The following is a 55,453-nucleotide window of genomic DNA, read 5'->3' on the forward strand; positions in this document are numbered from 1 at the left end:
GGAATCCATAGCACCTTCGCTAAGCAGATGTGCTATGGATTCCCGCCGAGGGCCGCCTTGGCGCGGGAACGACGGGGGTTTTGCTTACTCTTCCTCTTCCTCATCCATCGCCATCGACAAATCATTCGACTTCGATCCCACGGCGCCACCCGGCTCCTTGCGGTCGCCGCGCAGCTTGATCTGCAAGCGCAGGCCGTTGGCCGAGTCGGCGTTGCGGATCGCTTCATCGTAGCCGATCTGCCCGCGGTTATACAACTCGTACAGCGCCTGGTCGAAGGTGCACATGCCCAGCTCGCGCGACTTGTGCATGATCTCCTTGATCGACTGGAAATTCCCCTTCAGGATCATCTCGCTGATGGTCGCCGTATTGAGCAAAATCTCGATCGCGGCCTTGCGCCCCTTGCCATCCTCGGTGCGCACCAGCCGCTGCGAGACAATCGCGCGCAGGTTCGACGACAGGTCCATCAGCAGCTGGTTGCGCCGCTCTTCCGGGAAGAAGTTGATGATCCGGTCCATGGTCTGGTTCGAATTGTTCGCGTGCAGGGTGCCCAGGCACAGGTGGCCCGTTTCGGCGAACGCGATCGCGTGTTCCATGGTCTCGGTATCGCGGATCTCGCCGATCAGGATCACGTCCGGCGCCTGGCGCAGCGTGTTTTTCAGCGCCGCGTGCCACGAGTGCGTATCCACCCCCACTTCGCGGTGGGTGATCAGGCAGTTCTTGTTCTTGTGGACGTATTCGACCGGGTCTTCCACCGTGATAATGTGCCCCGCCGAATTGGCGTTGCGGTAATCGATCATCGCCGCCAGCGTGGTCGACTTGCCCGAACCGGTGCCGCCTACCACCAGCACCAGCCCGCGCTTGGTCATCACGACCTCTTTCAGCACTTCCGGCAGGTCGAGTTTTTCGAAATTCGGAATTTCGGACGCGATCGTCCGGATCACCATCGCCACGCATTGCTGTTGTACGTACACATTCACGCGAAAACGACACACATTCGGCAACGAAATTGCGAAATTACATTCCATTTCCTTCTCGAACTCATTGCGCTGCTTGTCGTTCATTAACGACAGCGCCAGCGCGCGGGTCACTTCGCCGGTCAGCTTTTGCTGGCTCATCGGCTTCATCGCGCCCTGGAACTTCATACTCGGAGGAAAATCGGCCGAGATGAACAAGTCGGAGCCGCCCTGATGATGCATTACGGTCAGCAATTTATGGATGTAGGCCTGCGCTTCAATCGGGCCAAAAGTGGTGGACATGCTCGCCTTTCAAGTGGTCGGCGGGTTGAAAATCCGCCTGCGGGCCAATTATATCGACTGCATTCCGGTAGAATATAATTTCTTTGCTGAGCCATATGCAACACCGTGTCATGACAGTCGCGCCGCGCCTGTCCTCTTCCAGCCCTCACCTTTATGACCCTGACTGAACTGAAATATATCGTTGCCGTCGCGCGTGCGAGACATTTCGGACACGCCGCCGAAGCGTGTCACGTCGCCCAACCCACCTTGTCGGTCGCCATCAAGAAGCTCGAAGACGAGCTGGGCGTGGTGCTGTTCGAACGCGGCGGCGCCGAAATTTCGGTCACGCCGCTGGGGGCGCAGATCATCGCCCAGGCCGAACGGGTGCTGGAACAGACCGCCGCCATCAAGGAGCTGGCCAAGCAGAACAAGGACCCGATGGCCGGGCCCCTGCGCCTGGGCGTGATCTACACCATCGGCCCCTACCTGCTGCCGCCGCTGGTGAAGAACATCATTGAGCGGGTGCCGCAGATGCCCTTGATCTTGCAGGAAAACTTTACCGTGCGCCTGCTGGAACTGCTGCGCCAGGGCGAACTGGACGCGGCCATCATGGCGCTGCCGCTGCCGGAACACGGCATGTCGATGCAAACCCTGTACGACGAACCGTTCGTGGTGGCCGTGCCGCAAAACCATCCTTGGGCCAAGCGAAAATTTGTGTCGGCCCAGGATCTGAAATCCGAAACGATGTTGTTATTAGGCAACGGTCACTGTTTCCGCGACCAGGTGCTGGAAGTGTGTCCGGAAATGGCGCGGTTCTCGTCGCCGGGCAACGGCATGCAGCGCACCTTTGAAGGCTCGTCGCTGGAAACGATCCGTCATATGGTGGCCAGCGGCATCGGCCTGACCGTTCTGCCGCGCGCCTCGGTGCCCGACATGCAATCGCGCAGCAACATGCTGGCCTTCGTGCCCTTCGAGGAACCGGTGCCGTCGCGCCGTGTGGTGATCGTGTGGCGCAAGAGTTTTACCCGCCGCGCCGCCATCGAGGCGGTGTGCGAAGCCGTCGCCGCCTGCGACTTGCCGGGCGTGGAGATGTTCACGCAAGAGGCAGCCTGAAACGCCATCCTTACCCGGCTGGACAAAAAAAGCACCGGAAGACAAACATTTAATATTGCATTTTATGCAATGCATTTAAAATACTTCTGATGCTCAAAAGAACTTATTCCGAAATCTTGCTATAATTCGCCTTATGCGCTGGAAAGCTTACCAGACCTGATCGTTATGCGATGCGCATGCTAGCGCCGCCTGACGCGCCAGAGCCTGCCGTCGGCCCCGGGTTTCCCCTCCCCCTCATCTTGCCCTCCCTAAGGAGTTGCTGTGCCTGGCTTCAGAATTGGTGCGCCTGCGCTGCCCGCGAAGGACATTGCCTATATCCGCGCGCTGGTGCGCCTGTTTTCATATTCGGACAAACTGGACTGGTCGTTTGTCGACGCCGCGCCCTACACGGCCGTGGTGGCCGAAGCGCCGCCCGCAGCCAATCGGTCCGGCGCCATCGACGCGCTGCTGCTGACCATGCCCGGCCACGCCCAGCTCACCCAAAAGATTGCCTACCCGATCCGCGCCGACCAGCTACGCGACTGGCTCAAGCGCGTGGGCGACGCCCTGCTGCCGGCCGGCGCGCCAGCGAATGCGGCCAGCGCAAGCGCGGGGTACGCAGTGCGCTACAAGCTGCGCCGCTGGCCGTCGGTGCTGCAGCTCGATGGCGATCCGCTGCGCATCCGCATGGCGACCCAGATGTCGCGCAAGGCGCTCAGCGCGGCCGACCTGGCCGGCCTGACCGGGGCCGACATCAGCGTGTGCGCCGGCTTCATCGGCGTGCTGCACACGGCCGGCCTGCTGGCCGAGGTGGCGGCGCCGCAAACGCCGGCGCCGGCGCCGGCCAGCACTGCCCCGGCGCCCGCCAGTCCCGCTGGATTTACCTCCAGCCTGCTTAACAACATACGCCGCCGCATTGGCTTGTCAGGAAAATAGGCGATGAAAGAATACAAAATACTGTTTACCGGCACCATGGGCGCCGGTAAAACCACGGCCATCGCCGCCATCAGCGAAGTCGCGCCGATCGTCACCGACGTGCGCAATACCGATTCCTCGGTGGCCAAGGAACGCACCACGGTCGGCCTCGACTACGGCCTGCTGACGCTGGAGAACGGCGACCGCATCCGCCTGTTCGGCACGCCGGGCCAGCAGCGCTTCGACTTTTTGTGGAAGATCCTGGCCAACAAGGCGCTCGGCCTGATCATCCTGACCGACAACTCGCGTCCCGATCCGCTGGCCGACCTGGGCATGTTCCTCGACGGCTTTGCCGATGCCCTGGCAACGATGCCGTGCGCAATCGGCGTCGGACGCCTGGACAGCCATCCCGAGCCGAGCCTCGAGCGCTACGCCGACCTGCTTGAAGCGCGCGGCCTGGTGCTGCCGATCATCGCGGTCGATGTCCGCCGGCGCGACGATGTGACCCTGTTGATCGATACCCTGCTGGCGCAACTGGAAGCCGGCTTACTGGAAGAACCCCAATGAACGCCAACGACATGCTGCCGCCCGGCCTGCTGCAATCCGCCAACGACCTGGCCACGCAATTCCTGCGCGACATCAACGGCGTCACTGCCGTGGTGGTGGCCACGGTGGACGGCTTCGCGCTGGCCAGCGCGTTTAACGGCGACAACGATGCCGGGCGGATTGCCGCCATGGCCAGTTCGATTTCCGCCATCGGTTCGGTGGTGGCGATGGAAGCGGGCCTGGGCACCTACCGCAGCGTGACCATCAATACCGAATCGGGATTCGTGGTGGTGCACGCGGTGCCGCGCCGCGACGTCGAGCTGGTCATCAACGTGATCGCCGACGGCAATGCCATCCTGGCCCAGGTGGTGCACCGGGTCGGCACCGTGGCGCGCCAGCTGGCTATCTAGCGCGCCACACTCCTGTTTTTCGAAATCAAGGAATCTTTGCGCAGCCTTGATCTTCGTTCTCCTGCGCATGAAGGAACGTTTGATATGGCAACGATTAAAGAAGCACTCGACAGCATCATGAGCATCGACGGCGCCCAGTGCTGCGCAGTGGTGGACTCGTCCAGCGGCATGATGCTCGGTAACGCCGGCGGCGGCATGGATATTGAAATCGCGGCGGCGGGCAACACCGAAGTGATGCGCGCCAAGCTCAAGACCATGAAGGCGCTGGGTTTGAACGACAGCATCGAAGACATGCTGATCACCTTGGGCCACGCGTATCACATCCTGCGCCCGATGGCCAAACAGGAAGGCGTGTTCGTGTATGCCGTGCTGGACAAGGCAAAATCGAATTTGGCCATGGCGCGCCGCAAGATTGCGGAAGTCGAGAAAGAACTGACGTTTTAAGTGCATCAACAGCACTGACATTTTAAGTAACCGCTGCCCTCACATCGTCGTCCCCGCGAAGGCGGGGACCCATAGCACCTGTGATCAACGGTGCTATGGATCCCCGCCGAGGTCCGCCTTGGCGCGGGGACGACGGGTAGGGTTAGCGGTCGGAAAACGCTCCCCGCCCCACCCCGCCCCAAACACAGTAAAATCCCAGCCTCGCCCACGACAGTCGCGCCCGCGACCCGATCATGAACAAGCTGTCGCTGTACTTCCGCCTGGTCCGCCTGGACAAGCCAATCGGCATCGTGCTGCTGCTCTGGCCCACCTTGATCGCCCTCTGGATCGCGGCGCGCGGCACCCCCGACCTGACCATCCTGCTGATCTTCACCCTCGGCACCATCTTGATGCGCTCGGCCGGCTGCGCCATCAACGACTACGCCGACCGCGATATCGACAAGCACGTCAAGCGCACCGCCGAACGTCCCCTCACCAGCGGACGCATCAAGAGCTGGGAAGCGCTGGCCGTGGCCGCCGTGCTGGCGATCGTCTCCTTCCTGCTGATCCTGCCGCTCAACACGCTCACCAAGCAGCTCTCGGTGGCAGCCGTTCTCATCGCCGGCAGCTACCCCTACTTCAAGCGCTTCTTCGCCATTCCCCAGGCGTATCTGGGCATCGCCTTCGGCTTCGGCATCCCGATGGGCTTTGCCGCCGTGCTGGGCCAGGTCCCTGCCGTGGCCTGGTGGCTGCTGCTGGCGAACGTGTTCTGGGCCGTGGCCTACGACACCGAATACGCCATGGTCGACCGCGACGACGACCTCAAGATCGGCATCCGCACCTCGGCGATCACCTTCGGCCGCTTCGACGTGGCCGCCGTCATGCTGTGCTACGGCGCCGCGCTCGCCATCATTCTCGTGTGCGGCTGGCTCGAAGGCTTGCGCGCCTGGTTCGTCGGCGGCATTGCCGTGGCCGCCGCTATGGCGCTTTATCACTACACTTTGATCCGTGGCCGCGAGCGGATGGCTTGTTTTGCCGCTTTTCGCCACAACAATTGGTTGGGTGCGGCCCTTTTTGCCGGTGTGGCGTTAGACTACGCGTTCAGCTGATGTTGTTCCGATAACACGGAAAGTCAACGTTGCTGGCGTGTAAGATAGAGTCCGACGCGCCAGGCAGACTGGGCTTTCTTATAAATTCACTTACGAGGTAACAAAAATGATCGAATCCATCCCAACCAAGCCAGGCGCACGCGACCAGTTGATGAACGACCTGAAATCGGTGATCCAGGATGCCGAACAGTGGCTGCGCCACGGCAGCCAGCTGACCGGCGAAGAGCTGCAAGCGGCCAAGGCCAAGTTCGAGCGCACCATCACGACCGCCAAGGCCGACCTGATCCGCCTGGAAGAAGCGGTGGTCGAAAAAACCAAGATCGCCGCCAAGGCGACCGACGACTACGTGCAGGAAAACCCATGGAAAGCAGTGGGGATCGGGGCTGCGGCTGGCGTCATCATCGGCATGCTGATTTCGCGCAGGTAAGCGGCATGGCGATCGTCGAATCGGTGGGGCGGATCGGGGCTACCCTGATCGCCATGGTGCAAACGCGGCTGGAACTGGCCGCGGTCGAGGTGCAGGAGGAGCTACAGCGCTTCCTTGGGTATTTCGTGCTTGCGCTGGTGTCGCTGATCCTGTTCGGCGTCGCCTTGTTGCTGGTTGTGCTGCTGGTCGTAGTGATCTTCTGGGACAGCTACCGGCTCGAAGCCATCGGCGCCCTGGCAGCGCTGTTCGGCGTTGCGGGTGCTGTTGTTGCGCTGCAGGTCAAGCGCAGTTTCGACACGCGTCCGCGCCTGCTGGGAGCGACCGTGGCTGAACTGAACAAGGACGTCAATTTCGTCAGGAATGCGGGGCACGGCGATGAGTAACGCGCAGATGGGTAATGACAAGCTGTCGCTGGCCGAACGGCGCGAGGCGCTGATCGTGCAGTGTTCGATGCAGCGTCGCGATGCCGCGCGCGAGATCGGCGCGCTGATCACGCCGTTGACGCATCCAACCGGCGCGATCGGCAAACTGCTCGGTGGTGGCGGCGGCGGGATGAAGCTGCCGCTCGGAATTGTCGGCACGGTGGCGGGGCTGGTGATGGCCAAGTCCGGCAAGATACTGCCGATGCTGACCGTGGGCCTGTCGCTGGTCAAGGCGGCGCGCAGTGTGATGGGGCTGGTGCGCAAGAAGCACGGCTAACCTCAGTCATTCCGCTATGCCCAAACCGTCGTTCCGCCCTATCCCCGTTGTTCCCGGCCTCGGCGGCCCCCTTGCCGGGAACGACGGTTTTGAATGTAGCGGTTTTGAGGGCGGCAGTTAGTCCGCACCCAACTCATCCCCCAACTCCCTGCCCCGCGCCGCAGCCGCCTTGATCGCGGCAACCACCTTCTCTTTCACGCCGCTGCCTTCCATGCTGCTCAGCGCCGCATGGGTCGTGCCGCCCTTCGACGTGACGCGCTCGCGCAGCACCGACACCGCTTCATCCGACTGCGCCGCCAGCTGCGCCGCGCCGGTGAACGTGGCCAGCGCCAGCTGTTTGCCCTGCTCGGCCGACAGCCCCATCTCCTCGGCCGCCTGCTGCATCGCCTCGATAAAGTAAAACACATACGCCGGTCCGCTGCCCGACACCGCCGTCACCGGATCGATCATGTCTTCGCCTTCGAGCCACACGGTCTGCCCCACGGCACGCATGATGGCGTCCGCCGCCGACTTCTGCGCCGCGTTCACGCCAGCCATGGCCACCATGCCGGTGATGCCCATGCCGATCAGGGCCGGGGTATTCGGCATGGTCCGCACAATCGCGCCGTAGCCGCCGAGCCAGCGCGACAGATCGGCCGCGCGAATCCCGGCCGCGATCGACAGGATCAGGGGCGCGCCAGTCAACTGCGGCAGCAGCGCCGCCGCCACCTCGCGCATCTGCTGCGGTTTGACCGCCAGCACGATCGCATCGCACGCTGCCAGCGCGCCGTCGATCGCGCCGCTGGTGCTCACGCCGTGCTGCGCGTTCAGGCGCGCCAGCGCGTCGGCATTCGGATCGACCACGTGAATATCCGCCCCCGCAGCCAGCTTGCCCGCCAGGCCGGCGATCAGCGCCGACGCCATGTTTCCACCACCGATAAACGCAATCTTCATAGTCACCCTGTTTAGTTATTCGTATTTGCGCGAGCCGAAAATCGCACTGCCCACGCGCACGATGGTCGCGCCTTCCGCCACCGCCGCGCCAAGGTCGGCCGACATGCCCATCGACAGGGTATCGAGCGCCATGCCGTCCGCGCGCAGCCGGTCGTACAGCACGCGCAACTTGCGAAACGCGGCGCGCTGCCTGTCGACCTGGGCTTCGGCTTCCGGGATCGCCATCAGCCCGCGCAGGCGCAAGTGTGGCAGTTGCGCCACTGCGCGCGCCAATTCAGGCAATGCTTCCGGCGTGACACCACTCTTGCTAGCCTCACCACTGATGTTAACTTGCAGACAAATATTCAAGGGCGCCAGTTGCGGCGGGCGTTGTTCCGATAAACGCTGCGCTATCTTGAGCCGTTCGACGGTATGCACCCACGCGAAGGACGATGCGATCGGGCGCGTCTTGTTGCTCTGTATGGGGCCGATGAAGTGCCACTCCATCGGCGCGGCCGGCAAGGCGTGCGAAACGGCGGCAATTTTATCTAATGCTTCTTGCAAGTAATTCTCTCCGAACGCATACTGCCCGGCGGCAGCGGCTTCAAGTATGGCCTCGGCAGGAAAAGTCTTGGAAACGGCGAGCAATTGCACGGCGTTCCGGGGGCGGCCTGCGGCGTCGGCCGCAGCAACAATACTCGCATCGACAGCTTGCAAGTTCTGGACGATTGTGGACATAATCATTTTCGGCGGGCAATTCAATGCAGTCGGTAGTTGCGAAACGCACACATTATCGGCATGCGCCCATTCACGGCACAGGGATTATAAATGGACATCTCCGAATTACTCGCTTTCTCCGTCAAGAACAAGGCATCCGACTTGCACCTCTCATCCGGCCTGCCGCCGATGATCCGCGTGCACGGCGACGTTCGCCGCATCAACTTGCCGCCGCTGGAGCACAAGGATGTGCACGGCATGATCTATGACATCATGAATGACGGCCAGCGCAAGCAGTACGAAGAAATGCTCGAGTGCGATTTCTCGTTTGCGATTCCGGGCCTGGCGCGCTTTCGCGTCAACGCCTTCAATCAGGAGCGCGGCGCGTCGGCGGTACTGCGGACCATTCCATCGAAAATCCTGAGCCTGGAAGACCTGAACGCGCCGCGCATTTTCGCCGACCTGGCGATGCGTCCGCGCGGCCTGGTGCTGGTCACCGGCCCGACCGGTTCGGGCAAGTCGACCACCCTGGCGGCGATGGTCAACCATCTCAACGAAAACGAGTATGGCCACATCCTGACCATTGAAGACCCGATCGAATTCGTGCACGACTCGAAGAAGTGCCTGATCAACCAGCGCGAAGTCGGCCCGCACACGCTCTCGTTCAACAACGCACTGCGCTCGGCGCTGCGCGAAGATCCGGACTGCATCCTGGTGGGCGAGCTGCGCGACCTGGAAACCATCCGCCTGGCCCTGTCGGCCGCGGAAACGGGCCACCTTGTGTTCGGCACCTTGCACACCTCCTCGGCCGCCAAGACCATCGACCGTATCGTCGACGTGTTCCCGTCCGAAGAAAAGGAGATGGTGCGCGCGATGCTGTCCGAATCGCTGCAGGCGGTGGTCTCGCAGACGCTGCTCAAGACCAAGGATGGCTCGGGCCGCGTGGCCGCGCACGAAATCATGATCGGCACGCCGGCGATCCGCAACCTGATTCGCGAAGCGAAGATCGCGCAGATGTACTCCGCGATCCAGACCGGCAGCTCGGTCGGCATGCAAACGCTGGACCAGAACCTGACCGATCTGGTTCGCCGCAACGTCATTTCCGGCGCTGCTGCGCGTTCGGCCGCCAAAACGCCGGAAAACTTCCCCGGCTAATTTTTAGGATATTTAATGGAACGCGACCAGGCCTCAAAATTCATGTTCGATCTGCTGCGTCTGATGACCAGCAAGAACGGCTCGGACTTGTTCATCACCGCCGGCTTCCCGCCGGCGATCAAGATCGACGGCAAGATCACGCCGGTGTCGTCGCAGCCGCTCACGCCGGCCCACACCGCCGACCTGGCGCGCTCGATCATGAGTGACAAGCAGACCGCCGGCTTCGAACTGACCAAGGAAGCGAACTTCGCGATCAGTCCGGGCGACCTGGGACGCTTCCGCGTCTCCACCTTCATCCAGATGAGTTCCGTCGGCATGGTCCTGCGGACCATCACCACCGCCATTCCGCGCCTGGAAGACCTGGGCCTGCCCGAGGTCCTGAAAGACATCGTGATGACCAAGCGTGGCCTGGTGATCATGGTCGGCGCGACCGGTTCGGGTAAATCGACGACCATGGCCGCGATGGTCGGGCACCGCAACGAAAACAGCTACGGGCATATCATCACGATTGAAGACCCGGTCGAATACGTCCACCCGCACAAGAACTGCGTGATCACGCAACGCGAAGTGGGCGTGGACACCGACTCGTTCGAAATCGCGCTGAAAAACTCGCTGCGCCAGGCGCCGGACGTGATCCAGATCGGCGAGATCCGCGACCGCGAAACGATGGAACACGCGATCGCCTTCGCCGAAACCGGTCACCTGTGCATGGCCACCCTGCACGCCAACAGCGCCAACCAGGCGCTCGACCGCATCATCAACTTCTTCCCCGAAGAGCGCCGCCAGCAGCTGCTGATGGACTTGTCGCTGAACTTGAAGGGCATGGTATCGCAGCGCCTGATTCCGATGAAGGAAGCCAAGGGCCGCTGCGTGGCGATCGAGATCATGCTCAACTCCCCGCTCATTTCGGACCTGATTTTCAAGGGCGATGTGCACGAGATCAAGGAGATCATGAAGAAGTCGCGCGAGCTGGGCATGCAGACCTTCGACCAGGCGCTGTTCGACCTGCACGAAGCCGACAAGATCACCTACGAAGACGCGCTGCGCAACGCCGACTCGGTCAATGACCTGCGCCTGAACATCAAGTTGAACGGCAAGGAAGCGAAGAACCGCGACCTGTCGGCCGGTACCGAGCACCTGGGCATCGTGTGACGGGGGCGCTCGACTTCAAGGCTGCCGATATTGCGGGCATGCCGGTGGACCTGGCCATGTACAAGGGCCAGGTGGTGCTGGTCGTGAACACCGCCAGCGAGTGCGGCTTCACCAAGCAGTACAAGGGCCTTGAAGTCGTGTACCAGCAGTTCCGCGACAAGGGCGTGGCGGTGCTGGGTTTTCCGTGCAATCAGTTCGGCGGACAGGAGCCCGGCAGCGAAAGCGAGATCGGCGCCTTCTGCGAAAAGAACTTTGGCGTGACGTTTCCGCTGTTTGCCAAGGTTGACGTCAATGGCGAGAATGCGCATCCGCTGTTCCAGCATCTGAAAAAAGCGGCGCCCGGCTTGCTGGGCACCGAACGCATCAAATGGAACTTCACCAAGTTCCTGATCGGGAAAGACGGCAGCGTCTACAAGCGCTACGCGCCGGCGACCAAGCCGGAAGAACTGGTGGCCGATATCGAAAAGCTGCTGGGGAAATAGTCCCGCTGTCATGCCACCCCGTCGTACCCGCCGAGTGCCGCCTTGGCGCAGGTACGATGAGGATTCGACTTATTCAGAAAACAAATATCCTTCATCAAATAATGTGCTTACATAATTTACTTTGTGAATGACATCCATTCGAATTTGAAATTGGAGTTATATGTTGCATTGCCACATAATGCCTGCATACCAAATCAAAACACAACGAAAAAGGATCGATATGAACATCGTGAAGAACATGGAAGCCGTCGTCATCGCCGCAGTCGCACTGACCTTTGTCACCGCCATGGCCTCGGCCGAAGCGCCGCGCGCCCGCGCAGTTTCAAACGCGCCAGCCGCCGCCGTCAAAGCCGACAGCGAGATGACCACCATCGTCGTCACCGGCAAGCGTCTGACCGCAGCACAGAAAGCCAACCTGGCCGCGTAAGAATCAAGTCAACATCAGGCCAGCGCCTGATCGATCAATTCGATCCAGTGCGCAACCGGCGTTTCCGTACCCGACTGGAGATGTGTCTGGCAGCCGATATTGGCCGACACAATGAGCTCCGGACCGGTGGCCAGCAAACTGGCCAGCTTGCGGTCCCGTAGTTCCTTTGACAGCGCAGGCTGCAGTACCGAATAAGTGCCGGCCGAACCGCAGCACAGATGGCTGTCCGCGCACAAGGTCACATCGACGCCGGCGGCACGCAGCACCCCTTCCACCTTGCCCCGTATCTGCTGCCCGTGCTGCAGGGTGCAAGGCGGATGAAACGCCACCCGCTTCGCCACTTTCCCTTTCAGCTTCGCTCCCAGTTCGGCCTCGAACTGCGGCATGATTTCGCTCAGGTCGCGCGTGAGCATGGCGATGCGCGCCGCCTTGGCGGCGTAGGCGCTGTCGTGCGCCAGCAGGTGCCCGTACTCCTTCACCGTGACCCCGCAGCCGGACGCCGTCATCACGATCGCTTCGATCTGTCCGCGCTCGACCAGCGGCCACCAGGCGTCGATATTGCGGCGCATATCGTCCAAACCGCCATCCTGGTCGTTCAGGTGATAGCGCAACGCGCCGCAGCAGCCGGCCTTGGGGGCGGTCAGCAACTGCACGCCGAAGGCATCGAGCACGCGCGCCGTGGCCGCGTTGATATCGGGCGCCATGGTGCTTTGCACGCAGCCTTGCAGCACCAGCATCTTGCGTGTGTGTTCGCGCGTCGGCCAGCGGCCCGCGCTGCGCGTACTGGGCAGCTTGTCCTGCAAGGCCGGCGAGAGCAGTGGCCGGAACAACTGGCCCGCCTTGAACGCCGGCCTGAAAATCCATGTGCGCGGCAGCGCTTCTTTCAGCACCGCGCGCTTGATGCGTTCGGCCAGCGGACGCCGGACCCGCTCTTCGACCACGCGGCGCCCGATGTCGGCCAGCCGTCCGTACCGCACGCCCGAGGGACAGGTCGTCTCACAGTTGCGGCAGGTCAGGCAGCGGTCCAGGTGGGTCTGGGTCTTGGCGGTGACCGGCGCGCCTTCGAGCACCTGCTTGATCAGGTAGATGCGTCCGCGCGGGCCATCGAGTTCGTCGCCCAGCAGCTGGTAGGTGGGACAGGTGGCGGTGCAAAAGCCGCAATGCACGCAGGCGCGCAAAATGGCTTCGGCTTCATCGCCGTCCGGCGTGCCCTTGATGAAATCGGCGAGATTGGTTTGCATCAGTACATCCGTCCGGGATTGAAAACCTGCGACGGATCGAAGGCCGCCTTCAGGCGTTGATGAATCCTGGCCACGCCAGGGGCCAGCGGCTGGAACACGCCCACGCTCTTGTCGCCGCCACGGAACAAGGTGGCGTGCCCGCCCACCGCCGTGACGGCGCGCCGGATATTCTGCGCCATGGTGGCGTCGGCATCGACCTTGAGCCAGCGCTGCGCGCCGCCCCACTCGATCAGCTGCGCGCCGCGCAGGATGATGGCGCCGGTGGTGGACGGCACCGACAACCGCCACAAGCTGCCCGCCCCATCGAAGTACGCGTGCCGCTGTTCGCGCAGAGCGGCCCAGAAGAGCGCGCCCTCTTCCACCGGTTCGCCGCCGAGCGTGCGCGCGGCTGCAATCACCGCCGCCTGCGCGCCCGACAGGCGCACCGTCAACACGCCCGCATGCCAGCAACTGGCCGAGATGGGCAGCGGCAGGCCGGCCCATTCGTTCAGGCGTTTGAGCGCGTCGATTTCATCCATCGCAAAACGCAGGGTGGTGTCGCACAGCGCGCGCGGCAGCACCTTGATGGAATGCTGCAGCATCAGCCCCAGCGTGCCCATGGAACCGGCCAGCAGGCGCGATACGTCGTAGCCGGCCACGTTTTTCATGACCTGGCCGCCGAAGGTGAGCACCTCGCCCTTGCCGTCCATGAGGACCGCCCCCAAGACGAAGTCGCGCAAGGCGCCGCTGCTGGCGCGGCGCGGGCCGGACAGGCCGCTGGCCACCACGCCGCCGATAGTAGCTCCCTCGCCGAAGTGCGGCGGCTCGAAGGCCAGCATCTGATTGCGTTCGGCCAGCGCCGCCTCGATCTCGGCCAGCGGCGTGCCGCAGCGCGCCGTGATAACCAGTTCCGTCGGCTCGTAGTCGACGATGCCGCTGTGGGCGCGCGTGTCGAGGATGTCGCCCTCGGTCGCCTGGCCGTACCAGTCCTTGCTGCCGCCGCCGCGAATGCGCAACTGGCGACCATCGCTGGCCGCCGCCAGCACCTGGCTTCTGAATCGTTCGATCTGCTGCACGTTATCTTCCATGGTCAAAAACGCGGCAGGCCGGCGAATGGCAGCACGCCGCCGGAAACGCGCATCTTGCCGAATTCGGCGCAGCGGTTCAGGGTGGGAATGGCCTTGTCGGGATTGAGCAGGTGCCCGGTGTCGAAGGCGCGCTTGACGGCGAAGAAGGCATCGAGTTCGGCGCGCGTGAACTGGATGCACATCGAATTGATCTTTTCCTTGCCCACGCCATGCTCGCCGGTGATGGTGCCGCCCACTTCCACGCACAGCGCCAGAATGTCGGCGCCAAAGGCTTCGGCGCGGTCGAATTCGCCGGGCTGGTTGGCGTCGAACAGGATCAGGGGATGCAGGTTGCCGTCGCCGGCGTGGAACACGTTGGCGCAGCGCAGGCCGTGGGTGACCTCCATCTGCGCGATCCCTGTGAGCACCTGCGCCAGGTTCTTGCGCGGGATGGTGCCGTCCATGCAGTAGTAGTCGGGCGAAATGCGGCCCGCCGCCGGAAAAGCGTTCTTGCGGCCCGACCAGAAGCGCAGGCGTTCGGCCTCGCTCTGCGACACCGCAATGGCGCTGGCGCCCGCCGCTTGCAGCACCGCCGTCATGCGTTCGATTTCCTCGTCCACTTCAAGGTGGGTGCCGTCCGCTTCGCACAGCAGAATGGCGGCGGCGTCGGTGTCGTAGCCGGCGCGCACGAACGGTTCGACCATGCGCGACGAGGTCTGGTCCATCATCTCCAGCCCCGCCGGAATGATGCCGGCGGCGATCACGCTGGCCACCGCGTTCCCGCCCGTGACCACATTGTCGAACGAGGCCATGATCACGCGCGCGGTGGCCGGCTTAGGGATCAGCCGCACCGTTACTTCGGTGACGATGCCCAGCATGCCCTCGGAGCCGATAAACACGGCCAGCAGGTCGAGGCCGGGGGCGTCGAGCGCTTCGCCGCCCAGTTCGATGATGTCGCCGTCGATGGTGGCCACGCGCACGCGCAGCACGTTATGCACGGTGAGTCCGTATTTGAGGCAATGCACGCCGCCGGAATTCTCGGCCACGTTGCCGGCGATGGTGCAGGCGATCTGGGAAGACGGATCGGGCGCGTAGTACAAGCCGTGCGATGCGGCCGCATCCGAAATGGCCAGGTTGCGCACGCCCGGCTGCACCACCGCCAGGCGCGCGTACGGTTCCATGCGCACGATGCGGTTCATGCGCGCGGTCGACAGCACCACGCCGTCGGCGATCGGCAGCGCCCCGCCCGACAAGCCGGTACCAGCGCCGCGCGGCACGATCGGCACATTCAGCTCGCGGCATACGTTCAGGATCGCCAGTACCTGTTCCTCGTCGTCCGGCAGGGTGACGATCATCGGCAACTGGCGGTAGGCGGCCAGGCCATCGCACTCGTAGGGGCGCGTATCTTCGGGGTCGGACAGCACGCAGCGTTCCGGCAGCACCGCCAATAGCGCCTGGGCGACCTGGCGGCGGCGTTGGGGATCGATGGGGAGGGAGGCGGACATGTCTTGATTGTATGCGTAAACGCCGCTTTTGTCGTATGCTGGCTCATTATGATTCAGCTACGGGAAAACAATCATGGGCAACCGACTTTCTAAAATCGCCACCCGCACCGGCGACAACGGCACCACCGGCCTCGGTGACGGCAGCCGCACCGAAAAAGACAGCGTGCGCGTACACACCCTGGGCGAAGTGGACGAACTCAATTCCTTCGTCGGCCTGCTGCTGTGCGAAGACATGCCGGCCGAGCTGCGCGAAGAGCTGGTCTCGATCCAGCACGACCTGTTCGACCTGGGCGGCGAGATCTGCATCCCCGGTTACACCCTGATCACCGACGAGCATGTGGCGCGGCTGGACGATCTGCTCGAAAAATACAATGCCGACCTGCCGCCGCTGAAGGACTTCATCCTGCCGGCCGGCTCGCGCGCGGCCTCGATTGCGCACGTGTGCCGCACGGTGTGCCGGCGCGCCGAGCGCAGCATCGTCACGCTGGGCAAAACCGAGACCATCAACGATCATCCGCGCCAGTACGTGAACCGCCTGTCGGACCTGATGTTCGTGCTCTCGCGCGTGTTGAACCGCTTTGCCGGCGGCAGCGACGTGCTGTGGCAGCATGAGCGCAAGCGCGGATAATCGCCATGAAAAGAACACTGATTGCCACGCTGGCAGCGGCACTGTTAAGCGCCGGCAGCGCGTTTGCAGCGGCGCCCGACGTCACCCGCACTGAAGTGACGCGCCTGCTCGACGCCGTCGAAAAGTCGCAGTGCCAGTTCAACCGCAACGGCAGCTGGCACGACGCAAAAGAGGCGCGCGCCCACCTGCAAAAGAAGTACGACTATCTGGAGAAGAAAAAGCTTGTGACCAGCACCGAAAGCTTCATCGAACGCGGCGCCTCGACCAGCAGCATGAGCGGCGACCCGTATCAGATTCGCTGCCCCGGCACGCCGGCGGTGACCAGCGCCGCCTGGCTCAAAGCCGAACTGGCGCGCCAGCGCAAGTAAGTGGGCAAGCGTCAGCGGGCGCCTGCGGCCTGGATCCGCTGGCAACCAGGCATCGGGCCCGACCCGGAAGCGCTTGCGCGCATGGCGACAACGGCGCGCAAACCCGCAAAAGTCATGGGCGAAGCGTGGTTCATGGGTGACGACCGGGCGATGTTCGATTATTTGGGCACCGTGCCGGTCGACGAGCTGTCCGACGAACAGCTCGACAACGTATTGTCGGAGATCGCCAGCGGCACGCGCAACTTCGGCCACATGGATGAATGGGATGACTGGTTCGCTTACCTGCTGCACCGGCTGGTCGCGCTGAAGCAGGCGCCGTCGCAACGTCATCTCATCGAACTGCTGACGACAGGTTTTTTCATCCAGCATCCGCAGCGCGACGACGACACCGATTACACCAACGCCTTGCAGACGCTGGGACAGGTCATCATGGGGCCTTCGCGCTGGCGTGACGGCCGGCTGATCCTCGATCATGTCTTGAACGGCCCTCCCGCCGGGCCTTCGGAAGCGTGGGGCTGGTGGAACGTCGGCGGCGACCTGTCGGTGTCGCTGTTCTTCTGCCTGAAGTACCTTCATCCGCAACACATCAAGGAGTGGCTCGGGTCAGTCTTCGCCATCGGCGATCCGCACTGGCGCGCGCAGATACTGGTGTGGCTGGGCGCAACGCAGGCGTTATGGGATGACGGCAGCGCCTTCCCCTCCGACCTGAAAAACCAGCCGCCGGACGCGGGATGGACCGATTCGATGCTGATTGACGGCAAACTGGCTCCTGCATTCATCAGCGAAGAAAACCGCAGCGCGTTCAAGGAAGCATTGCGGCCAGTGCTGGCGCTGCAACTGGACGACTGGCTCGCATCGATCGCGCAGGTCGATTATCTGGAGATGGAAGCAGTGCCTTACATGGTCGGCCTGCACGATCTCTAAACACCTGGCGGCGCCATCATGAAATGAAGTTCGCGACAAGCGCTAGCTATAACCGCAGCGCCTGGCGCAAACCGGCGGCCGCCGCATCGAACAACTGGCGCGCCGCCGGCGTCAGCCCGAGCATGTGCATGCAACCATGGATCATGCCCTCGAGCGTGATACACGAGGCCTCGACCGATGCGTCCCGCAATCGCTGCGCATACGCTACTGCCTCATCGCGCAAGGGATCGAATTCGCACGCCATAACCGTGGCCGGGGGCAGCCCATGCAGCGATTGCGCGCGCAGCGGCGCCGCGTAGTCCGGGTCCGCACCGCCAGCATCGCCCAGATAGGTTGACCAGCAAAAGCGCATGGTTTCGAGCGTCAGCGAGTAGCCCTCGGCGAATTCGGCGCAGGATGCGCTCGACAACCGGTCGTCCAGTGCCGGATACATGAGCAACTGGTGCGCAATCGCCGGGCCGCTGCGCTCGCGCGCCAGAAGCGCGGCCCCAGCGGCCAGGTTCGCTCCCGCGCTATCGCCGCCGACAGCGATGCGCGCGGGATCGATCCCGAGTATGACGGCATGCTCCGTCGTCCACACGAGCGCCGCATAAACGTCTTCCAGCGGCGTCGGGAACGGATGTTCAGGCGCCAGGCGGTAGTCCACCGACAGCACCATGCAGCCGGTCGCATTGGCCAGGGCGCGGCACGGATTGTCGTACAGGTCCACGGAACACAGGCACCAGCCGCCGCCATGGGCGAACACAATGGCCGGGCGCGCGCCGCTTGCTGGCGCATTGACCGGCAGGTAGACCCGCAGCGCGATCGGGCTGCCGGCGGCGCCCGGAATCTCGTAGTCGGCCACCGACGCCACCGGCTCCGGCGCCCAGTGCAAGCGGCGCAGGTTAGCATCGGTCGCGGCACGGATGCCGGCCAAGGAATCGGGTGCGACAGCGGCGCCAGCCTGCGCCAGGTAGGCGGCGATGTTCGGATCGAGGCTCATCGCGGCGCCCCCTCTGCAAGGAACGGCAGCAGATGGAGCAGGAACTGCTCGGGGTTTTCTTCCATCACAAAGTGGCCGCAGTCGGCAAGCACGGCGCCGCGCAGATCGGGAGCATGATCGCGCATCGTATCCTGCGGCGCGTTTTTGGTGGCGTGTTCGGCGCCGATTGCCAGCACAGGCATGGCCAGTGTTTTTGTCGCGCGCAGCGTGTTCTGGCGAATCGTCTCGGGAATCGCGCGGTAATAGGCAAAGCCGGCGCGCATGGCGCCCGGGCTGGCGTAGGCATCGGCGTAGACCTCGACCGCGACCCGCTCGCGCCGGTACGACCATTTGTCGAACATGAAGCGAATGTACTCGCGCTCCTTACCGGCGATCAGAAACTCCGGCAGGTCGAGCACCTGATTGAACATGAAGTGCCACAAGAACCGGTTGTCGGCCGGTGCCACGAAGATCGGCGGCGCCGCTGCCAGGCCCGGGATCACCGCTTCCGTTACCGCCAGCTTCGCCACCGCGGCCGGATAGTCGCTTGCCAGCGCATACGCAACCCACATGCCGATGTCGTGGCCGACCACGTCATAACGCGCGTGGCCCAACTGCTGCATGCATTGATGCAGGATGCGCGCGACCGAACCGGTGTCGTAGCCATCCGCTGGACGGTCGGACAGGCCGGTCCCCGGGGGATCGACGGCAATCGCCTGGAAACCTGCTTGCGCCAGCGCCGTCATCACATGACGCCATGCGTACCAGGTCTGCGGCCAGCCGGGAATGAGCAGCACCGGCTTGCCGGCGCCGGCACTGACCAGGTGCAGGCGCTGCCCGTCTACCTGGAGGTAAGTGTGGTCCATGTCCGCAGCGCTGGCGTGGTGGGTGGGAGTCGTCATTGTTTTTCCTTACTTTATGTATTAAGCGATGCCAAGCAGTTGTTTCAGTTGCGCCGCGTCGACCGGCACGCCGGCGAAGTCGTCGAACACCTTGTCGGTGACCTCGATGATGTGGCGATTGACGAAGTCGACGCCTTCGCGCGCGCCCTGGTCGGGGTGCTTCAGGCAGCATTCCCATTCCACGGTGGCCCAGCCGGCGTAGTCGTATTGCGTCAGCTTCGAGAAAATCGCCTTGAAGTCGACCTGGCCGTCGCCCAGCGAACGGAATCGGCCGGCGCGGTTTTCCCAGGATTGATAACCGCCGTAGATGCCCTGGCGCCCGCTCGGGTTGAACTCGGCATCCTTGACGTGAAACATGCGAATGTGGTCTTTGTAGATATCCAGGTAGTCCAGGTAGTTCAACTGCTGCAGCACGAAGTGACTGGGGTCGAACAGGATCGCGCAGCGCTGGTGGCCACCGACGCGCTCGTGGAACATCTCGAAGGTGACGCCGTCGTGCAGGTCTTCGCTCGGATGGATTTCGTAGCACAGGTTCACGCCGTTCTCGTCGCAGGCATCGAGAATCGGCAGCCAGCGGCGTGCCAGTTCGTCGAACGCGGTTTCGATCAGCCCGGGCGGACGTTGAGGAAAAGGGAACAGATACGGCCAGGCCAGGGCACCGGAAAAGGTGCCCATCTCGGTGAGGCCGAGACGGCGCGAGGCACGTGCGGCCAGCAGCAGGCGTTCGCGCGCCCATGCGGTGCGCGCCGCCGGATTGCCGCGCACCTGCGGCGGCGCAAAACCGTCGCACAGTACGTCGTAGGCCGGATGCACCGCCAGCAGTTGGCCGAAGATGTGCGTGGTCAGTTCGCTGATCACGAGGCCGTGCTCGGCCAGCGTGCCGCGCACCTGGTCGCAGTAGGCCTGGCTTTCGGCCGCCAGTTTCACATCGAACAAGCGTTCGTCCCAGGCCGGCAGTTGTACCGCCTTGTAGCCCAATTGCGCCGCCCAGGCGGCAATCGAAGGCAGGTCGTTGAAAGGCGCGGCCACGTCGCTGAACTGGGCCAGGTGGATACTTGGGCCTTGAATGGTTTTCATCGGTTTTCCTATTCTTTGTCGATTGAAAAAGAATAGGACATGACGGCGTTTCGGTCAAGAGGATTTTTACGCCAAGCGCGCACGGCGAGGCGGTATACTGGCCGGCTAACGAATCAGGCGGGAGCAGTACATGGCGGGAAGGCCGAGGGAATTCGACCGCGATCTGGCACTGGTCAAAGCCAGGGATGCGTTTTGGGAGCGTGGTTACGAGGGTGTGTCGATGGCAGACCTGGTCCAGGTGATGGGCATTGCGTCAGCCAGGATTTATGCCGCCTTCGGGTCCAAGGAAAACCTGTTTCGCGAAGCGATTGCGCTGTACGAGGCCGATGAAGGCGGGTTTGCGGAGCGCGCCCTGGCACGGCCAGCGCCTGCACGCGCCGCCATCGAGGCCATGCTGCGCGACGCGGTGCTGGCGTACACCCGTGCGGGCGCGCCGCAAGGTTGCATGGTGGTGTCGGCGGCGACCAATTACAGCAGCGGGAACGATGCCATTAACGCCTGGCTGGCCGGGCATCGACGGGCGCGCACCGATTCCATCATCGAGCGGCTGCGCCGTGCCGCGCAGGAGGGGGAGCTGAAGGCGGACGCCGACGTCGCCGCGCTGGGCGATTGTTACGCCGTCCTGCTGCATGGCATCTCGGTGCAGGCCCGTGATGGCATCGGCAGCGCGCGGCTGCTGGCCATGATTGCCCCGGCGATGCGGGCGCTGGACGAAGCGCTGGCCGATTAGGCTGTCGGACCGGTGTACCACTCCACTGCGAGCGCGGTCAGGAAGAACGGAGCGTTCAGCGCGATGAAAGGAGCGCCGGGTCGCAGGACAATACTTAAGTAAGTGCCCATAAATTCTTGTCATTTCCAGCTTCCATAAGCGGCGCCTTGCTGCGTTGCCCACCGCTAGCAGTGCTCGCACTGCGTCGCGGCGTGCGCCTTGCCAGGCATCCGCTTCTGTTCGCTATAAATGACAATAATTTCTGCACACTTACTTAGATGTTGTTGACCACCAGCCGCGGTTCGACTGCACCGAAGCGCTGGCGGATCGAGGCGGCGATGCCCTTGGCGTCAAGTCCCACACTGGCCAGCAACGCTGCCGGATCGCCATGGTCGATGAACTTGTCGGGCAAGCCGAGGATCAGCAGCGGCTTCTGGATACCCAGCTCGGCCAGCGCTTCGGCCACCGCCGAACCGGCGCCGCCCATGACCGCGCCCTCTTCCACCGTCACCAGGTAGTCGTGGTCCTGCGCCAGCTGCTTGACCAGTTCCACGTCGAGCGGCTTGATGAAGCGCATATTGGCCACCGTCGCGTTCAACTCCTCGCCCGCCACCACGCTGCGCGCCACCATCGAGCCGAAGGCCATGATCGCCACACTGGCGCCCTGGCGCTTGATTTCGCCCTTGCCGATCGGGAGCGTCGTCAATTCCTTCTCGATCACCGCGCCGATGCCGGCGCCGCGCGGATAACGCACCGCCGCCGGACCGTTGTACTGGTAGCCAGTGCTGAGCATCTGGCGGCATTCGTTTTCGTCCGAGGCGGCCATGACCACCATGTTCGGAATGCAGCGCAGGTACGATACGTCGTAGTTGCCGGCGTGGGTGGCGCCATCGGCCCCCACCAGGCCGGCGCGGTCGAGCGCGAACAGCACGTCCAGGTTTTGCAGCGCCACGTCGTGGATCAGCTGGTCGTAGGCGCGCTGCAGGAAGGTGGAGTAAATCGCCACCACCGGTTTCAAGCCCTCGGTCGCCAGCCCGCCGGCAAAGGTCACCGAGTGCTGCTCGGCGATGCCGACGTCGAAATAGCGGTCCGGGAACTGCTCTTCGAAGCGCACCATGCCCGAGCCTTCGCGCATGGCCGGCGTGATGCCGACCAGGCGTTTGTCGGCGGCGGCCATGTCGCACAGCCAGTTGCCGAACACTTCCGTGTAGGTGGTCTTGCCGGCCTTGGCGGGCAAGATGCCTTCGGTCGGATTGAACTTGCCCGGCCCGTGGTACAGCACCGGGTCGGCTTCGGCCAGCTTGTAGCCCTGCCCTTTTTTGGTTACCACGTGCAGGAATTGCGGCCCCTTGAGCTTCTTGATGTTTTCCAGGGTCGGGATCAGCGAATCGAGGTCGTGGCCGTCGATCGGGCCGATGTAGTTAAAGCCGAATTCTTCGAACATCGTGGCCGGCACCACCATGCCCTTGGCGTGTTCTTCGAAGCGCTTGGCCAGTTCCAGCACGGGACCGGGCAGCACCGACTTGCCGACGTTCTTGGCGGCCGCGTAGAACTGGCCCGACATCAGGCGCGCCAGGTAGCGATTCAGGGCGCCAACCGGCGGCGAGATCGACATGTCGTTGTCGTTCAAGACCACCAGCAGGTTGATGTCTTCCTGTACGCCGGCGTTGTTGAGCGCCTCGAAGGCCATCCCGGCGGTCATGGAGCCGTCGCCGATGACGGCGATCGCGTGCCGCTGTTCGCCCTTGATCTTGGCCGCCTGCGCCATGCCCAGCGCGGCCGAAATCGAGGTCGACGAGTGGGCCGTGCCGAAGGTGTCGTATTCGCTTTCGTCGCGGCGCGGAAAGCCCGAAATGCCGTTCAACTGGCGCAGGCTGTGCATCTGGTCACGGCGGCCGGTGAGAATCTTGTGCGAGTAGGTCTGGTGGCCCACGTCCCACACGATGCGGTCATGCGGCGTGTTGAACACGTAGTGCAGCGCAATCGTCAGCTCCACCGTGCCCAGGTTGGACGAGAGGTGGCCGCCGGTCTTGGACACGGAATCGAGCAGGAAGTGGCGCAACTCGTGCGCCAGGGGCGTCAGTTGTGCGCGCGCCAGCTTGCGCAGTTCGGCCGGTTCGTTGATTGTCTCTAGCAAGTTCATTTACGCTTTCCGCTGCACGATCAGGTCCGCCAACTGGCGCAGCCGATCTGCTTTTTCACCAAACGGCGCGAGCGCGTCATGCGCGTCGTTCCGCAATTTTCCTGCCAAGACCCTGGATGGCTCCAGGCCCAAAATCGATACGTAGGTCGGCTTGTTGGCCGCCGCGTCCTTGCCCGCGGTCTTGCCGAGGGTGGCCGAATCGGCGGTCGCATCGAGCACGTCGTCAACCACCTGGAAGGCCAGCCCGATGGCTTTGGCGTAGGCGTCCAGGGCCTTCATCTGGTCCGGGCCGACATCGGCGCCGGCCAGCGCGCCCAGCACCACCGAGGCGCGCAGCAGGGCGCCGGTTTTGAGCTGGTGCATCTGCTCGAGCTGTTCCAATGTGAGGCTGATGCCGACGCTGTCCAGGTCAATCGCCTGGCCGCCGCACATGCCGCCCGACCCGGCCGCGTGCGCGAGCAGGCGCAGCATCGCCACCTGGCGCGCCGCGGGAATCTCCTGGCCTTCGGCCAGCACCAGGAACGCCTGCGATTGCAGCGCGTCGCCGACCAGCAGCGCGGTCGCTTCGTCGTAGGCCACGTGCACGGTCGGTTTGCCCCGGCGCAGGGCGTCGTCGTCCATGCAGGGCATGTCGTCGTGCACCAGCGAGTAGGCGTGGATCATTTCGACCGCGGCGGCGGCGCGCGCCAGCGCGTGCGCATCGGCGCCGAACAGCGCGCCGGCCGCATACACCAGCAGCGGGCGGACCCGCTTGCCGCCGCCGAGCACCGTGTAGCGCATCGCTTCGTGCAGCTTGTGCGGCACCACGCCGGCCCCCGGCAGCAAGGCGTCCAGCGCTTCTTCGGCGCGCGCCTGCACGGTTTTCATCCACTCGTCGAACGGGGCGCTCATTGCATCCCCTCGCCGGCGCCATCGGCCGCGAAGGGTTTGAGCATGTCGCCTTCGAGCACCTTGACCTGGGACTCGACTTTTTCGAGCTGGGCGGCGCAGTAGCGCACCAGCTCCGAGCCGCGCGCGTACGCCGCGACCGAGGCCTCCAGCGGCAACTGGCCGGCTTCCATCTGGCTCACCAGCTGGGCCAGTTCGGCCATGGCCTGTTCGAACGATTCAGGCGCCGCTGCGGGTTCCACTAATAATTTCTTTGCCATAGTTACTTTATGTGAGTCCGCAGCATGCAACTTGTGCGCGGCGCGCCAGTCTAATCGCTTATTCTAGAACAATCCATCCCAACAGGTGGCGATTTGGCATTTTATCGTATTGAGGCTGTATCGATGAAAACCATGTTTTTCCTTCAACATTTACCTCCGTCCACACCACATTCCCGTGCCGGACCGAGACGGTAGGGCCTGTTCCGCGCTATAATCGCCGGTTCTGTCCGAAATACCGTATTCCGCACTCCAAAATACTGGTCTTTGGATTCTTTCTCTTCTTTACTCGGTGCACATATAAAAGGGGGGTTGGGATGTCCGATCTGGCTACCCACGCCAAGCTGGCGCGCTCATGCGCGCAGCTTCCGGTAGATGCTTACTTTGATGAAGCGCTGTTACAGCGCGAAATGCAGCAGTTGTTCCAGCATGGCCCGCGCTATGTCGGCCATACGCTGATGGTGCCCGAAACGGGCGACTTTGCCACGCTCGCGTCCGAGAATGAGGGCCGCATGCTGGTGCGCAACGGTAACGGGATCGAGGTCCTGTCCAACGTGTGCCGCCATCGCCAGGCGCTGATGTTCAATGGACGCGGCAACGCGAACAATATCGTCTGCCCGCTGCATCGCTGGACCTACGACCTCAAGGGTGAGCTGATCGGTGCGCCGCACTTCCCGGAAACGCCGTGCCTGAATCTGTCCAAGACGCCGCTGCAGGAGTGGAACGGGCTGCTGTTCGAACAGAACGGCTACAACGTGCTGGACAAGCTCAAGGACCTGTCGGTGACGAAGGATTTCGATTTTTCGGGCTATATGTTCGATCACGTCGAGGTGCAGAGCTGTAATTACAACTGGAAGACCTTCATCGAAGTCTACCTGGAGGATTACCACGTCGAGCCGTTTCACGCGGGTTTGGGCGGCTTTGTCAGCTGCGACGACCTGCGCTGGGAGTTCGGGCGCGATTACAGCGTGCAGACGGTCGGCGTGAACCGCGGCCTGGGCAAGGCCGGTTCGCCCATCTACCAGCGCTGGCAGGAGCAGGTGCTCAAGTTCCGTGGCGGCGTGCCGCCCGAAAAAGGCGCGATCTGGTTCACCCTGTACCCGAACATCATGGTCGAGTGGTATCCGCACGTGCTGATCGTCTCGACCCTGTGGCCGGACGGCCCGCAAAAGACGCGCAACGTGGTCGAGTTCTACTACCCCGAAGAGATCGTGCTGTTCGAGCGCGACTTCATCGAGGCCGAACGCGCGGCGTACTTCGAGACCTGCGTGGAAGACGACGAAATCGCCATGCGCATGGACGCCGGGCGCCGCATCCTGCTGGCGCGCGGAGTCAACGAAGTCGGTCCCTACCAGTCACCGATGGAAGACGGCATGCAGCACTTCCACGAGTGGTACCGCAGTAACCTGGCGCTGTAGGGCGCCGATTCGTGGCCGCGCTCTGGATCCTGCTGGCGAGCTTCCTGTTCTCGCTCATGGGCGCGGCCGTCAAACTCGCTTCAAACGAGTATTCGGTGGCCGAAATCGTGTTCTACCGGGGCCTGGTCGGCATCATCCTCCTGTTCCTGTTCATCCGCCACCAGGGCGGCAAGCTGCGCACCGAACACCTGACCGGCCATCTGTGGCGCGGCGCGATCGGCGTGGTGTCGCTGTGGATGTGGTTTTACGCGGCCACCAAGCTGCCGCTGGCCACCGCCGTGACCCTCAATTACATGTCCCCCATCTGGACCGCGGTGGCGATGATCGGCTTCGCCTGGTGGAAGGGCAAGGAGCGCATCGCCCCACCCCTGGTCGCGGCCATTTGCGTCAGCTTCGGCGGCGTCATGCTGGCGTTGCGTCCGGCCTTCGAGGCGCAGCAGTGGTTCGGCGCGCTCATGGCGCTGTTGTCGGGCGTGCTGGCCGCCATCGCCTACACCATGGTGCGGCGCCTGAGCCGCGCGGGCGAACCGGAATACCGGGTGGTGTTCTACTTTTTGGCGGTCAATATCGCGGCGGGCATCGCGGGCAGCCTGCTGCCGGGCGGCTCGCCCGACGGCGCGGCGTGGCATGCGCACTCGGCGCGCGGCGCGGCCCTGCTGCTGTTTATCGGGGCCTCGGGCGTGTTCGCCCAGATGGCGCTCACACGCGCCTGGCGCACCGGCAAGGTGCTGGTGGTGGCCAACCTGCAGTACACCGGCATCGTGTTTTCCAGCGTCTGGGGCATCCTGATCTGGCACGACCTGTTCGACTGGCATGTCTGGCTTGGCATGGTACTGATCCTCGCCTCCAGCGTGGCCGCCACGTTTTATAACACCGTCACCGAAAAGCGCGCCGCGGCGGCCCGCGCCAATAACTAAGTACAACCAAGGAAACCATGGCAGCAGCACTGTGGATGTTATTTGCCAGCTTCGCCTTCGCCGCCATGGGCGCGGCCGTGAAACTGGCCTCAGGCACATATTCAACCTCCGAAATCGTCATGTACCGTGGCTTGATCGGCACCGTCATGCTGCTCATCATGGTCAAGCACCAGGGCCTGAGCCTGCGCACCATGTTCTTCAAGGACCATCTGTGGCGCAGCTTTGTCGGCGTGGTGTCGCTGTGGATGTGGTTTTTCGCGATCGGCAAACTGCCGCTGGCCACCGCCGTCACCCTCAACTACATGGCGCCGATCTGGATCGCCGCGTTCCTGTTCTGCGCCGGCTGGTGGCACGCCAGGGACCATGTGGAGTGGCCGCTGATCGTCGCCGTGATCATGAGTTTTGTCGGCGTGACCCTGGTGCTGCAACCGGCGATCGCCAGTAACCAGTGGCTGGGCGGCGCGGTCGGCCTGATGTCGAGCGTGATGTCGGCCATGGCCTACATGCAGGTGCGGCGCCTGGGCCAATTGGGCGAGCCCGAGTTCCGCGTGGTGTTCTATTTTTCGGCCATGACAGCTTCCGCCGGCCTGGTGGGCACCCTGCTCGAAGGACGCGCCGCCGGCGTGCCGCTATTCACGGCGCATAGCCTGCACAGCGCCGGCCTGCTGCTGGCCATTGGCGTGTCGGCCCTGTTCGCGCAGATCGCCATGACGCGCGCCTACCGCATCGGCAAGGTGCTGGTGGTGGCCAACCTGCAGTACACCGGCATCGTGTTTTCCAGCCTGTGGGGCATGCTGCTGTGGGGCGACCGCTTCACCTGGACCGTGTGGCTGGGGATGGCGGTGATTCTTGTGTCGGGCATCGCCGCGACGTTTTACAATACCCAAAGCACGCCACGCGGCGCCGCCGTCAGCAAGACCGATCCCATCGCAAGCGAACTTTAAGGACGCCCATGTACACGACACTGATTTCCGCAGCCGACCTGGCCGGCCATATCGACAACCCATCGTGGGTGATGGTCGACTGCCGCCATGACCTGATGAACCTGTCCGCCGGGCGCGAGGCCTACGCCGCCGGCCACCTGCCGCACGCGCTGTTCGCCGATATCGAGAACGAGCTGTCGGGCGCCAGGCGCGGCGCGGACGGCGCGTTTCGCGGGCGCCATCCGCTGCCGGTGCGGGCCGACCTGGTCGCCACCCTGCGCAGCTGGGGCATCGACGACGAGACCCAGGTCATCGCCTACGACGCGCACGGCGGCATGTTCGCGGCGCGCCTGTGGTGGATGCTGCGCTGGGTCGGCCATCCGGCGGTGGCGGTGCTCGATGGCGGCCTGGCGGCCTGGCAGGCGGCGGGCCTGGCGCTGTCGACCGGGGCCGCGGCGCCAAAAAGCGGCAGCCTCACCGAACGCGCGCCGCTGGTGACCACCGTGTCGGCGGCCGACGTGCTCGATAATCTCGATGGCGGCAAGCGTGTGGTGCTCGACGCGCGCGCCCCCGACCGCTTCCGCGGCGAGAACGAAACCATCGATCCGGTGGGCGGGCATATTCCCGGGGCGAAGAATCGCTTCTTCAAGGATAACCTGGGGCCGGACGGACGCTTCAAGGATGCGGCCCGATTGAAGACCGAACTGGCGCCGCTGGTGGGCAATCCGCACGATGCCATCATGCAGTGCGGCTCCGGCGTGACCGCGTGCCACAACCTGCTGGCGCTGGAAGTGGCGGGCTTGCCGGGCGCCGCGCTGTATCCGGGTTCGTGGAGCGAGTGGTGCGCCGATCCGGCGCGCCCGGTGGCGACCGGGGCGTAACTGGCAGGGCCGGCGCAGCGCCGGCCCTGTTGTTCTTACATGCCGAACGGGGCTTCCGGCAGGCCGACCAGCATCAGCGGCGCCTGGTCCACGCTCTCCGGCGCGAACACCGGTTCGGCCGCCTTGACCGGCAGCGACGACATGGCGACGATGACGGCGTCGACCTTCGACTGGAATGCCATCACATCGGTGTTGGCGGTGACCGAGGAGAGCATGGTCTTGACCAGGGCGGCGGCGGCGTCGCCGGCGTAGATGCCGCTCTTCGATGCCGTCTCCAGCGCGAAGGTGAAGTTGGTCGCGGCGCTGACCCGGTTGGCCACCAGGGCGGCGTCGATCTGCCCTTCGGCGGTGGTGTTGGTCTGCGCGCCAGCCATGATCGCCAGCGAAGCGTTGGGCCGGGTCAGCGTGCCGGCATCGATCGCTTTGGACCAGAACTCCAGCCCGCCCTGATCCGGGCTACGGCCCAGCACATTGTTGTAGATCGCTTTGACGAACGCCGTGGTGTCGCCGCCGTACATGGCTTTCGATTCGTCGCTGGTGCCGAACGAATCGATCAGGCCGCGCAGGCCGGCGTTGCCGGTGTAGGCGGCGGTCAGCTCGTTGGCGCTGGCCGGGGCTTTCAGGATGTCCAGCTGCTTGGCGAAATTGAGCAAGCCGCCACTGTCGGCAGCGCGCCCGAAATAGCTGAAGTACAGCGATTGCGCCAGCTTGACGTAGTTCATATCGATCGTGCGGTCGGTAAATGCGAGGCGTTCGACGCTGTTGAGCAAATCGGTGCCGGCATCGCCTTTTTTGTCGATCACGTAATAGTCGTTGCGGCCCACCATGATCGTGAAGTCGCTGGCCTTGTTTTCATACAAGCCGGTGTCCTGGCCTTCGCCGCCCAGCAAGACATCATCGCCCTGGCCGCCGAACAGGAAATCGTTACCGCGCCCGGCGCTGAGTTTGTCGTTGCCCTTGAAACCGTTGAGCTGGTCGTTGCCCAGGTCGGCCAGGATGTCGTTGGCGCTGTTATCGCCGCGCAGGTTGTCATCGTTGACGGTGTCGGTCATGAACGGCTTGTAGGCTTGCAGATCGGCGATGCTGTAGAGCGTGCCCGAGATCTTGACGTATTCGATACCATAGAATTTGGGGGAGCCATAGACGCTGAAACTGCCCCAGTCCGCCGGGGCGGACGACGACGTCCTGTCCTGAGGGGTAGCGTAATAGTATTTGTCCGACGAGGTGTACTCGATGGTGTCGATGCCGGTTCCACCGTCGACCGTCTCCAATTGCGGGGAGATGATGATCACGTCGTTACCGCCGCCGCCCAGCAAGGTGGCGCTCCATTTGTAGGTCGATTTGATCACATCATTGCCGTCGCCGCCCAGATAGCCGGCCCGATACCCATCGAAGGTGTCGATCAGGACCGCGTCATTGCCCGGCGTGCCATGCGCATCGTAATCGACCAGCACCGTGAGCGACGCATTCGTGAAGCTGACCGATTGCTGCGCGGTCGCGCCAACGTAAATGCGGCCGGTTTCCTGGGCCAGAAAGCCGGTATTGATCGAGTTGACGCTGTACTTCGAATTCCCGGTGGAACTTTCAATGATGAAGCCGTCGGCATCGTAGATCGTCAGCGTCGGGGCGTAATATGCGCTATTGCTGAATTGATACAGGCTTCCCGCGACCACGTCGATGGCATACACGCCGCCCGTCTTGATGGTGCTTTGATCCCATTTCTGGACATAACCCGGCGCGTGCTCCACGCTATCCACATACGGCTTGAAATCATTGAGCGCCTTGGCGTCCGCCGCTGCGCGGCTGGTTGCGGGCAAGCGGAAGTTGTAATCGGATTCAACGGGGAAACGAACGTAGATGGACATGATCAAATAAGAAAGATTGAGTGAATCATAGTATGTATTGAATATTTCTTTTTGTAAATGATTATTCGTTGCATTCCACTTGGGACAAGCCTGCTAATCGCTACCGCAGCCGGCGTCGCCTCCCCCCTCGTACGCGCCGCTGCCGCAGACCGCATGCCGGTCGCTGGTGCCGCTATCCCCGGGCGGGCGGCGCGGGCGCGCATGGCGCCGGTATTCCTCTTCGGTGACCAGGCCGGCCGCCAGCAACTGCGCTGGCCGCAAGCTCTCCGCATAGGCCGGCACGGCCGCCGCGCGCCCGCGCGCGTCGAGGGCGACCGAGGCCACCTCGCCGTTGAACAGCAGGTAGCCGCAGCCGCCCGGCATGGCCAGCATGCGGTCCAGCGCGAACAGGCGCGGCAGGTTGGGCCCGGCCGCCGGCATGCGCTCGATGCGGCGCGCGCGCACCAGGCAGAGCGCCAGTGCGCGCCCCATGCCGCCGTTCATCTCGGGTGCTTCCACGTGCGGGATCACGCGCCCGAAGTGCTTGCGGCAAAAGGCGTTCAAACCGGTCGGCGAGAGGCGCATCCAGGCGTGCCACACTGAGTCGGCCGCCATCGAGGGCAGGCCGCACGGCAGCTCCGCCTGGCGCACGCAATCGAAAAACGCCATCAGCCCTTCGGCGGCGCGGGCGAAAAAAAAGGCATCCTGGGGGATGCCTTTGAATTCGTGTTGCGCGGTGCGCTGCCAGAAGGGGTACAGCGTGGCGGGGAGGTCGGCCAGTTCGGCCCGGTACGGCGACTGTTGCGTAAGACGGGCGGCGCGGAAGGTGTTGATGTGGCTGGTAACGGTACTGAGCATGTTCTCTTTCTCCTTTGTTGTTTTTTATGAGCACAGCCTCGCACAGGACGATGACAGCTTGATGACAAGCGCTTGAAATTATTCACCACTGCGCTTGCCATGCTGACGGCGGCCGTGAATCAGGCCGACATCAGCCGCACCGATGAGATGGAATCGTTGGGAATATCCACCGCTTCCACCCACGAATAGCGGCCCGGTCCGAATACGCGCGATGCGGGTCCGCGATAATTACTGTCGCGATAAAACTTCCAGCGGCCCGATACCACGACGAAGGATGATACCTTATCATTAAAGAAATTGTCGTTCGGCGCATTCAAATTCGGCTCCGACCCGTACAAGTGTTTTTCGCGACCGCGAAAATCGATATGTTGATATAACACGACTTCAGCCATATATCCTCCTTACCAGATAACAGGCGGCAAGCGCAGCCGATACGCGCCACTGCGCTCGCCGCCAGTGAATGCCAGCCTTATACCAGCCTGACCGATGAAATGGAATCGTTCGGAATATTCACCGCTTCGGTCCAGTTATACAGGCCCGGCCCGAATACCTGCGACGCCGGCCCCTGGTAATTGGCATCGCGATAGAACTGCCAACGGCCCGACAGGATGACAAACGATGAAGTCTTGTCGTTGAAAAAGTTATCGTCGGGTGCATTCAGATTCGATTCCGAAGTGAACAGATGTTTATGAGCACCGTGATAATTGGCGTGTTCAAAAAGGACGATTTCAGCCATATATCCTCCTAAACTGGCTACGAGGCAAAAGGTGGTCTCGCTTCACCGGATTGCTGCTTCAGGCTGTATTATTAGGGAGGCTGACGGACTTAACAATAGCGCGGACTTGACCGGGACTAAATGCGCTGCGCATTGTCCTTCGAACTGAATAACAGGAAGAAATTTGATATCCGGAGCGGAATAAACTCCATCACCAGCGGCAATTACATGCCGCTGCGAAGTTTATCGTCCGTTGGTGAGAAACAAGACGATCAGCACGCCTACGCCGATCAGCAAGACTTGCGGAATCGATTCGCGCACGGTGGCGCGGCGTTGCATCTGCGGCATTAAATCGCTGACGGCAATGTACAGGAAGCCCGAGGAGGCAAACACCAGCACGTAAGGAATCAGCCCGCTGGCGCGGTCCAGGGTGAAATAGCCAAGCAAGCCGCCGGCCACGGCCATGAGGCTGCACAGCAGGTTGAACAGATAGGCGCGGGTGCGCGAAAAGCCGGCATTGAGCAAGACGATGAAGTCGCCGATTTCCTGCGGGATTTCGTGGGCGATGATGGCCAGCCCGGTCACGATGCCCAGCTCCGGATTGGCCAGGAAGGCGGCGGCGATCAGGATGCCGTCGGTAAAGTTGTGCATGCCGTCGCCCAGCAGGATCATCCAGCCGGCCTTGCCTGCCTCGCGCTTGTCGTGCCCGTGGGCATGGTGGTGACCGTCGCCTTCGTGATGATGCGAATGGCGCAGGATGGCGAATTTTTCCAGCATGAAAAATGCCAGCAAGCCGGCCAGCAAGGTCGCGAACAGGCTGCGCGGGTCGGCGCCCGATTCGAACGCTTCCGGCAAGGCATGCAGGAGCGAGGTCGACAGCATGATCCCGACCGACAGGCTGACCATCCGCTCGACCATCTTCGAGAGCAGGGCGAACGAAAACACCGCGGCGGCGGAAATGCTGAGCACACCCCCGATGGTCGTTGCCAGCAGGATGGAAATGAGGATTGGATCGATTTGGAAGCCTCTTGAACGAACTTGCGATGGTCGCGAGCCGGGCATTGTACCGCTCCGGGCAGAGGAATGCCCAGTTCGCTGCCATGGCGCCGGGCGGCAAGCCCGGCGCCAGGCGTCGCCTTACGGCGTCAGTTGCAGGTTGATACTGGTCTGGTCGCCGTTCGAGACATTGACTGGCGACACCGATTTAACGCTGTAGCCGGTGGCGACCGCATCGATGCGGTAATTGCCCACGCCCTGGGTCGGGGCGGCGCTGCTGAACACCAGCGGCGCGCTGGCGCTGTAGGTGGCGTACTGCGGCGCGCCAAGCGGCAGCGATCCGATCGTGTACGCGCCCGTGCCGGCGGCGGCATCGACCGCCTGGATCACCACCGTCTTGCCGTTTGTCACCGTCTGCATGGCCGCGACGTAGGGCTTGACGCTTGGCGCCAGCGGCAGCAGGCTGACCGTGCCGCTGACCGAGCGCATCAGGCTGGCCGGCATGGTAATCGGCGAGGCGCTGGTGCCGAGTGCGATATTGCTGGCGCCGCCCGGCACGCTCACATCGCCGATCACGGCCGCGGCGCGGCCGGTACCGACGAACACCACATCATAGGCGCCCGGGTTGAGGCGGCTGATCGCGAACGCACCGGTGGCCGCATTGACCGTGGTGCTGCCGATGACCTTGCCGTTTTGCTGGGCGCTCACCACCACGCCGCTGCCCGAGACCAGGGTGCTGACATACCCACTGATGCCGCTGCCCGCGGCCGCCATGGCGCTCACGGACGGGGTCAGCAGATAACCGCCGCCGGCCTTGTTGATGACCGAGCGGCAGGCGTCGAAATCGAGCACCAGGTTGTACGGCTGGCCGGCCACGACCTCGAAATTGCTGGTGATCTTGACGCCGGTTTTCAGGTCCGCCGGGGTTTCCAGGGTGGTTTCGACCTTGGTCGAACTTGGAACGACGCTGTTGGCGAAGCCGTTGGCGGTATTCGGATCGAGCAGCAGGCGCACCTGGGTGTAGCGCCCGGCGGGCACGCTGACCGAACCGAGCGGATCGAGCACGCCGTTGGCCAGGTTGAGCAGATTGATCTTGCGCGCCGGCGCCAGCACCACCTCGGACCAGCCGGTGTCGGCATCGGCCGCGGTCGCGCTCTGGTGCACGCGCACCTTGCTGACGGTGACGTTGACGGCGTCGAAGCCGCAGGCCGGGGCATCGGTCAGGGCGATATTCAAGGTGCCGGAGGTGCCGCCCAGCCCCGGCGGGGTGGTGCCGGGATTGGTGACGCTGTTGGCGCCGGGGCTGCCGCCGCCGCCGCCGCAGGCTGCCAGTGCCATCGCGGCGGCCACGGTGCTTGCCGTGCCAAGGCGGATAAATGTGCTCTTCATCGTTCCCTCTTTCAGTAGGTATATCAATTAATTATTAGTGTGCTTCATCCCAGTTTTTACCGATACCCACTTCAGCGAGCAGGGGTACTTTCAGGGCCGCCACGCCCGCCATCAGTTGCGGCAGCCTGGTCTTGACCAGCTCCAGTTCCGCCTGCGGCACTTCGAGCACCAGTTCATCGTGCACCTGCATGATCATGCGCGTGCCGAGCTGGTCGGCCTCGAGCCAGTCCTGGACCGCGATCATGGCCAGCTTGATCAGGTCGGCCGCGGTGCCCTGCATCGGCGCGTTGATCGCGGCCCGTTCCGCACCCTGGCGGCGCGGGCCGTTGGGCGAATTAATCTCCGGCAGCCACAGGCGCCGGCCGAACACGGTTTCCACGTAGCCGCGCGCCTTGGCCTGCATGCGCGTGTCTTCCATGTACTGGCGCACGCCCGAAAAGCGCGCGAAGTACTTGTCGATATAGTTTTGCGCCGCCGAGCGTTCGATGCCCAGGTTGGCGGCCAGGCCGAAGGCGCTCATGCCGTAGATCAGGCCGAAATTGATGACTTTCGCATAGCGGCGCTGCTCGCCCTGCACCTCGGCCGGCGCCACGCCGAAGATCTCGGCGGCGGTGGCGCGGTGAATGTCTTCGCCCTCGGCAAAGGCGCGCAGCATGGCCGCGTCTTCCGAAATATGGGCCATGATGCGCAGTTCGATCTGCGAATAGTCGGCCGAGACGATTACGTTGCCCGGGCCGGCGATGAAGGCTTCGCGGATGCGGCGCCCCTCGGCGGTGCGGATCGGGATGTTCTGCAGGTTCGGCTCGTTCGACGACAGGCGCCCGGTCACGGCGACCGCCTGCGCGTAGTTGGTGTGCACGCGGCCGGTGGCGCGGTTGACCATCTTGGGCAGCTTGTCGGTGTAGGTCGACTTGAGCTTGGACATGCCGCGGTATTCGAGCAGGATTTTCGGCAGCGGGAAGTCTTCGGCCAGCTTTTGCAGCACTTCCTCGTCGGTCGAGGGCGCGCCGCTCGGGGTCTTCTTGATCACCGGCAGCTGGAGTTTGCCGAAGAAGATCTCGCCGATCTGTTTGGGCGAACCGAGGTTGAACGGGCCGCCGGCCAGCTCGTAGGCTTTCTGTTCGAGCTCCATGATGCGCGCACCGAGTTCGCCCGACTGCACATTTAATAGTTCGGCGTCGATCAGCACCCCGTTGCGCTCGATCTTGTGCAGCACCACGGAGGTGGGCAGCTCGATCTTGCGGTAGATGAAATTGAGCTTCTCGTCGCTCTCGACATGGCCCTGCATGGCCTGGTGCAGGCGCAGGGTGATGTCGGAATCCTCGGCCGCGTATTCGGTCGCGCGCTCCAGGTCCACCTGGTCGAAGCAGATCTGGCCGGCGCCCTTGCCGCACACCTCGGTGAAGGGAATCGTGGTGTAGCCCAGGTGGCGCAGGGCCATGCTGTCCATGTCGTGCGGCTTGTGCGACTCGAACACGTAGGATTCGAGCAGGGTGTCGTGCACGATCCCGCGCAGGGTCACGCCGTGGTTGGCGAAAATGTGGCTGTCGTACTTGAGGTTCTGGCCCAGTTTCGGCTTGGCGGCGTCTTCCAGCCAGGGCTTCATGCGCGCCAGGACGTCCTCGCGGTTCAGTTGTTCGGGCACGCCGGCGTAGCGGTGCGCCAGCGGGATGTAGGCGCCCTTGCCCGCTTCGACCGACAGCGAGATGCCGACCATCTGCGCCGTCATCGGATCGAGCGAGGTGGTTTCGGTATCGACCGAGGTGACGGCGGCGGCGTCGACCAGGGCCAGCCAGCGTTCCAGGTCGGCCTCGGTGACCACCGTTTCGTACTCGCCGCGCATGACCGGCACCACCGCGCCGGGGAACAGCTCGCCCTCGGGGGAATTGAGCAGCGCGCGCGGGGCGCCCTCGTCGTCGCGCTGGATCACTTCGCGCAGCAAGGTCTTGAAACCATAGCGCTCGAAGAAGGCCTTCAGGCCCTCCTTGTTTTCCGGCTGCGCCACCAGGGTCTCCGAAATCGACACCATGTGCGCGGCCAGGTCGCAATCGGTCTTGACGGTGATCAGGGCGCGGCCCTGCGGCAGCCAGGGGAGCGCCTGGCGCAGGTTCTCGCCGACCGCGCCGCCGATGCTGGCGGCGTTGGCGATCACGCCATCGAGGCTGTCGTGCAGCGCCAGCCACTTGAGGGCGGTCTTGGGACCGCACTTGGCCACGCCCGGAATATTATCGACCGTGTCGCCGATCAGGGTCAGGTAATCGATGATGCGCTTGGGTGGTACGCCGAACTTGGCCAGCACGCCGGCTTCGTCGAGCTTCTCATTGCTCATCGTGTTGATCAGGGTGACCTTGTCGTTGACCAGCTGCGCCAGGTCCTTGTCGCCGGTCGAGACCACCGTATTCATGCCAAGGCTGGTGGCCTGGACCGACAGCGTGCCGATGACGTCGTCGGCCTCGACGCCGTCGACCATCAGGATCGGCCAGCCCATGTGGCGCACCACTTCATGGATCGGCTCGATTTGCAGGCGCAGGTCGTCCGGCATGGACGCGCGCGTGGCCTTATATTCCGGATACATATCGTCGCGGAAAGTCTTGCCCTTGGCATCGAACACGCAAGCGATATACGCGGCCGGATAATCCTGGCGCAAGCGGCGCAGCATATTGACCATGCCATGCATGGCGCCGGTGGGATGGCCATCCGGGCTGCGCAAATCGGGCAGGGCATGAAAAGCACGGTACAGATAACTGGAACCGTCGACTAACAGCAGGGTATTTTGCATAGTGCCAAAAATGAGGTTGAGCCGGGACAGGAAAAGGCGCGGCAGCGTACCGGTCATTATCGCAGAAAGCGCGCCCGCCCCGAAGCCCGAACGCCCTGACCATATGTTGTAAAAACGGGGACAGACCCCGGTTTTACAACTTTTACCGGCGATTCCTTGCAAAACCGGGGTCTGTCCCCGGTTTTGCAACTTCGCCGGCTGGCTTGTATGAGGTGTTTCCACAGGCGGGGCGGGGGTTTGTTACAATGGTCTACACGACCTAAAGGCGACCCTATCATGCTGCGCATTTCTTCTTTCCGCACTACTTCCCGCAATCTCCTGGCCTTGTGCCTGCTCGCTTCGGCCAGCCTGGCCGGCGCCCAGCAATCGAAGCCGAGCGATGCTCCGCCGAAGCTCGAACGCCTCGACGACGGCAACCTGGCCCCCGCCATCGTGGCGCCGCGCGCCAACGAGCCGAAAATTTCCGAGAAGCGCGAGAACGGCCGTACCACGGAAGTGAAAGTTAAATCCGGCAAGAGCAGCTATACGATGAAGGGCACCAATCCCGCCGCCGGCAGCTCGGGCCTGGACGCCAACGGCTCGCACCTGCGCGGCCCGCAGTGGCAAGTCGGTGAATTCGACCTGAACAAAAAGAAAAAGGCCGCCAGCGAAGCCGCCGCCGATGCCGCACCGGTGCCGGCCCCGCCCGCAGGCAAGTAATCCGCCCCCTCCCGCCGCGTGCCCTCCCCCGGGCGCGCGGCACTCATATCGACCGACTTACCTTACCCTTCGCTTTCACATGGCAGTTTTTACCGCGGTCACCCTGGATGACCTGACTTTGTTGCTGAAAAAGTTTCCATTAGGAAATGCTATCAACATCAAAGGGATCAGTTCCGGCATCGAAAACAGTAACTTTTTCATCGATACGGAGCGCGGCGAGTACGTGCTGACGATTTTCGAGAACCTGTCCTTCGCGCAGCTGCCGTTTTATCTGCAGCTGATGCGCCACCTGGCCGACCGGGGCGTGCTGGTGCCGGCCCCGGTGCCGGACGAGGCGGGCGAGCTGGTGGTGCCGCTGCATGGCAAGCCGGCCGCCATCGTCAGTAAACTCGAAGGCGGCTCGCAGATGGCGCCGCAGCCGGTCCACTGCGCCGCGGTCGGGGCGATGCAGGCGAAGATGCACCTGGCCGGACGCGACTTTGCGCTACAGCAGCCGAACCTGCGCGGTCTCGACTGGTGGAACGACACCACGCCGCTGGTGCTGCCCTTCCTCGACGAACACAATGCCCATCTGCTGCGCGCCGAGATGCATTTCCAGAGCGCGTTTGCAGCCTGCGACCATTACCATCGCCTCGGGCGCGGTCCGATCCATGCCGACCTGTTCCGCAACAACGTGATGTTCGTCGGCGAGCGCCTGACCGGTTTCTTCGATTTCTATTTCGCCGGCTGCGACACCTGGCTGTTCGACGTGGCCGTCACCGTCAACGACTGGTGCATCGACGTCGCCACCGGCGTGCTCGATGCGGCCCGCGTGCGCGCCCTGGTCGACGCCTACCACGCGGTGCGCCCGTTCACCGCCGACGAGCAGGCCGCCTGGCAGCCGATGCTGCGCGCCGCCGCGCTGCGCTTCTGGCTCTCGCGCCTGTACGACCTGTATGTGCCGCGCGAAGCCGAAATGCTCACGCCGCACGACCCGACCCATTTCGAGCGTATTTTGCGCGAACGCATCGCTACCCCCGCCCCAGGATTAATCGCATGAGCCGCCTTCCCGCCATCACCGGATGGCACTGGATCAAGCAGGGTTTCGCCCTGTTCCGCAAGCAGCCCGCCATCCTCACCATGCTGCTGTTCGCCACTCTCCTGATGAGCCTGACCCTGGCCACCATTCCAGTGCTGGGGCAAATCATGACGATGGTGCTGATTCCCTCGTTCAGCATGGCGATCATGCAAGCCTGCAACCTGATCGGGCAAGACCAGCCGGTCACGCCCGGCGTGCTGCTGACCGGCTTTCGCCCGCCAGCCTTGAAGCGCCTGTGCAAGCTGGGCCTGATTTATCTGTCGATCTCGATCGTGCTCGGCCTGATTCCGGCATTCATGATCTCGCCCGACTTCATCAAGCAGATGAGCGTGCCGCTGGCCGAACGCGGCGCCATCAAGATCAGCCCGGCGGACATGCAGGTGGTGCTGCTGGCCGGCCTGCTGCAAGGCGTGGCGCTGCTGCTGATGTGCTTTGCGCCGCCGCTGACCTACTGGCAGCAGATGAAACCGGGCAAGGCGACCTTTTACAGCGTGTTCGGAATCTTCGGGGCGATCCGCCCGTTCGTGGTGATGCTGATGGCGTGGACCGCCATGTTCTTCGGCGCCGTTTTGCTGATTGGAATGATACTGGGCAGCAGCCGCGGCGGGCAGATTGCCGTGCTCTGGCTGATGCTGCAATTCATGCTGCTGATGCAATGCGCGATCTTTGCCGCCTACCGCCAGATCTTCGGCGACCCCTCGCTGCTGCCCAAGCAAGTCGATCTCAGCAAATAAGCTGATCGGCCGGCGGACCGCAGTCCGCCGGCACGCCGGATCAGGGCCCTACCCGTTCCAGCTTGGCGACCGACAGGTCGAGCACTTTCATGCCGGCCTTGCCGAAGTTGATCTGGGCGCGCGCGTTGCTGCCGCCGCCCTCGATATTGACAATCACCCCTTCGCCGAACTTGGCGTGCGCCACCGATTCGCCGATGCGCCATCCGGACCCGTTGCTGGCCGCTTTTTGCGCGATCTGCTGGGCGATCTTGTTGTCCGAGCCGCCAGTGAACTTGGCGTCGTCCCAGGCCGATTTTTTGTTCCCGAACCAGTGCGACTGCACGCGCGGCGACAGCCACTTGAGCGCCTCTTCCGGCAGCTCGTCGAAAAAGCGCGACTTCATGTTGTAGCGGGTTTGCCCGTGCAGCATGCGCGTCTGCGTAAAACTCATGTACAGGCGTTTGCGCGCGCGCGTGATGGCCACGTACATCAGGCGCCGTTCTTCGTCCACGCCATCCATCTCGCGCGAACTGCTCTCGTGCGGGAACAGGCCTTCTTCCAGGCCGGTGATGAACACGGCGTCGAATTCGAGTCCCTTGGCCGAGTGCACCGTCATCAGTTGCAGCGCATCCTGCCCGGCCTGGGCCTGGGCGTCGCCCGCTTCGAGCGAGGCGTGCGACAGAAACGCCGACAGCGGCGACATGACGATGTTGAGCGGCGTGTCGGCGTCGATGATCTCGACGCCGTCGCCTTCGACCAGCATCTCGCCCGCGCTGGCGTAGGTCTTGGGCCCGAGATAGGCCGGCGCGCCCTGGCCGAAGCCTTCTTCCTGCACGAACTGGGTGGCCGCATTGACCATCTGCTCCAGGTTCTCGATGCGGTCGGCGCCTTCTTTTTCGTTCTGGTAGTGCTGCAGCAGGCCGCTGGCCTCGAGCACCACGCGCACCATTTCGGGCAGCGCCAGTTGCTGTGTCTCGAAGCGGGCGCCTTCGACCAGCTTCACAAAACTGTTCAGCGAGGAACCCGATTTGCCGGCCACGTAAGGCACTGCCGCGTACAGCGAGATGCCATGCTGCTCGGCGGCCGTCTGCAGCGCTTCGATCGAACGCATGCCGATCCCGCGCGTGGGGAAGTTCACCACCCGCAAAAAGGCCGAATCGTTGTGCGGATTGTCCATCAGTTGCAGGTAGGCGATCGCGTGCTTGACCTCGGCGCGCTGGAAGTAGCGCTGGCCGCCGTACACGGTGTACGGCAGGCCGGCCGCGAACAGCGCGTGCTCGATCACGCGCGACTGCGCATTCGAGCGGTACAAAATGGCGATCTCGCGCCGCAATGAACCCTCGGCCATCAGGGTCTTGGCTTCCTCGATGATCCACTGCGCTTCTTCCAGGTCGGACGAGGCTTCGTAGATGCGTACCGGCTCGCCGTGGCCGGCGTCGGTGCGCAGGTTCTTGCCCAGGCGCTTGCTGTTGTTGGCGATCAGGTGGTTGGCGCTGTCGAGGATGTGGCCGTGCGAGCGGTAATTTTGCTCCAGCTTGATCAGGTTCTCGACCCGGAATTCGCGCTCGAAGGCGCTCATGTTGCCCACGTTGGCGCCGCGGAAGGCGTAAATGCTCTGGTCGTCGTCGCCCACCGCGAACAGCGCGCCGGCCACCTGCTGGCCCTGCCCCGCCAGCAGCTTGAGCAGGTTGTATTGCAGGTCGTTGGTATCCTGGAACTCGTCGACCAGGATGTGCTTGAAACGCGCCTGGTAATGCTCGCGCAGTGGCTGGTTGCGTTGCAGCAGCTCGTAGGCGCGCAGCAGCAGCTCGGCAAAATCGACCACGCCTTCGCGCTGGCACTGGTTGTCGTACAGATCGTACAACTCGACCATCTTGCGTTCGATCGGGTCGTGCGCCTCGACCCGGTTGGCGCGCAGGCCCTGGTCCTTGGCGTTGTTGATGAAATACATCAAATTCTTGGCCGGATACTTCTCGTCGTCGACATTGTTCGCCTTGAGCAAACGTTTAATCATCGACAACTGATCCTGCGAATCGAGGATCTGGAAGGTTTGCGGCAGCGCGGCATCGCGGTAATGGGTGCGCAGGAAGCGGTTGCACAGGCCGTGGAAGGTGCCGATCCACATGCCGCGCGTGCTTACCGGCAGCATGACCGACAGGCGGGTCAGCATTTCCTTGGCGGCCTTGTTGGTAAACGTCACCGCCATGATCCCGGCCGGCGACACCTGGCCGGTCTGGATCAGCCAGGCGATGCGGGTCGTCAGCACGCGCGTCTTGCCGGAGCCGGCGCCCGCGAGAATCAGGGCGCTCTGCGGCGGCAGGGTGACGGCGGCGAGTTGTTCGGGATTGAGGTTGTGGAGGAGATTTTGCATGCCGTGATTATACCGGCGCGCCGCCATCGGACGGCGACGCTTTCGCTGGCGAACGGGCTTCTCGAGCGGCGGCGGCGGGTTTGGCTGCGCTCTCGGCCCTGGCTACGCCGGTCGTTGCGACACCGGCCTGGTTCGCCCCGTCGCGCCGATGCGTCGGCACCAAGGCGCTGAAGTGGATAACCATGCCGGCATCGGCCGCCGCTATTCCAAACACTTACTCATTCGACATGGTTGCCGAATTGCCGGCATGGCGTCGACTGTAGCTCGATCCGGTGCCGCTCAGGGTGCGCGCTGCCCCGGCACAGGCCGCGCCAGGCCGCGCGCGACGGCGTCGCGCAGCACCTCGCGCATGACGCGCTCGGCCACCTTGCCTTGCCGGTCCATTTCGCGCCCCAGCACGTTCATCTGTTTTCCCAGCGCTTCCATCGGCTTGCCGGCCTCTTTCATCTGTTCGCCGATGGCGTCGAGCGGTGCGCGCGCCTGCTCGATCCTGCCGTGCTGGCGCTCGAGCTGCGCGTGCTGCACGTCGAGCTGGCGTTCGATGTCGGCCAGCTTGAGGTTGAGCCCGTCGCGCTGGCCCACCAGTTGCACCCGGGCGGCGCCAGCGGCGTCGTCGATCCGGCGTTCGAGCTGCACGATCTCGCGCTGCAAGCGCGCCTGCTGGGCCGCCAGCGCCGTCGTCAGGCCGGCGAGGCGGCGCGTTTCGGCATGCTCAGGATCGCCGGCGCCGGCCTTGCGTTCCATCTCGCGGCCCAGCTGCTCGACCACCTTGCCGTGCTGTTCCATCTCCTTGCCATGCACGTCCATGCGCTCGCCGAGGCGCTTGAGCGGCTCATAGGCCGCGTTCGCCTTCGCGAGCAGGGCCGGGTCCTGCACGACGTAGGCCATGCCGCCCTGGCGGAACCACAAGAAGTCGCCGGCGACGGCGTGTTTGGCGGCGGCGATGTCGTCGATATCGCCGCTGTCGCCACTTAACATGCCTTTGCGTTCAGGCCCCTGCACCAGCGCATACGACATGTCGCCGGCGCCTTTGGCGATGCTCACCGGAGGGCGCGGCGGCGCCGGTGGTGCAGGCGGCGCAGGTGGCGCTGACAGCACCGGTGGCAGCGGCGCGATCTCCATCGGCGCGGCGGGAATGGTCCCTGCGGCGGGCGGCGCCGGGGGAGCCGGCGGCGCTGGCGGCACCATCGGCACACTGGCGGCGCGCGCCGCTTTGGCGGCCGCCAAAGGCGCCGTTTGCGCATTGGCGTAGAACGCGGCGCAGGCGGCCGACAAGCCGAGAATCGGCAGCGCCATCTTCCAGTTCAGTGGTTCGGTATCCGGGCGGACCAGGCGTTTGATGCGGGACATAAGATTTCCTCCGTGAGCCCCATGGGCGAGTTGAGGTGTGGAGAACTGGAACTGGTCCAGTTCGGATAAAGCAAGCGCCAGACGCCGCGGTTCGCCGAGCATGCTTGCTGCAATGTCATCTGCAACCTGTTCGCGTTCGATCCGCACCCGGTGCGACAGCCACCACACCGCAGGGTGATAGAACAGCACGATGTCGATCGCGCTCTGGATCAGGTTGACCAGGTAATCGAGGCGCTTGATGTGCGCCATTTCGTGGGCCAGCAGGGCTTCGAGCAGGTCGGGCGGCATGCCCGTGAGCAACGAGGCCGGCACCAGGATCACCGGGCGCCACCAGCCGGCCGTGACCGGGCCGGGCAAGTCGTGCACCAGCCCCAGCGCGACCTTGCGCACCACGCCGAAACGCAGCGCCAGCCGGTCCACCCGCGCCTGCCAGGCGGCATCGTGCACATAGCGGCCCGGCTGGCTGCGGCGCCGCACCCAGGCCAGCCCGAGCATCAGGCGCAGCGCCAGCAGGCCGGCGCCGCAGCTCCAGAACAGCATCAATAGCGGCAGGCGCTGCTGCAAGACCGGTTCCCAACTGGCCACCTGCGCGGCCAGCAACGGCGCGCCGGCATCGATGGCGGGCATGCCGCCCGCGCCCAGCGCCAGGATGGTGGTGCCCGCCCCCCGGGCGTCGAGCACGCGCTGCACCGTGCCGGCCAGCGGCAAGGCGGCGCACAGCAGCAGCGCGCCGCAGCCGACGGCGTAGCGCAGCTGCGGGCGCGCACCGCGCAGCAGTCCCATCGCGAGCGCGGCCAAGCAGCCGATCAGTACGCCCTGCCACACAAAATCGAGCAAGGCCCAGCCCAGGCTGGGCACGATGACGGCGAGCATGTCGTTCATGGATGGATTCCTGCTTGCATGGTCTCTCCGTCAAAGGGTGAATGTAGAATAAAATATCTAGATAATTTTGTCTAGAACTATTTTTCTACTTCCCGGACAAGCGCGGGCGCGCCTCCGGTGAGCATGACTGTAGACGGGATGGCAAACACGTTCCAGCGGGAGGCGATGGGCGGTCGATTTGGAGGAACAGGCGGCTGCAATGCGCAACTAGCGCGCATGGGAGGGAACGCAAGCCGGCCAGCCGGCCGGCCTGCAAAACGCTATGGCAGCAGCGGAAACCCGAGCGCCGGAGCGTCCTCGCCCAGGCGCGCCAGGAAGTGCGCGATGCCACCCATGCCGACCATCAGGTCGGCGGTTGGCGCCACCGGATCTTCGGCCAGCCATACCAGGCTGCCGTCGGCGCAGCGGTGCCCGAGGTGGACGATGGTGCCGGCCAGGGTGAGCGCCTTGTCGCGCCATGCCGGCTCGCCCAGCGCCTGCGCCGCCTCCAGCAAGATCTCGCCGATCCCGGCCAGGCGGTGGCAGACGGTCAGGTTGGGCGCGCGCAGATGCGGATCGATGGCGTCCAGCGCGCGCCGCGCCAGCAGCGCCATGGCGGGGTCGCCGGTGAGCCGGTAGGCGCGCAGGAAGGTGAGCGCGATACCGGGCGCGCCGTGGCACCACCAGTGCCACGCGGCGCCCTGGCGGTCGCTGTAGCGCCACTGCAGCGCCGCCGTGCCGTCCACCGGCAAGGCATGCCCCTCGAGCCAGCGCAAGCCGCGCGCGGCACTGGCGCGGCTACTGCGGTCATTGAAGCGCTCGCCATATTCAAGCAGGAAAAACACCATCCCGGCCACGCCGTGGGCAAAGCCGCTCAGGGTTTCGCCGGACATGCCGGGCACGCCGTCCGGCATGACCCACGAGCCGTCGGGGGCCTGGGTGTCGACCAGATAGCGCGCGCAGCGCTGCGCCATGGCCAGCGGCGCGGGCGTGCCCAGGCTGTCGGCGCACATCATGGCGGCCAGGCCCTGCCCCGCCGCGCCGTGCGTGAGGTCGGGCCAGGTCACGGGCGCGGCGAACACGCGCTCGATCAGCTCGCCGATGCGCGGCGTGGCCGGCACCAGCCCGGCGCACACGGCTTCGGCGATGCCGACCGCCACGCCGGCATCGCCGAAGTGCAGGCCCGGCATGCCGCGGTCGGGCGTGATGGCGTCCGACAGCAGCCACTCGACGGCCGGCTTGAGCGCTGGCGCGGCGTCGTCCACGGCGATGCCGGCGCGTTGCAGGCGCGCCAGCGCGTACACCACGCCCGCCACGCCGCGGTTGGCGCCGCGCCGCAGTTCGTACGACGAAGCCTGTTCCTGGCCGCCGCCCGCATTCGCGATGCCCGCCGACAGCCACAATCCCGAGTGCGGATCGCGAAACGCGTGGCGCAGCAGGCCGAGGCCCGCAGCGTGGGCGCAGGCGGCAAAATCGATGGCCGGCGCCGCCGCCAGAACAGTGGCGCTTGGCGCGCAGCCCGTGCGCAGGCTGGCCTGGTAGGCCGCCAGTTGCTGCCCGATGGCCTCCAGCGTGGGCCGCGCCAGCGGGTCGTCGTCGACTCCGGCCAGCAGCACGTCAAGGAGCGCGTCGGGGACCGACGCGGCCAGGTGGCGCACGTTGCGCGCGCGCGACTGGCCGCGCGCGAACAGGGTGCGGCGCGGATCGAGGCCGGTCAGGGCGAACAGGATCAGCGCCGCCACCGCATGGATGTCCTGGGCGAAGGTGGGTGCGGCGCCCGCTTCCTGTTCCGGCGCCATGAAGCCCGGCGTGCCCTTGCCGAACACGGGACTGGGGTCGCCCACGTGCTGCGCGATCTCCAGGTCGAGCAGCCAGGTGTTGCCGTCGTCGCCGAGCCAGACATTCGACACGCTCAGGTCGCGGTGCACGAAGCCGGCGCCGTGCAGGCGCTGGACCGCGTCGGCCAGCTGGCGCAGCGCTTCCAGCAGGCGCAGTTGGCCGGCGCGCCCGGCCGCGCTCCAGGGGCCGCGTTTCAGGGTCGCCTGGACCACGCTTTCGAGGTCGGCGCCGGCCAGGTAGGCCATCGGCAGATAGCCGTCGCCGCCGACCTCGAAGTACGGGTCGCACGCCGGCACCGGCACCGCGCCTTCCAGGCGCGCATGGATCTCGCCCTGGCGCCGCAGGCGCACCCGGATGTCGCGCCCGTGGAGGTCGGACAGGCAGTGCTTGCGCCCTTCCTTGATCACCCGGCCCGCCACGCTGTCCTGCGAGCTGGCCAGGAGCGCCAGGTAGACATTGCCTTTGGCGTGCTGCTTGATGATGTCGACCAGTACATAGCCGGGGCCGAAGGTTGCGGGGCCGCCGGCGCCATGGGTGCCGGCGGGCGCGGGGACGGCGGCGCCCTCGAACGGGCAGGCGGCGAACGGCGGCGCCACGAAAGGCTGGGTGTAGGCGTCGGCGATGAGCTGGCCCGCGCCGTCGCGGATGTACAGGTGGTGCTGGCCGAGCAGGTCGCGCTCGACGATGGTGTTAAACCCCCCGTAGCGCGCGTACACCAGGTTCCCGAGCGCCATGTCGGACGTGATCACGGGGCCGTTGAAGCCTTGCGTGGCCTGCACCAGCTGCGCGGCGAGCGCGCTGGCGGCGGCGTCGTCGGCCGGGTAGATGGTGCAGAATTTGCCGACCTGGGTGGCGCCCAGGCCGCCTTCGTTGAGCAGTCCCAGCATGGTGGCGTCCCTGGCGATCTTGAATGGCACCCGGGCGGCGCGCAGGACGGGAACGATGGCGCCCAGCAGGGCGTGCGCCTCGGCCGGCACGCTGGACACGTGCAGCTTCCAGCCTTGCACGCGCTCGGTGCGGCCGACCTTGAGCCAGACGCCGCCGATGATGGGCGCGAGGCCCGCTTGCTGCAAATAGTGTTGGTAGGTCGGGGTGTCCGACAGTGCCCTGTCAGGTGATGGGTTCATGGATGGGCTCATTTCCAGACGAAGAAGCGCGATTCGACATTGGTGGTGAAGCCGCAGCTGTCGCCGCAGGTATTACCGCAACTGAACTCGGTGCAGGTGACGTCGCAAGTCGAGCCGCCGCAGGTGACGCCGCCGCAGGTGTACGAGGTGCAGGAACAGGTATATTGCGGGCCGCAGGCTTGCAGCACGCGGTCGCGCTCCATCAGCGCGCTGGCGTCGGCGAGGAAGGCGCGCGCATCGACGGCGCGCATCGCGCGCCGCGTGGCGTCATCGAGGTAGGGCAGCGTGGCCAGCGCGGCGGCCGGGTTGCTGAGGAAGGTCTGGAACAATTCTGCGTTGCCACGCAGCTCGCCGACCAGGCGGGCGAAAGTGGTTCTGTCCATGGCGGACTCCTTGTGCGGGTGATGCGGGGCCGAAAAGCGACGCGCCACCGCGAAGCGGCGCGTCGCCCTGCCGCTTAGCGGTTCCAGGCGGCCGGATTGATGACCACATTACCCATGTCGGTAATGTTGGTGGTGTAGCCGCAGCTTTCGCCGCAGGTGTTGTCGCAGCTGCTCGAACAGGTATTGCCGCAGCGTTGCAATGAACCGCTCGCGCGCGAGAAGTAATCGACGGCGGGCGTGCTGATCGCCATCTCGGCGGTCAGGTTGGTGGTGTAGCCGCAGCTGCCGCCGCAGGTGTTGTCGCAGCTGCTCGAGCAGGTATTGCCGCAGCCGCGCGAGACGCCGATGGCGCGCGCGATCAGGGCAGCCGGATCCTGGCCGACCAGCGCGCCTTTGGCCTGGCGGTCAAGATCGCTCACCTGGGCGATGATGGTTTCGGGCGAAAAGATCAGCTGATGGAAAAACGCGGGATCGGATTTGGCCTTTTCGACCAGGCTCTGGAATACTTTGGGATCCATTTGAAACCTCCACAAGACGAAGCACTACAGAGGGGTGCACTTGCAAATTGACTACGGACGTACGGCACCCCGGGAAGTTCAATATAGGTCCGCATGACGGCGCGGTTTTTGATCGTGCCCAAACCCGGACTTGCGTACGGCGGTGTCCGGCCTGGCTGGTTTTCAGCGGCGGCGGCACGTCCGTTAGAATGCCTGGTGGCATACATTTCACTAGGGAGATGAACTTGGAAAAGAAGGATTTCTGGCAATTGATCGATGCCTCGCGCCTGGCTGCGGACAACGATCCCAACGCGCAGGTCGACACGCTCGGCGCGTTGCTGCTGCAACTGGAAGCGGACCAGATCGTCGAATTCGACCGCGTGATGGTCGAGCACGTCAATCGCGCGTATCACTGGGATGTATGGGCGGCGGGGTACATCATCGGCGGCGGCTGCTCGGACGATGGCTTCATGGATTTCATGGGGTGGCTGATCAGCAAAGGCGAACAGGTGTTCGAAACCGCGCTGCGCGATGCGGACAGCCTGGCCGACGTGGTCGAGGAGATCGACGGCGAATGCCAGGTCGAAGGAATCCTGTACGCGCCCGGCAAGGCATGGGAGCGAAAAACCGGACGCCCCGGCGGCGACTTCCCGCAACACATGTTCGCGTTCCAGAATGGCCCGCATGGCGAAAGCTGGGACGAGGACGAGGTCGACGCCAGGCTGCCGCGCCTGGCCGCCAGGTTCAACGGCTGATTAACGCCAGGGAGCGCCGGACCCGAGCCGGATCCGGCGCGCTTGATTTAGTACAGTACGACCGAGCGGATCGACTCGCCGCTCTTCATCAGGTCGAAGCCTTCGTTGATGCGTTCGAGCGGCAGGCGGTGCGTGATCAGGTCATCGATATTGAGCTTGCCTTCCATGTACCAGTCGACGATCTTCGGCACGTCGGTGCGCCCGCGCGCGCCGCCGAAGGCGGAGCCTTTCCATACGCGGCCGGTGACCAGCTGGAACGGACGGGTCGAAATCTCCTGCCCCGCCGCCGCCACGCCGATGATGATCGACTGGCCCCAGCCCTTGTGCGACGATTCGAGCGACTGGCGCATGGTGGTCACGTTGCCGATGCACTCGAAGCTGTAGTCGGAACCGCCGTCGGTGAGCCCGATAATCGTGTCGACCACGTTCTCCACCTTGGACGGATTGATGAAGTGGGTCATGCCGAACTTGCGCGCCATCGCTTCGCGCTCGGGGTTCAGGTCGACGCCGATGATCTTGTCGGCGCCGACCATTCTGGCGGCCTGGATCACGTTCAGGCCGATGCCGCCCAGGCCGAACACCACCACGTTGGCGCCCGCTTCCACCTTGGCGGTAAACAGCACCGCGCCCACGCCGGTGGTCACGCCGCAGCCGATGTAGCAGATCTTGTCGAACGGCGCGTCGGAACGCACCTTGGCCAGCGCGATCTCGGGCACCACGATGTAGTTCGAGAAGGTCGATGTGCCCATGTAGTGGTAAATCGGCTTGCCGTCGATCGAGAAGCGGCTGGTCGCGTCGGGCATCAGCCCGCGGCCCTGGGTCGAGCGGATCGACTGGCACAGATTGGTTTTCTGCGACAGGCAGAATTTGCACTGGCGGCATTCGGGGGTGTACAGCGGGATGACGTGATCGTCCTTGCGCAGGCTGGTCACGCCCGGTCCCACGTCGACCACCACGCCGGCGCCTTCGTGTCCCAGGATGGACGGGAAAATCCCTTCCGGATCGGCGCCGGAGAGGGTGTAGTAATCGGTGTGACAGATGCCGGTGGCCTTGATTTCGACCAGTACCTCGCCCGCGCGCGGGCCTTCCAGGTCGACTTCTTCAATCGTCAGCGGCTGGCCCGCCTTCCATGCAATCGCTGCCTTGGTTTTCATGTTGTTCCTGTCCCTCAGATGGTCGGAGCGCCGCAAGGGCGCAGTTTCGCCATCATATCAAGCCGGGGACAAGCGTGCAGATTTGGACGCCGGTGCTGCGCATCGCTACACCCAAAACCGTCATTCCCGCCAAGGGGGGCGCCAAGGCCGAGAATGACGGTCTCATGGCTAGCGAAAAAACGACCCAATTTGACGGCATTCGCTTAGCATGCAGCCAATGCGTGCCGCTCCCACAAGGAGTGCAATTGCCCGGTCAGGCGCAGCGGCATCAGGGGCTTGGGAATGACCCCGATCGCGCCCGCCTCGGCATAGCGCGCAATGTCCGCCTCGGCCGTCAGGCCGGTCACGAACAGCGCGGGCGTGCCGGCCAGGTGCGGTATGCGGCGCAGCATGGCCAGGGTGGCCAGGCCGTCCAGATCCGGCATCATCACGTCCAGCAAAATCAGGTCGGGCTTGAAATCCATCGCGGCCAGCAGCGCTTCGCGCCCCGAACCGCAGTCGCGCACCTCGAACTTGCCGATCACTTCCAGCACCAGCTTGGCCGTGGTGCGCACGTGCAGGTCGTCTTCGACATACAAAATCGATTTCAGGCCGTGGCTTGCGTCGCTGTTCATGGCTAATCCCCCGCCGCCACGCACGGCGCAATCCCGAGCATGGACGAAATGGTGCTCCACAGCTGGCGCGGCGAGGTCCACGGCTTGGGCAAAAAGGCGCGCACCGGGTCGCGCGCGTCGGGCAGGCGCGCCGAATACACCAGCAAGGGGGTGGTCAACAACTCGGGCATGAGCGCGCGACCGTCGCCGTCGGACAGGCCGGGGTCGAGCACCACCAGCGAAAACAGTTGGGTAGCGAGCACGCGGCGCGCTTCGGCGATGGTGGCCACGTGGGTCACGTTCGCTTCCGGCGTCAGGAGCGTGGACAGCACCTGCGCGGTCTTTTCATCGCTGTCGATATGCAGCACGCGCGGCGCGTTGCGGGTCGCGCCGGCGCTCTCGCCCTTGCCGTCGGCGCGCGCCCGGGGCGTGAGCACCAGCGCGGCATCCATCAGGGGCGCGGTCAGGCGCGGTGCATCGGCGGCGGCATCGATGCCGATGAAGGCCGGGCCAATCGGCCAGCGCCTCGGCGTGTGGGAAAACAGGGTGCGGCGCTCTTTGGCGACGACTTGCGCGGGAGCGGAGGAAACGCAGAGTTTGTAGTTAGCGGTCGCTTTCATGGCGACATCCTTTCTGAACCGGTTCGATCGGTATCCGGACGTGGCGGCGCAACAACGCACATGGCAAAGGCGCAACAACGTCAGGGGAACAATCGGCGGAGCTGGGCCGAAAACATCTATCGGCCGCAGGGGAAAGGCGGCGCTGAAAAAGGGCGGACGCGAGCGGGTCAGGGCTCAATCACGCAGGGAACTGTGTGAATAAAATGCAAGTCACGCGTTTAGTGTAGCAAATATTTGCCCTGCGGGAACACTGCTTTAGAAATTTTTATCTGAAAGCGTCCGCAATGCGCAACGCCTTCATGCGCCATCACTTGGCTTTGAGACGATTTGCGAATCCGGAATGCAAACTGTTCAATGTTTCTTCGGCGGCGAGCAACTGGTCGGCCACTTCGTTGATCTTGCGCCGGCTCGAACGCGCATGGTCGCGCAGCACTTCGAAGGCGGTGTTGCGGTCGGTCTGGAACTTGCCCATCAGCAGGCCCACGGCCAGGCTGGTTTCGCGCCCGGCGGCCAGCGCCGCGTTCAGGTTCAGTTCGGTGCGGCGCAGCTCGCGGATATCGTCGGCGCGCGCCAGACCGGCTTCGAAGGCCGGCATCAGGCGCTCGGCGTCGACCGGCTTGACCAGGTAGCCCAGCGCGCCGTAGGCGGCCGCCTGGCGGGTCGATTCGCTGTCGCCGATGGCCGACAGGAACATGAACGGCACCGTGGTGTGGGTCTTGAGGTGGTGCGCCAGTTCCAGCCCGCTCATGCCGGGCATGGTGATGTCGAGCAGGGCCATGTCGGGCTCGCCGGCGGCGATCTGCTGCAGCGCTTCTTCGCCGGACGATGCGGTCACGGTGTCGTAACCGGCGTGGCCGATGACTTCATTGAGAAACTGCAGCAGCAGCGGGTCGTCGTCGACGATGAGGATGCGACGTTTCACGACAGGGGCGGAATTTGGCACGGAGGTCCTTTTACGCTGGGAAGAAGTGTAAAAAGATTATACGGCCCCGGTCACGTTCGCGCACGTTTTCCGCTGCGCGCCGAACAAGGCATCGAACTGGCGCGCTGCGGCCGTGGGATCAGGGCTGGCATACACCGAAGTGATGGCCGCCACCATGTCGGCGCCGCGCTCGACCAGCGGCGCCGCGTTCTCGGGCGTCATGCCGCCGATGACCACCAGCGGCAGCGTGAGCTGGCTACGGGCTTCGAGCAGGATATCGGGCGCCGTGGTAAAGCTGTAGCGCTTGACCGGGGACGGATAAAAGCCGCCGAAGGCGGCGTAGGTGGCGCCATCGCGTTGGGCCGCGCGCGCCAGCGCCAGGTCGCCGTAGCAGGAGGCGCCGACGATCTTGCCTGGTCCCAGCGCGGCGCGCACCTTGGCCACGCAGGCGTCGGTTCCGCCCACGTGCACGCCGTCGGCGCCAAGCGTCAGGCACAGGTCCAGGTGGTCGTTGATCACCAGCGGCCGGCCGTAGCGGCGGCACAAGGCCAGCAGCGCGGCACCCTGGCGCCGGCGCAGGTCGGGGCTGGCGTCCTTGTGGCGGTACTGGACCAGCGCCACCCCGCCATCGAGGGCGGCGCGGGTGCAGTCGAGCAGGCGTTCGGTATCGTCCCAGTTGGGGGTGACCAGGTAAAGTCCGCGCATGGGCAGTGTCGGTTTCAGTTTCATAGTAAGGAAGGTAAGCGCTGTGGAATGCGCTGCCCGGCGCCGATCGCGAACGATTGGGCCAGGCTTTGATGGGTATAGGACTGGGCGCGATCGAGGGCATCGGCCATCGATTCGCCCAGGGCCAGGCGGGCGGCAATCGCCGCGGCCAGGGTGCAGCCGCTGCCATGGAATTCGCCGGCCAGGCGTGGCCAGCGCCACTCCTGTTCCTGGTTGTCGCCGCGCCAGCGGTTGACCACCTCGGGGCCGTCGCCATGGCCGCCGGTGACCAGCACGTGCGGGCACGCGAGCGGGCCGAGCTCTTGCGCTTCGCGCAGGTTCGGCACCACCAGGGTGGCCACGGCCAGCAGGGGCGCGAGCGCCGCCAGCGCGTCGCCGCGCGAAAGCGCATCGCCATGGCCGCTGGCCAGCACCGGGTCGAGCACCACCGGCAAGGCGGGATCGCGCCGGCGCAGCTGATCGACTAGTGCGGCAATCGCCTCGGCGTTGGCGCGGTTGCCGGGGATGCCGAGTTTGACGGCGCCAATTTGCACGCTGTCGATCAGCGCCTGCGCCTGGCGCGCCAGCAGGGAGGAGTCGACCGGCACCACGTCGTACACGCGGTTATGGTCCTGCACCGTCAGCGCGGTGACCACCGGCAGCGCGTGCGCACCCTGGGCCGCGATCGCGGCCAGGTCGGCGGCGATGCCGGCCCCGCCCGAGGGATCGAGACCGGCGAACACCAGCACCACCGGCATGGACGCGCTGCGCGCTGTCACGCGACTTTGCCCGCGACCGGCGAGGATGGCACGGCGGCGAAGCGCTTGGGCATGCGCCCGGCCAAAAACGCTTCGCGCCCGGCCCGCACCGCCAGGCGCATGGCGCCGGCCATGCGCACCGGATCGCGCGCGCCGGCGATGGCGCTGTTCATCAGCACACCGTCGCAGCCCAGTTCCATGGCAATCGCCGCGTCCGAGGCGGTGCCCACGCCGGCGTCGACCAGCACCGGCACCTTGGCCTGCTCGATGATCAGCTGCAGGTTCCACGGGTTGAGGATGCCCATGCCGGACCCGATCAGGGACGCCAGCGGCATCACCGCCACGCAGCCGATGTCTTCGAGCAGGCGCGCCTGGATCGGATCGTCGCTGCAGTAAACCATGACGTCGAAGCCGTCCTTGACCAGCGCTTCAGCCGCGACCAGGGTTTCGGGCATGTGCGGGAACAGGGTCTTTTCGTCGCCCAGCACTTCGAGCTTGACCAGGTTGCGCCCGCCCAGCAGCTCGCGCGCCATCTGCAAGGTGTAGACGGCGTCCTTGGCGTTGTAGCAGCCGGCCGTGTTGGGCAGGATGGTGTACTGGTCGGGCGGCAGCACGTCCAGCAGATTGGGCGCGTTGCGGTCCTGGCCGATGTTTACGCGGCGGATCGCCACGGTGATGATTTCGGCCTGGGCGGCGTCGGTCGCCTCGCGCGTTTGCGCCAGGTCGCGGTATTTGCCGCTGCCGACCAGCAGGCGCGAATTGTAGGTCTTGCCCGCGATGGTCAGCAGGTCTTGATTATTCTCGTTCATGTTCATGGTTGCTTCCTTGGTTGGTTCCCTATGCTCAGCCGCCGCCGATGGCGCGCACGATCTCGATTTTGTCTTGCGCCAGCACGGCGCGTTGCGGCCATTGCTGGCGCGGCACCACCTGGCGGTTGACCGCCAGCGCCATGGCCTGCCCCGGCGGCAGGCCAAGTTCCTCGACCAGGTCGAGCAGAGAGGCGCCCGGCGCCACGCGCCGTGCCTCGCCGTTGACTTCGATCTCGATCTTGATCTCGATCACGGTCACACCTTTTTATAGAGTTCACCACCCTGGCGCACGAACTCGATGGCTTTCACTTCCATCCCCTGGCGCAGCGCGCTTTGCTCGCTCACGTTCATGGTGGCGGCGTAGTCGCGTACTTCCTGGGTGATCTTCATCGAGCAGAAATGCGGACCGCACATCGAGCAGAAATGCGCCACCTTGGCCGAATCCTTGGGCAATGTCTCGTCGTGGAATTCGCGCGCCTTGTCCGGGTCCAGGCCCAGGTTGAACTGGTCGTCCCAGCGGAATTCGAAACGCGCTTTCGACAGCGCGTTGTCGCGGATCTGCGCGCCCGGATGGCCCTTGGCCAGGTCGGCCGCGTGCGCCGCGATCTTGTAGGTGATGATGCCGTCCTTGACGTCATCCTTGTTCGGCAGGCCCAGATGCTCTTTCGGCGTGACGTAGCACAGCATGGCGGTGCCGTACCAGCCGATCATGGCCGCGCCGATGCCCGAGGTGATGTGATCGTAGCCGGGGGCGATATCGGTCGTCAAAGGTCCCAGGGTGTAGAACGGCGCCTCGCCGCACTGGTCCAGCTGGAGGTCCATGTTCTCTTTGATCAGTTGCATCGGCACGTGGCCGGGGCCTTCGATCATGACCTGCACGTCGTGCTTCCAGGCGACTTGCGTGAGTTCGCCCAGGGTTTTCAGCTCGGCCAGCTGCGCCTCGTCGTTGGCGTCGTAGATGGAGCCGGGACGCAGGCCGTCGCCCAGGCTGAACGAGACGTCGTAGGCTTTCATGATGGCGCAGATGTCTTCGAAGTGCGTGTACAGGAACGATTCCTTGTGATGCGCGAGGCACCACTTGGCCATGATCGAGCCGCCGCGCGAGACGATCCCGGTCAGGCGCGAGGCGGTCATCGGCACGTAGCGCA

58 protein-coding genes (1 of these 58 cut by a window edge) are annotated in these 55,453 nt (G+C 64.3%); 25 read left to right on the top strand and 33 right to left on the bottom strand.

From position 1 onward, the window contains the following. Window positions 1-84: 84 nt before the first annotated feature. Window positions 85-1,257 carry a PilT/PilU family type 4a pilus ATPase gene (locus tag F1609_RS19435; protein ID WP_167078211.1) on the bottom strand — a complete coding sequence of 391 codons (1,173 nt, stop codon included), beginning with the start codon at window positions 1,255-1,257 and terminating at the stop codon, window positions 85-87. A 153-nt stretch (window positions 1,258-1,410) separates the two neighbouring features. On the opposite strand from F1609_RS19435, the gene F1609_RS19440 reads away from it, so the two are divergent. From F1609_RS19440 to F1609_RS19480, 9 genes are all read left to right on the top strand, one after another. After that, a complete protein-coding gene (locus F1609_RS19440; protein WP_167078213.1) occupies window positions 1,411-2,349 on the top strand; it encodes a hydrogen peroxide-inducible genes activator in 939 nt (312 codons plus the stop codon). Between the two features lie 261 nt (window positions 2,350-2,610). Next, entirely contained in the window at window positions 2,611-3,264 is a 654-nt protein-coding gene (locus tag F1609_RS19445) for a hypothetical protein (protein WP_167078214.1), read from the top strand. A gap of 3 nt (window positions 3,265-3,267) precedes the next feature. Next, window positions 3,268-3,810: a GTP-binding protein gene (locus F1609_RS19450; RefSeq protein ID WP_167078216.1), complete on the top strand. Its 543-nt coding sequence runs from the start codon at window positions 3,268-3,270 to the stop codon at window positions 3,808-3,810. Then, window positions 3,807-4,199: a roadblock/LC7 domain-containing protein gene (locus F1609_RS19455; protein ID WP_167078218.1), complete on the top strand. Its 393-nt coding sequence runs from the start codon at window positions 3,807-3,809 to the stop codon at window positions 4,197-4,199. The genes F1609_RS19450 and F1609_RS19455 overlap by 4 nt, the downstream gene beginning before the upstream one ends. Window positions 4,200-4,283: 84 nt before the next feature. After that, on the top strand, window positions 4,284-4,643 hold the full coding sequence (locus F1609_RS19460; RefSeq protein ID WP_167078220.1) for a hypothetical protein: 360 nt from the start codon (window positions 4,284-4,286) through the stop codon (window positions 4,641-4,643). Between the two features lie 233 nt (window positions 4,644-4,876). Continuing rightward, window positions 4,877-5,731 carry a 4-hydroxybenzoate octaprenyltransferase gene (ubiA, locus tag F1609_RS19465; RefSeq protein ID WP_167078222.1) on the top strand — a complete coding sequence of 285 codons (855 nt, stop codon included), beginning with the start codon at window positions 4,877-4,879 and terminating at the stop codon, window positions 5,729-5,731. Window positions 5,732-5,837: 106 nt separating this feature from the next. After that, window positions 5,838-6,158 carry an ElaB/YgaM/YqjD family protein gene (locus F1609_RS19470; RefSeq protein ID WP_167078223.1) on the top strand — a complete coding sequence of 107 codons (321 nt, stop codon included), beginning with the start codon at window positions 5,838-5,840 and terminating at the stop codon, window positions 6,156-6,158. 5 nt (window positions 6,159-6,163) lie between these two features. Further along, entirely contained in the window at window positions 6,164-6,541 is a 378-nt protein-coding gene (locus F1609_RS19475) for a phage holin family protein (protein WP_167078225.1), read from the top strand. Next, window positions 6,534-6,857 (top strand): hypothetical protein, encoded by a 324-nt coding sequence (locus F1609_RS19480; protein WP_167078226.1) that lies wholly within the window; start codon window positions 6,534-6,536, stop codon window positions 6,855-6,857. Before F1609_RS19475 ends, F1609_RS19480 begins: the two co-directional genes overlap by 8 nt. Before the next feature lie 117 nt (window positions 6,858-6,974). Here F1609_RS19480 and proC read toward each other — a convergent pair whose 3' ends face one another. Together proC and F1609_RS19490 are read right to left on the bottom strand one after the other, a co-directional pair. Continuing rightward, entirely contained in the window at window positions 6,975-7,790 is an 816-nt protein-coding gene (gene proC / locus F1609_RS19485; RefSeq protein ID WP_167078228.1) for a pyrroline-5-carboxylate reductase, read from the bottom strand. A gap of 15 nt (window positions 7,791-7,805) precedes the next feature. After that, window positions 7,806-8,507: a YggS family pyridoxal phosphate-dependent enzyme gene (locus tag F1609_RS19490; protein WP_167078230.1), complete on the bottom strand. Its 702-nt coding sequence runs from the start codon at window positions 8,505-8,507 to the stop codon at window positions 7,806-7,808. Between the two features lie 90 nt (window positions 8,508-8,597). Here F1609_RS19490 and F1609_RS19495 point away from each other — a divergent pair, with 90 nt between their 5' ends. The 4 genes from F1609_RS19495 (at window position 8,598) to F1609_RS19510 (ending at window position 11,702) form a co-directional block, all read left to right on the top strand. Next, window positions 8,598-9,641 carry a type IV pilus twitching motility protein PilT gene (locus tag F1609_RS19495; protein ID WP_166870447.1) on the top strand — a complete coding sequence of 348 codons (1,044 nt, stop codon included), beginning with the start codon at window positions 8,598-8,600 and terminating at the stop codon, window positions 9,639-9,641. 15 nt (window positions 9,642-9,656) lie between these two features. Further along, window positions 9,657-10,793, top strand: a complete 1,137-nt coding sequence (locus F1609_RS19500; protein WP_166870445.1) for a PilT/PilU family type 4a pilus ATPase — start codon at window positions 9,657-9,659, stop codon at window positions 10,791-10,793. Beyond that, window positions 10,790-11,275 carry a glutathione peroxidase gene (locus tag F1609_RS19505; RefSeq protein ID WP_167078232.1) on the top strand — a complete coding sequence of 162 codons (486 nt, stop codon included), beginning with the start codon at window positions 10,790-10,792 and terminating at the stop codon, window positions 11,273-11,275. The genes F1609_RS19500 and F1609_RS19505 overlap by 4 nt, the downstream gene beginning before the upstream one ends. Before the next feature lie 220 nt (window positions 11,276-11,495). Further along, complete coding sequence (locus tag F1609_RS19510) at window positions 11,496-11,702, top strand: hypothetical protein (protein ID WP_167078234.1); 207 nt, start codon at window positions 11,496-11,498, stop codon at window positions 11,700-11,702. A 14-nt stretch (window positions 11,703-11,716) separates the two neighbouring features. Here F1609_RS19510 and glcF read toward each other — a convergent pair whose 3' ends face one another. The 3 genes from glcF to F1609_RS19525 are packed head-to-tail and all read right to left on the bottom strand — an operon-like array spanning window position 11,717 to window position 15,494. Continuing rightward, window positions 11,717-12,943 carry a glycolate oxidase subunit GlcF gene (gene glcF, locus F1609_RS19515; RefSeq protein WP_167078236.1) on the bottom strand — a complete coding sequence of 409 codons (1,227 nt, stop codon included), beginning with the start codon at window positions 12,941-12,943 and terminating at the stop codon, window positions 11,717-11,719. Beyond that, window positions 12,943-13,998, bottom strand: coding sequence for a glycolate oxidase subunit GlcE (gene glcE, locus F1609_RS19520; protein WP_370661645.1), 1,056 nt, complete (start codon window positions 13,996-13,998; stop codon window positions 12,943-12,945). Before glcE ends, glcF begins: the two co-directional genes overlap by 1 nt. Before the next feature lie 14 nt (window positions 13,999-14,012). Next, window positions 14,013-15,494, bottom strand: coding sequence for an FAD-linked oxidase C-terminal domain-containing protein (locus F1609_RS19525; protein ID WP_167078240.1), 1,482 nt, complete (start codon window positions 15,492-15,494; stop codon window positions 14,013-14,015). Window positions 15,495-15,567: 73 nt separating this feature from the next. On the opposite strand from F1609_RS19525, the gene F1609_RS19530 reads away from it, so the two are divergent. From F1609_RS19530 to F1609_RS19540, 3 genes are read left to right on the top strand one after another with little or no spacing between them, the layout of a single operon-like run. Further along, window positions 15,568-16,122 carry a cob(I)yrinic acid a,c-diamide adenosyltransferase gene (locus F1609_RS19530; protein ID WP_167078242.1) on the top strand — a complete coding sequence of 185 codons (555 nt, stop codon included), beginning with the start codon at window positions 15,568-15,570 and terminating at the stop codon, window positions 16,120-16,122. A 5-nt stretch (window positions 16,123-16,127) separates the two neighbouring features. After that, window positions 16,128-16,490 carry a YfeK family protein gene (locus F1609_RS19535; RefSeq protein ID WP_167078244.1) on the top strand — a complete coding sequence of 121 codons (363 nt, stop codon included), beginning with the start codon at window positions 16,128-16,130 and terminating at the stop codon, window positions 16,488-16,490. Then, a complete protein-coding gene (locus F1609_RS19540) occupies window positions 16,491-17,414 on the top strand; it encodes a hypothetical protein (protein WP_167078246.1) in 924 nt (307 codons plus the stop codon). A gap of 46 nt (window positions 17,415-17,460) precedes the next feature. Here the strand turns inward: F1609_RS19540 and F1609_RS19545 are convergent, their stop codons facing one another. Genes F1609_RS19545 through F1609_RS19555 form a run of 3 tightly spaced genes read right to left on the bottom strand, consistent with a single transcriptional unit; the run spans window position 17,461 to window position 20,354 of the window. Beyond that, window positions 17,461-18,396, bottom strand: a complete 936-nt coding sequence (locus F1609_RS19545) for an alpha/beta hydrolase (RefSeq protein ID WP_167078248.1) — start codon at window positions 18,394-18,396, stop codon at window positions 17,461-17,463. Then, window positions 18,393-19,277, bottom strand: a complete 885-nt coding sequence (locus F1609_RS19550) for an alpha/beta fold hydrolase (RefSeq protein ID WP_167078250.1) — start codon at window positions 19,275-19,277, stop codon at window positions 18,393-18,395. Before F1609_RS19550 ends, F1609_RS19545 begins: the two co-directional genes overlap by 4 nt. Window positions 19,278-19,298: 21 nt before the next feature. Next, window positions 19,299-20,354 (bottom strand): sugar phosphate isomerase/epimerase family protein, encoded by a 1,056-nt coding sequence (locus F1609_RS19555; RefSeq protein ID WP_167078252.1) that lies wholly within the window; start codon window positions 20,352-20,354, stop codon window positions 19,299-19,301. Window positions 20,355-20,484: 130 nt separating this feature from the next. Here F1609_RS19555 and F1609_RS19560 point away from each other — a divergent pair, with 130 nt between their 5' ends. Beyond that, a complete protein-coding gene (locus F1609_RS19560; protein ID WP_167078254.1) occupies window positions 20,485-21,084 on the top strand; it encodes a TetR/AcrR family transcriptional regulator in 600 nt (199 codons plus the stop codon). A gap of 253 nt (window positions 21,085-21,337) precedes the next feature. Here F1609_RS19560 and dxs read toward each other — a convergent pair whose 3' ends face one another. Genes dxs through F1609_RS19575 form a run of 3 tightly spaced genes read right to left on the bottom strand, consistent with a single transcriptional unit; the run spans window position 21,338 to window position 24,354 of the window. Further along, window positions 21,338-23,206, bottom strand: coding sequence for a 1-deoxy-D-xylulose-5-phosphate synthase (dxs, locus tag F1609_RS19565; RefSeq protein WP_167078256.1), 1,869 nt, complete (start codon window positions 23,204-23,206; stop codon window positions 21,338-21,340). Then, window positions 23,207-24,097: a polyprenyl synthetase family protein gene (locus F1609_RS19570; protein ID WP_167078257.1), complete on the bottom strand. Its 891-nt coding sequence runs from the start codon at window positions 24,095-24,097 to the stop codon at window positions 23,207-23,209. It lies immediately after the preceding gene. Beyond that, window positions 24,094-24,354, bottom strand: a complete 261-nt coding sequence (locus F1609_RS19575) for an exodeoxyribonuclease VII small subunit (protein ID WP_167078259.1) — start codon at window positions 24,352-24,354, stop codon at window positions 24,094-24,096. Before F1609_RS19575 ends, F1609_RS19570 begins: the two co-directional genes overlap by 4 nt. A 314-nt stretch (window positions 24,355-24,668) precedes the next feature. Here F1609_RS19575 and F1609_RS19580 point away from each other — a divergent pair, with 314 nt between their 5' ends. From F1609_RS19580 to F1609_RS19595, 4 genes are read left to right on the top strand one after another with little or no spacing between them, the layout of a single operon-like run. Further along, window positions 24,669-25,769 carry an aromatic ring-hydroxylating oxygenase subunit alpha gene (locus tag F1609_RS19580; RefSeq protein ID WP_167078261.1) on the top strand — a complete coding sequence of 367 codons (1,101 nt, stop codon included), beginning with the start codon at window positions 24,669-24,671 and terminating at the stop codon, window positions 25,767-25,769. 11 nt (window positions 25,770-25,780) lie between these two features. Next, entirely contained in the window at window positions 25,781-26,686 is a 906-nt protein-coding gene (locus F1609_RS35380; RefSeq protein ID WP_167078263.1) for a DMT family transporter, read from the top strand. A 17-nt stretch (window positions 26,687-26,703) separates the two neighbouring features. Next, window positions 26,704-27,630, top strand: a complete 927-nt coding sequence (locus tag F1609_RS19590) for a DMT family transporter (protein WP_229421954.1) — start codon at window positions 26,704-26,706, stop codon at window positions 27,628-27,630. A gap of 8 nt (window positions 27,631-27,638) precedes the next feature. Then, window positions 27,639-28,490 carry a sulfurtransferase gene (locus tag F1609_RS19595; protein ID WP_167078265.1) on the top strand — a complete coding sequence of 284 codons (852 nt, stop codon included), beginning with the start codon at window positions 27,639-27,641 and terminating at the stop codon, window positions 28,488-28,490. Between the two features lie 35 nt (window positions 28,491-28,525). Here F1609_RS19595 and F1609_RS19600 read toward each other — a convergent pair whose 3' ends face one another. The 7 genes from F1609_RS19600 to polA all read right to left on the bottom strand — a co-directional run bounded on the left by F1609_RS19600 (window position 28,526) and on the right by polA (window position 37,071). Further along, window positions 28,526-30,307 (bottom strand): DUF4214 domain-containing protein, encoded by a 1,782-nt coding sequence (locus tag F1609_RS19600; protein WP_187363069.1) that lies wholly within the window; start codon window positions 30,305-30,307, stop codon window positions 28,526-28,528. Between the two features lie 141 nt (window positions 30,308-30,448). Then, the gene (locus F1609_RS19605) at window positions 30,449-31,192 is read right to left on the bottom strand and encodes a UCP032817 domain-containing protein (RefSeq protein ID WP_167078269.1); all 744 of its coding nucleotides are present in this window, start codon (window positions 31,190-31,192) and stop codon (window positions 30,449-30,451) included. A 119-nt stretch (window positions 31,193-31,311) separates the two neighbouring features. Continuing rightward, window positions 31,312-31,584 carry a beta/gamma crystallin-related protein gene (locus F1609_RS19610; RefSeq protein WP_167078270.1) on the bottom strand — a complete coding sequence of 91 codons (273 nt, stop codon included), beginning with the start codon at window positions 31,582-31,584 and terminating at the stop codon, window positions 31,312-31,314. 77 nt (window positions 31,585-31,661) lie between these two features. Further along, the gene (locus tag F1609_RS19615; RefSeq protein ID WP_167078272.1) at window positions 31,662-31,928 is read right to left on the bottom strand and encodes a beta/gamma crystallin-related protein; all 267 of its coding nucleotides are present in this window, start codon (window positions 31,926-31,928) and stop codon (window positions 31,662-31,664) included. Between the two features lie 222 nt (window positions 31,929-32,150). After that, entirely contained in the window at window positions 32,151-32,900 is a 750-nt protein-coding gene (locus tag F1609_RS19620; protein ID WP_187363076.1) for a ZIP family metal transporter, read from the bottom strand. Between the two features lie 144 nt (window positions 32,901-33,044). After that, window positions 33,045-34,292, bottom strand: coding sequence for a DUF4382 domain-containing protein (locus F1609_RS19625; protein WP_167078276.1), 1,248 nt, complete (start codon window positions 34,290-34,292; stop codon window positions 33,045-33,047). A 34-nt stretch (window positions 34,293-34,326) separates the two neighbouring features. Then, window positions 34,327-37,071 (bottom strand): DNA polymerase I, encoded by a 2,745-nt coding sequence (gene polA / locus F1609_RS19630; protein ID WP_167078278.1) that lies wholly within the window; start codon window positions 37,069-37,071, stop codon window positions 34,327-34,329. 276 nt (window positions 37,072-37,347) lie between these two features. Here polA and F1609_RS19635 point away from each other — a divergent pair, with 276 nt between their 5' ends. The 3 genes from F1609_RS19635 to F1609_RS19645 all read left to right on the top strand — a co-directional run bounded on the left by F1609_RS19635 (window position 37,348) and on the right by F1609_RS19645 (window position 39,582). Next, window positions 37,348-37,770 carry a hypothetical protein gene (locus F1609_RS19635; RefSeq protein ID WP_167078280.1) on the top strand — a complete coding sequence of 141 codons (423 nt, stop codon included), beginning with the start codon at window positions 37,348-37,350 and terminating at the stop codon, window positions 37,768-37,770. A 79-nt stretch (window positions 37,771-37,849) separates the two neighbouring features. Next, entirely contained in the window at window positions 37,850-38,809 is a 960-nt protein-coding gene (locus tag F1609_RS19640) for a homoserine kinase (RefSeq protein ID WP_167078282.1), read from the top strand. Beyond that, window positions 38,806-39,582, top strand: a complete 777-nt coding sequence (locus F1609_RS19645) for a BPSS1780 family membrane protein (protein ID WP_167078284.1) — start codon at window positions 38,806-38,808, stop codon at window positions 39,580-39,582. Before F1609_RS19640 ends, F1609_RS19645 begins: the two co-directional genes overlap by 4 nt. 40 nt (window positions 39,583-39,622) lie before the next feature. On the opposite strand, the gene F1609_RS19650 is transcribed toward F1609_RS19645, so the two are convergent. The 5 genes from F1609_RS19650 to F1609_RS19670 all read right to left on the bottom strand — a co-directional run bounded on the left by F1609_RS19650 (window position 39,623) and on the right by F1609_RS19670 (window position 48,010). Next, window positions 39,623-41,932 (bottom strand): UvrD-helicase domain-containing protein, encoded by a 2,310-nt coding sequence (locus tag F1609_RS19650; RefSeq protein ID WP_167078286.1) that lies wholly within the window; start codon window positions 41,930-41,932, stop codon window positions 39,623-39,625. Between the two features lie 279 nt (window positions 41,933-42,211). After that, window positions 42,212-44,164: a M56 family metallopeptidase gene (locus F1609_RS19655; protein ID WP_167078288.1), complete on the bottom strand. Its 1,953-nt coding sequence runs from the start codon at window positions 44,162-44,164 to the stop codon at window positions 42,212-42,214. 260 nt (window positions 44,165-44,424) lie between these two features. Next, window positions 44,425-47,109 (bottom strand): class III lanthionine synthetase LanKC N-terminal domain-containing protein, encoded by a 2,685-nt coding sequence (locus F1609_RS19660; RefSeq protein ID WP_167078290.1) that lies wholly within the window; start codon window positions 47,107-47,109, stop codon window positions 44,425-44,427. 8 nt (window positions 47,110-47,117) lie between these two features. Further along, a complete protein-coding gene (locus tag F1609_RS19665; protein ID WP_167078292.1) occupies window positions 47,118-47,492 on the bottom strand; it encodes a hypothetical protein in 375 nt (124 codons plus the stop codon). 74 nt (window positions 47,493-47,566) lie between these two features. Next, window positions 47,567-48,010, bottom strand: a complete 444-nt coding sequence (locus tag F1609_RS19670) for a hypothetical protein (RefSeq protein ID WP_167078294.1) — start codon at window positions 48,008-48,010, stop codon at window positions 47,567-47,569. Between the two features lie 224 nt (window positions 48,011-48,234). Between F1609_RS19670 and F1609_RS19675 the strand changes: the two genes are divergently transcribed. Then, a complete protein-coding gene (locus F1609_RS19675) occupies window positions 48,235-48,744 on the top strand; it encodes a DUF4240 domain-containing protein (protein WP_167078296.1) in 510 nt (169 codons plus the stop codon). 47 nt (window positions 48,745-48,791) lie between these two features. On the opposite strand, the gene F1609_RS19680 is transcribed toward F1609_RS19675, so the two are convergent. The 9 genes from F1609_RS19680 to thiC all read right to left on the bottom strand — a co-directional run. After that, window positions 48,792-49,898, bottom strand: coding sequence for an S-(hydroxymethyl)glutathione dehydrogenase/class III alcohol dehydrogenase (locus F1609_RS19680; RefSeq protein WP_167078298.1), 1,107 nt, complete (start codon window positions 49,896-49,898; stop codon window positions 48,792-48,794). Window positions 49,899-50,101: 203 nt separating this feature from the next. After that, window positions 50,102-50,512 carry a response regulator gene (locus tag F1609_RS19685; protein ID WP_167078300.1) on the bottom strand — a complete coding sequence of 137 codons (411 nt, stop codon included), beginning with the start codon at window positions 50,510-50,512 and terminating at the stop codon, window positions 50,102-50,104. Between the two features lie 2 nt (window positions 50,513-50,514). Continuing rightward, window positions 50,515-51,111, bottom strand: coding sequence for a DNA-binding transcriptional response regulator (locus F1609_RS19690; protein WP_167078302.1), 597 nt, complete (start codon window positions 51,109-51,111; stop codon window positions 50,515-50,517). Window positions 51,112-51,418: 307 nt separating this feature from the next. After that, entirely contained in the window at window positions 51,419-52,054 is a 636-nt protein-coding gene (locus F1609_RS19695; protein ID WP_167078303.1) for an ANTAR domain-containing response regulator, read from the bottom strand. A 36-nt stretch (window positions 52,055-52,090) separates the two neighbouring features. Continuing rightward, window positions 52,091-52,738: a thiamine phosphate synthase gene (gene thiE / locus F1609_RS19700; RefSeq protein ID WP_167078305.1), complete on the bottom strand. Its 648-nt coding sequence runs from the start codon at window positions 52,736-52,738 to the stop codon at window positions 52,091-52,093. A 20-nt stretch (window positions 52,739-52,758) separates the two neighbouring features. Then, window positions 52,759-53,496 carry a bifunctional hydroxymethylpyrimidine kinase/phosphomethylpyrimidine kinase gene (thiD, locus tag F1609_RS19705; protein WP_167078487.1) on the bottom strand — a complete coding sequence of 246 codons (738 nt, stop codon included), beginning with the start codon at window positions 53,494-53,496 and terminating at the stop codon, window positions 52,759-52,761. A 17-nt stretch (window positions 53,497-53,513) separates the two neighbouring features. After that, window positions 53,514-54,305, bottom strand: coding sequence for a thiazole synthase (locus tag F1609_RS19710; RefSeq protein WP_370661648.1), 792 nt, complete (start codon window positions 54,303-54,305; stop codon window positions 53,514-53,516). 34 nt (window positions 54,306-54,339) lie between these two features. Then, a complete protein-coding gene (gene thiS, locus F1609_RS19715) occupies window positions 54,340-54,558 on the bottom strand; it encodes a sulfur carrier protein ThiS (RefSeq protein ID WP_370661646.1) in 219 nt (72 codons plus the stop codon). A gap of 2 nt (window positions 54,559-54,560) precedes the next feature. Further along, window positions 54,561-55,453, bottom strand: the 3' portion of a protein-coding gene (gene thiC / locus F1609_RS19720) for a phosphomethylpyrimidine synthase ThiC (RefSeq protein WP_167078489.1). 1,021 nt of this gene lie beyond the right edge of the window; the window shows 893 of its 1,914 coding nt (coding positions 1,022-1,914); its start codon lies beyond the right edge, outside the window — the gene reads right to left on this strand; its stop codon occupies window positions 54,561-54,563.

Origin of the sequence: Massilia aquatica, assembly GCF_011682045.1 — a bacterium.
Lineage (GTDB): Bacteria > Pseudomonadota > Gammaproteobacteria > Burkholderiales > Burkholderiaceae_D > Telluria_A > Telluria_A aquatica.

Excerpts from the sequence above, each read along its gene's own strand:
- F1609_RS19560 (WP_167078254.1), top strand. The coding sequence starts at position 20,485 with ATGGCGGGAAGGCCGAGGGAATTCGACCGCGATCTGGCACTGGTCAAA.
- F1609_RS19645 (WP_167078284.1), top strand. The coding sequence starts at position 38,806 with ATGAGCCGCCTTCCCGCCATCACCGGATGGCACTGGATCAAGCAGGGT.
- F1609_RS19495 (WP_166870447.1), top strand. The coding sequence starts at position 8,598 with ATGGACATCTCCGAATTACTCGCTTTCTCCGTCAAGAACAAGGCATCC.
- F1609_RS19575 (WP_167078259.1), bottom strand. The coding sequence starts at position 24,354 with ATGGCAAAGAAATTATTAGTGGAACCCGCAGCGGCGCCTGAATCGTTC.
- F1609_RS19475 (WP_167078225.1), top strand. The coding sequence starts at position 6,164 with ATGGCGATCGTCGAATCGGTGGGGCGGATCGGGGCTACCCTGATCGCC.
- thiE (WP_167078305.1), bottom strand. The coding sequence starts at position 52,738 with ATGCGCGGACTTTACCTGGTCACCCCCAACTGGGACGATACCGAACGC.
- F1609_RS19550 (WP_167078250.1), bottom strand. The coding sequence starts at position 19,277 with ATGACGACTCCCACCCACCACGCCAGCGCTGCGGACATGGACCACACT.
- F1609_RS19655 (WP_167078288.1), bottom strand. The coding sequence starts at position 44,164 with ATGAACGACATGCTCGCCGTCATCGTGCCCAGCCTGGGCTGGGCCTTG.
- F1609_RS19635 (WP_167078280.1), top strand. The coding sequence starts at position 37,348 with ATGCTGCGCATTTCTTCTTTCCGCACTACTTCCCGCAATCTCCTGGCC.
- ubiA (WP_167078222.1), top strand. The coding sequence starts at position 4,877 with ATGAACAAGCTGTCGCTGTACTTCCGCCTGGTCCGCCTGGACAAGCCA.
- F1609_RS19450 (WP_167078216.1), top strand. The coding sequence starts at position 3,268 with ATGAAAGAATACAAAATACTGTTTACCGGCACCATGGGCGCCGGTAAA.
- F1609_RS19640 (WP_167078282.1), top strand. The coding sequence starts at position 37,850 with ATGGCAGTTTTTACCGCGGTCACCCTGGATGACCTGACTTTGTTGCTG.
- F1609_RS19455 (WP_167078218.1), top strand. The coding sequence starts at position 3,807 with ATGAACGCCAACGACATGCTGCCGCCCGGCCTGCTGCAATCCGCCAAC.
- F1609_RS19680 (WP_167078298.1), bottom strand. The coding sequence starts at position 49,898 with ATGAAAACCAAGGCAGCGATTGCATGGAAGGCGGGCCAGCCGCTGACG.
- F1609_RS19530 (WP_167078242.1), top strand. The coding sequence starts at position 15,568 with ATGGGCAACCGACTTTCTAAAATCGCCACCCGCACCGGCGACAACGGC.
- F1609_RS19555 (WP_167078252.1), bottom strand. The coding sequence starts at position 20,354 with ATGAAAACCATTCAAGGCCCAAGTATCCACCTGGCCCAGTTCAGCGAC.
- glcF (WP_167078236.1), bottom strand. The coding sequence starts at position 12,943 with ATGCAAACCAATCTCGCCGATTTCATCAAGGGCACGCCGGACGGCGAT.
- F1609_RS19460 (WP_167078220.1), top strand. The coding sequence starts at position 4,284 with ATGGCAACGATTAAAGAAGCACTCGACAGCATCATGAGCATCGACGGC.
- F1609_RS19625 (WP_167078276.1), bottom strand. The coding sequence starts at position 34,292 with ATGAAGAGCACATTTATCCGCCTTGGCACGGCAAGCACCGTGGCCGCC.
- F1609_RS19670 (WP_167078294.1), bottom strand. The coding sequence starts at position 48,010 with ATGGATCCCAAAGTATTCCAGAGCCTGGTCGAAAAGGCCAAATCCGAT.
- F1609_RS19610 (WP_167078270.1), bottom strand. The coding sequence starts at position 31,584 with ATGGCTGAAGTCGTGTTATATCAACATATCGATTTTCGCGGTCGCGAA.
- proC (WP_167078228.1), bottom strand. The coding sequence starts at position 7,790 with ATGAAGATTGCGTTTATCGGTGGTGGAAACATGGCGTCGGCGCTGATC.
- F1609_RS19435 (WP_167078211.1), bottom strand. The coding sequence starts at position 1,257 with ATGTCCACCACTTTTGGCCCGATTGAAGCGCAGGCCTACATCCATAAA.
- F1609_RS19545 (WP_167078248.1), bottom strand. The coding sequence starts at position 18,396 with ATGAGCCTCGATCCGAACATCGCCGCCTACCTGGCGCAGGCTGGCGCC.
- F1609_RS19710 (WP_370661648.1), bottom strand. The coding sequence starts at position 54,305 with ATGAACGAGAATAATCAAGACCTGCTGACCATCGCGGGCAAGACCTAC.
- F1609_RS19490 (WP_167078230.1), bottom strand. The coding sequence starts at position 8,507 with ATGTCCACAATCGTCCAGAACTTGCAAGCTGTCGATGCGAGTATTGTT.
- F1609_RS19525 (WP_167078240.1), bottom strand. The coding sequence starts at position 15,494 with ATGTCCGCCTCCCTCCCCATCGATCCCCAACGCCGCCGCCAGGTCGCC.
- F1609_RS19660 (WP_167078290.1), bottom strand. The coding sequence starts at position 47,109 with ATGAACCCATCACCTGACAGGGCACTGTCGGACACCCCGACCTACCAA.
- F1609_RS19685 (WP_167078300.1), bottom strand. The coding sequence starts at position 50,512 with ATGAACAGCGACGCAAGCCACGGCCTGAAATCGATTTTGTATGTCGAA.
- F1609_RS19580 (WP_167078261.1), top strand. The coding sequence starts at position 24,669 with ATGTCCGATCTGGCTACCCACGCCAAGCTGGCGCGCTCATGCGCGCAG.
- polA (WP_167078278.1), bottom strand. The coding sequence starts at position 37,071 with ATGCAAAATACCCTGCTGTTAGTCGACGGTTCCAGTTATCTGTACCGT.
- F1609_RS19690 (WP_167078302.1), bottom strand. The coding sequence starts at position 51,111 with ATGAAAGCGACCGCTAACTACAAACTCTGCGTTTCCTCCGCTCCCGCG.
- F1609_RS19650 (WP_167078286.1), bottom strand. The coding sequence starts at position 41,932 with ATGCAAAATCTCCTCCACAACCTCAATCCCGAACAACTCGCCGCCGTC.
- F1609_RS19615 (WP_167078272.1), bottom strand. The coding sequence starts at position 31,928 with ATGGCTGAAATCGTCCTTTTTGAACACGCCAATTATCACGGTGCTCAT.
- F1609_RS19665 (WP_167078292.1), bottom strand. The coding sequence starts at position 47,492 with ATGGACAGAACCACTTTCGCCCGCCTGGTCGGCGAGCTGCGTGGCAAC.
- F1609_RS19510 (WP_167078234.1), top strand. The coding sequence starts at position 11,496 with ATGAACATCGTGAAGAACATGGAAGCCGTCGTCATCGCCGCAGTCGCA.
- F1609_RS19535 (WP_167078244.1), top strand. The coding sequence starts at position 16,128 with ATGAAAAGAACACTGATTGCCACGCTGGCAGCGGCACTGTTAAGCGCC.
- F1609_RS19605 (WP_167078269.1), bottom strand. The coding sequence starts at position 31,192 with ATGCTCAGTACCGTTACCAGCCACATCAACACCTTCCGCGCCGCCCGT.
- F1609_RS19480 (WP_167078226.1), top strand. The coding sequence starts at position 6,534 with ATGAGTAACGCGCAGATGGGTAATGACAAGCTGTCGCTGGCCGAACGG.
- F1609_RS19500 (WP_166870445.1), top strand. The coding sequence starts at position 9,657 with ATGGAACGCGACCAGGCCTCAAAATTCATGTTCGATCTGCTGCGTCTG.
- F1609_RS19470 (WP_167078223.1), top strand. The coding sequence starts at position 5,838 with ATGATCGAATCCATCCCAACCAAGCCAGGCGCACGCGACCAGTTGATG.
- F1609_RS19570 (WP_167078257.1), bottom strand. The coding sequence starts at position 24,097 with ATGAGCGCCCCGTTCGACGAGTGGATGAAAACCGTGCAGGCGCGCGCC.
- thiD (WP_167078487.1), bottom strand. The coding sequence starts at position 53,496 with ATGCCGGTGGTGCTGGTGTTCGCCGGTCTCGATCCCTCGGGCGGGGCC.
- F1609_RS19590 (WP_229421954.1), top strand. The coding sequence starts at position 26,704 with ATGGCAGCAGCACTGTGGATGTTATTTGCCAGCTTCGCCTTCGCCGCC.
- dxs (WP_167078256.1), bottom strand. The coding sequence starts at position 23,206 with ATGAACTTGCTAGAGACAATCAACGAACCGGCCGAACTGCGCAAGCTG.
- F1609_RS19595 (WP_167078265.1), top strand. The coding sequence starts at position 27,639 with ATGTACACGACACTGATTTCCGCAGCCGACCTGGCCGGCCATATCGAC.
- F1609_RS19440 (WP_167078213.1), top strand. The coding sequence starts at position 1,411 with ATGACCCTGACTGAACTGAAATATATCGTTGCCGTCGCGCGTGCGAGA.